The 57227-nt window shown below is 50.9% G+C and carries 59 protein-coding genes and 7 tRNA genes (1 of these 66 running past the window's edge); 21 read left to right on the plus strand and 45 right to left on the minus strand.

Annotated elements, in window-relative coordinates:
- Both VLE72_01650 and radA read right to left on the minus strand, forming a co-directional pair.
- On the minus strand, window positions 1-488 hold a 488-nt coding region (locus VLE72_01650; protein HSX14598.1), incomplete at its 3' end, for a hypothetical protein.
- Between the two features lie 14 nt (window positions 489-502).
- On the minus strand, window positions 503-1837 hold the full coding sequence (gene radA / locus VLE72_01655) for a DNA repair protein RadA (protein HSX14599.1): 1335 nt from the start codon (window positions 1835-1837) through the stop codon (window positions 503-505).
- 134 nt (window positions 1838-1971) lie between these two features.
- Here radA and VLE72_01660 point away from each other — a divergent pair, with 134 nt between their 5' ends.
- Together VLE72_01660 and VLE72_01665 are read left to right on the plus strand one after the other, a co-directional pair.
- Window positions 1972-2379 carry a hypothetical protein gene (locus VLE72_01660; protein ID HSX14600.1) on the plus strand — a complete coding sequence of 136 codons (408 nt, stop codon included), beginning with the start codon at window positions 1972-1974 and terminating at the stop codon, window positions 2377-2379.
- Window positions 2380-2511: 132 nt separating this feature from the next.
- On the plus strand, window positions 2512-2832 hold the full coding sequence (locus VLE72_01665) for a hypothetical protein (protein ID HSX14601.1): 321 nt from the start codon (window positions 2512-2514) through the stop codon (window positions 2830-2832).
- A gap of 145 nt (window positions 2833-2977) precedes the next feature.
- Here the strand turns inward: VLE72_01665 and VLE72_01670 are convergent, their stop codons facing one another.
- The 3 genes from VLE72_01670 to VLE72_01680 form a co-directional block, all read right to left on the minus strand.
- On the minus strand, window positions 2978-5431 hold the full coding sequence (locus VLE72_01670) for an ATP-dependent Clp protease ATP-binding subunit (GenBank protein HSX14602.1): 2454 nt from the start codon (window positions 5429-5431) through the stop codon (window positions 2978-2980).
- A 74-nt stretch (window positions 5432-5505) separates the two neighbouring features.
- Window positions 5506-6729, minus strand: a complete 1224-nt coding sequence (gene nusA / locus VLE72_01675; protein ID HSX14603.1) for a transcription termination factor NusA — start codon at window positions 6727-6729, stop codon at window positions 5506-5508.
- A 132-nt stretch (window positions 6730-6861) separates the two neighbouring features.
- Complete coding sequence (locus VLE72_01680; GenBank protein ID HSX14604.1) at window positions 6862-7389, minus strand: hypothetical protein; 528 nt, start codon at window positions 7387-7389, stop codon at window positions 6862-6864.
- Window positions 7390-7521: 132 nt separating this feature from the next.
- Between VLE72_01680 and VLE72_01685 the strand changes: the two genes are divergently transcribed.
- Window positions 7522-9453 (plus strand): M13 family metallopeptidase, encoded by a 1932-nt coding sequence (locus tag VLE72_01685; GenBank protein ID HSX14605.1) that lies wholly within the window; start codon window positions 7522-7524, stop codon window positions 9451-9453.
- A gap of 2 nt (window positions 9454-9455) precedes the next feature.
- Here VLE72_01685 and VLE72_01690 read toward each other — a convergent pair whose 3' ends face one another.
- Genes VLE72_01690 through rplS form a run of 3 tightly spaced genes read right to left on the minus strand, consistent with a single transcriptional unit; the run spans window position 9456 to window position 11025 of the window.
- Window positions 9456-9803, minus strand: coding sequence for a YraN family protein (locus VLE72_01690; protein HSX14606.1), 348 nt, complete (start codon window positions 9801-9803; stop codon window positions 9456-9458).
- The gene (locus VLE72_01695) at window positions 9793-10419 is read right to left on the minus strand and encodes a ribonuclease HII (protein HSX14607.1); all 627 of its coding nucleotides are present in this window, start codon (window positions 10417-10419) and stop codon (window positions 9793-9795) included. Before VLE72_01695 ends, VLE72_01690 begins: the two co-directional genes overlap by 11 nt.
- A 21-nt stretch (window positions 10420-10440) precedes the next feature.
- Window positions 10441-11025 (minus strand): 50S ribosomal protein L19, encoded by a 585-nt coding sequence (gene rplS / locus VLE72_01700; protein HSX14608.1) that lies wholly within the window; start codon window positions 11023-11025, stop codon window positions 10441-10443.
- A 133-nt stretch (window positions 11026-11158) separates the two neighbouring features.
- Here rplS and VLE72_01705 point away from each other — a divergent pair, with 133 nt between their 5' ends.
- Window positions 11159-11551, plus strand: coding sequence for a hypothetical protein (locus tag VLE72_01705; protein HSX14609.1), 393 nt, complete (start codon window positions 11159-11161; stop codon window positions 11549-11551).
- Window positions 11552-11979: 428 nt separating this feature from the next.
- On the opposite strand, the gene dnaE is transcribed toward VLE72_01705, so the two are convergent.
- From dnaE to VLE72_01770, 13 genes are all read right to left on the minus strand, one after another.
- Entirely contained in the window at window positions 11980-15597 is a 3618-nt protein-coding gene (gene dnaE / locus VLE72_01710) for a DNA polymerase III subunit alpha (protein ID HSX14610.1), read from the minus strand.
- A gap of 57 nt (window positions 15598-15654) precedes the next feature.
- Entirely contained in the window at window positions 15655-16170 is a 516-nt protein-coding gene (locus VLE72_01715; GenBank protein ID HSX14611.1) for a YtxH domain-containing protein, read from the minus strand.
- Window positions 16163-16429: a hypothetical protein gene (locus VLE72_01720; GenBank protein HSX14612.1), complete on the minus strand. Its 267-nt coding sequence runs from the start codon at window positions 16427-16429 to the stop codon at window positions 16163-16165. The genes VLE72_01715 and VLE72_01720 overlap by 8 nt, the downstream gene beginning before the upstream one ends.
- 65 nt (window positions 16430-16494) lie before the next feature.
- A complete protein-coding gene (gene gatB / locus VLE72_01725; protein HSX14613.1) occupies window positions 16495-17913 on the minus strand; it encodes an Asp-tRNA(Asn)/Glu-tRNA(Gln) amidotransferase subunit GatB in 1419 nt (472 codons plus the stop codon).
- Complete coding sequence (locus VLE72_01730) at window positions 17910-18338, minus strand: hypothetical protein (protein ID HSX14614.1); 429 nt, start codon at window positions 18336-18338, stop codon at window positions 17910-17912. The genes gatB and VLE72_01730 overlap by 4 nt, the downstream gene beginning before the upstream one ends.
- The gene (gene gatA / locus VLE72_01735; protein ID HSX14615.1) at window positions 18335-19777 is read right to left on the minus strand and encodes an Asp-tRNA(Asn)/Glu-tRNA(Gln) amidotransferase subunit GatA; all 1443 of its coding nucleotides are present in this window, start codon (window positions 19775-19777) and stop codon (window positions 18335-18337) included. The genes VLE72_01730 and gatA overlap by 4 nt, the downstream gene beginning before the upstream one ends.
- Window positions 19774-20064, minus strand: a complete 291-nt coding sequence (gatC, locus tag VLE72_01740) for an Asp-tRNA(Asn)/Glu-tRNA(Gln) amidotransferase subunit GatC (protein HSX14616.1) — start codon at window positions 20062-20064, stop codon at window positions 19774-19776. Before gatC ends, gatA begins: the two co-directional genes overlap by 4 nt.
- Before the next feature lie 29 nt (window positions 20065-20093).
- Window positions 20094-20861, minus strand: coding sequence for a hypothetical protein (locus tag VLE72_01745; GenBank protein ID HSX14617.1), 768 nt, complete (start codon window positions 20859-20861; stop codon window positions 20094-20096).
- Complete coding sequence (gene ligA, locus VLE72_01750; protein HSX14618.1) at window positions 20858-22864, minus strand: NAD-dependent DNA ligase LigA; 2007 nt, start codon at window positions 22862-22864, stop codon at window positions 20858-20860. Before ligA ends, VLE72_01745 begins: the two co-directional genes overlap by 4 nt.
- Window positions 22861-23604, minus strand: coding sequence for a hypothetical protein (locus tag VLE72_01755; GenBank protein ID HSX14619.1), 744 nt, complete (start codon window positions 23602-23604; stop codon window positions 22861-22863). Before VLE72_01755 ends, ligA begins: the two co-directional genes overlap by 4 nt.
- Window positions 23601-24491, minus strand: coding sequence for a M48 family metallopeptidase (locus VLE72_01760; protein HSX14620.1), 891 nt, complete (start codon window positions 24489-24491; stop codon window positions 23601-23603). Before VLE72_01760 ends, VLE72_01755 begins: the two co-directional genes overlap by 4 nt.
- A 29-nt stretch (window positions 24492-24520) precedes the next feature.
- Window positions 24521-25081, minus strand: coding sequence for a LemA family protein (locus tag VLE72_01765; protein HSX14621.1), 561 nt, complete (start codon window positions 25079-25081; stop codon window positions 24521-24523).
- A gap of 46 nt (window positions 25082-25127) precedes the next feature.
- Window positions 25128-25421: a hypothetical protein gene (locus VLE72_01770; GenBank protein HSX14622.1), complete on the minus strand. Its 294-nt coding sequence runs from the start codon at window positions 25419-25421 to the stop codon at window positions 25128-25130.
- A gap of 149 nt (window positions 25422-25570) precedes the next feature.
- Here VLE72_01770 and VLE72_01775 point away from each other — a divergent pair, with 149 nt between their 5' ends.
- From VLE72_01775 to VLE72_01820, 10 genes are all read left to right on the plus strand, one after another.
- Window positions 25571-25849 carry a DUF2103 domain-containing protein gene (locus VLE72_01775; GenBank protein HSX14623.1) on the plus strand — a complete coding sequence of 93 codons (279 nt, stop codon included), beginning with the start codon at window positions 25571-25573 and terminating at the stop codon, window positions 25847-25849.
- Between the two features lie 18 nt (window positions 25850-25867).
- Window positions 25868-26389, plus strand: coding sequence for an NYN domain-containing protein (locus VLE72_01780; protein ID HSX14624.1), 522 nt, complete (start codon window positions 25868-25870; stop codon window positions 26387-26389).
- A gap of 151 nt (window positions 26390-26540) precedes the next feature.
- Window positions 26541-27287, plus strand: a complete 747-nt coding sequence (locus tag VLE72_01785; protein ID HSX14625.1) for a hypothetical protein — start codon at window positions 26541-26543, stop codon at window positions 27285-27287.
- Between the two features lie 1144 nt (window positions 27288-28431).
- Complete coding sequence (locus VLE72_01790) at window positions 28432-30255, plus strand: helicase C-terminal domain-containing protein (GenBank protein HSX14626.1); 1824 nt, start codon at window positions 28432-28434, stop codon at window positions 30253-30255.
- 1176 nt (window positions 30256-31431) lie between these two features.
- Window positions 31432-31505 (plus strand) — tRNA-Cys (locus VLE72_01795).
- Between the two features lie 170 nt (window positions 31506-31675).
- Window positions 31676-31762, plus strand: a tRNA-Leu gene (locus VLE72_01800).
- 48 nt (window positions 31763-31810) lie between these two features.
- Window positions 31811-31886 (plus strand) — tRNA-Phe (locus VLE72_01805).
- Between the two features lie 135 nt (window positions 31887-32021).
- A tRNA-Gly gene (locus VLE72_01810) sits at window positions 32022-32097 on the plus strand.
- Window positions 32098-32324: 227 nt separating this feature from the next.
- Complete coding sequence (locus VLE72_01815; protein HSX14627.1) at window positions 32325-32930, plus strand: dihydrofolate reductase family protein; 606 nt, start codon at window positions 32325-32327, stop codon at window positions 32928-32930.
- A gap of 11 nt (window positions 32931-32941) precedes the next feature.
- Window positions 32942-33286, plus strand: coding sequence for a hypothetical protein (locus VLE72_01820; protein ID HSX14628.1), 345 nt, complete (start codon window positions 32942-32944; stop codon window positions 33284-33286).
- Here the strand turns inward: VLE72_01820 and mscL are convergent, their stop codons facing one another.
- From mscL to VLE72_01865, 9 genes are all read right to left on the minus strand, one after another.
- Window positions 33287-33676: a large conductance mechanosensitive channel protein MscL gene (gene mscL, locus VLE72_01825; protein ID HSX14629.1), complete on the minus strand. Its 390-nt coding sequence runs from the start codon at window positions 33674-33676 to the stop codon at window positions 33287-33289.
- A gap of 41 nt (window positions 33677-33717) precedes the next feature.
- A tRNA-Val gene (locus VLE72_01830) sits at window positions 33718-33794 on the minus strand.
- Between the two features lie 494 nt (window positions 33795-34288).
- Window positions 34289-35029: an ABC transporter ATP-binding protein gene (locus VLE72_01835; protein HSX14630.1), complete on the minus strand. Its 741-nt coding sequence runs from the start codon at window positions 35027-35029 to the stop codon at window positions 34289-34291.
- Window positions 35029-35787, minus strand: coding sequence for an ABC transporter permease subunit (locus VLE72_01840; protein ID HSX14631.1), 759 nt, complete (start codon window positions 35785-35787; stop codon window positions 35029-35031). The genes VLE72_01835 and VLE72_01840 overlap by 1 nt, the downstream gene beginning before the upstream one ends.
- A gap of 138 nt (window positions 35788-35925) precedes the next feature.
- Window positions 35926-36014, minus strand: a tRNA-Leu gene (locus tag VLE72_01845).
- Window positions 36015-36178: 164 nt separating this feature from the next.
- Window positions 36179-36505 carry a hypothetical protein gene (locus VLE72_01850; protein HSX14632.1) on the minus strand — a complete coding sequence of 109 codons (327 nt, stop codon included), beginning with the start codon at window positions 36503-36505 and terminating at the stop codon, window positions 36179-36181.
- A 35-nt stretch (window positions 36506-36540) separates the two neighbouring features.
- The gene (gene purD / locus VLE72_01855; GenBank protein HSX14633.1) at window positions 36541-37797 is read right to left on the minus strand and encodes a phosphoribosylamine--glycine ligase; all 1257 of its coding nucleotides are present in this window, start codon (window positions 37795-37797) and stop codon (window positions 36541-36543) included.
- A gap of 77 nt (window positions 37798-37874) precedes the next feature.
- Entirely contained in the window at window positions 37875-38327 is a 453-nt protein-coding gene (locus VLE72_01860; GenBank protein ID HSX14634.1) for a hypothetical protein, read from the minus strand.
- A gap of 25 nt (window positions 38328-38352) precedes the next feature.
- On the minus strand, window positions 38353-38769 hold the full coding sequence (locus tag VLE72_01865) for a hypothetical protein (GenBank protein ID HSX14635.1): 417 nt from the start codon (window positions 38767-38769) through the stop codon (window positions 38353-38355).
- 228 nt (window positions 38770-38997) lie between these two features.
- Between VLE72_01865 and VLE72_01870 the strand changes: the two genes are divergently transcribed.
- Window positions 38998-39354 carry a hypothetical protein gene (locus tag VLE72_01870; protein ID HSX14636.1) on the plus strand — a complete coding sequence of 119 codons (357 nt, stop codon included), beginning with the start codon at window positions 38998-39000 and terminating at the stop codon, window positions 39352-39354.
- Between the two features lie 178 nt (window positions 39355-39532).
- On the opposite strand, the gene VLE72_01875 is transcribed toward VLE72_01870, so the two are convergent.
- From VLE72_01875 to VLE72_01890, 4 genes are all read right to left on the minus strand, one after another.
- Window positions 39533-39618, minus strand: a tRNA-Leu gene (locus VLE72_01875).
- A gap of 162 nt (window positions 39619-39780) precedes the next feature.
- A complete protein-coding gene (locus VLE72_01880; GenBank protein HSX14637.1) occupies window positions 39781-41532 on the minus strand; it encodes an ABC transporter substrate-binding protein in 1752 nt (583 codons plus the stop codon).
- Window positions 41532-41753, minus strand: coding sequence for a preprotein translocase subunit SecG (gene secG, locus VLE72_01885; GenBank protein ID HSX14638.1), 222 nt, complete (start codon window positions 41751-41753; stop codon window positions 41532-41534). The genes VLE72_01880 and secG overlap by 1 nt, the downstream gene beginning before the upstream one ends.
- Entirely contained in the window at window positions 41737-42111 is a 375-nt protein-coding gene (locus VLE72_01890; protein HSX14639.1) for a phage holin family protein, read from the minus strand. The genes secG and VLE72_01890 overlap by 17 nt, the downstream gene beginning before the upstream one ends.
- A gap of 116 nt (window positions 42112-42227) precedes the next feature.
- On the opposite strand from VLE72_01890, the gene VLE72_01895 reads away from it, so the two are divergent.
- Window positions 42228-42737: a hypothetical protein gene (locus tag VLE72_01895; GenBank protein HSX14640.1), complete on the plus strand. Its 510-nt coding sequence runs from the start codon at window positions 42228-42230 to the stop codon at window positions 42735-42737.
- A gap of 15 nt (window positions 42738-42752) precedes the next feature.
- Here VLE72_01895 and VLE72_01900 read toward each other — a convergent pair whose 3' ends face one another.
- Together VLE72_01900 and VLE72_01905 are read right to left on the minus strand one after the other, a co-directional pair.
- Window positions 42753-43103, minus strand: a complete 351-nt coding sequence (locus VLE72_01900; protein HSX14641.1) for a VOC family protein — start codon at window positions 43101-43103, stop codon at window positions 42753-42755.
- 118 nt (window positions 43104-43221) lie between these two features.
- Window positions 43222-44781, minus strand: coding sequence for an excinuclease ABC subunit UvrC (locus tag VLE72_01905; protein ID HSX14642.1), 1560 nt, complete (start codon window positions 44779-44781; stop codon window positions 43222-43224).
- A 77-nt stretch (window positions 44782-44858) separates the two neighbouring features.
- On the opposite strand from VLE72_01905, the gene VLE72_01910 reads away from it, so the two are divergent.
- The 4 genes from VLE72_01910 to VLE72_01925 all read left to right on the plus strand — a co-directional run bounded on the left by VLE72_01910 (window position 44859) and on the right by VLE72_01925 (window position 47354).
- Window positions 44859-45077, plus strand: a complete 219-nt coding sequence (locus VLE72_01910) for a hypothetical protein (protein HSX14643.1) — start codon at window positions 44859-44861, stop codon at window positions 45075-45077.
- The gene (locus VLE72_01915) at window positions 45070-45363 is read left to right on the plus strand and encodes a hypothetical protein (GenBank protein ID HSX14644.1); all 294 of its coding nucleotides are present in this window, start codon (window positions 45070-45072) and stop codon (window positions 45361-45363) included. The genes VLE72_01910 and VLE72_01915 overlap by 8 nt, the downstream gene beginning before the upstream one ends.
- Window positions 45360-45584 carry a hypothetical protein gene (locus VLE72_01920; GenBank protein HSX14645.1) on the plus strand — a complete coding sequence of 75 codons (225 nt, stop codon included), beginning with the start codon at window positions 45360-45362 and terminating at the stop codon, window positions 45582-45584. Before VLE72_01915 ends, VLE72_01920 begins: the two co-directional genes overlap by 4 nt.
- 462 nt (window positions 45585-46046) lie before the next feature.
- Window positions 46047-47354, plus strand: a complete 1308-nt coding sequence (locus tag VLE72_01925; GenBank protein HSX14646.1) for a hypothetical protein — start codon at window positions 46047-46049, stop codon at window positions 47352-47354.
- Here the strand turns inward: VLE72_01925 and uvrA are convergent, their stop codons facing one another.
- Window positions 47355-50225, minus strand: a complete 2871-nt coding sequence (gene uvrA / locus VLE72_01930; protein ID HSX14647.1) for an excinuclease ABC subunit UvrA — start codon at window positions 50223-50225, stop codon at window positions 47355-47357. It abuts the gene before it with no gap.
- 151 nt (window positions 50226-50376) lie between these two features.
- Complete coding sequence (locus VLE72_01935; protein HSX14648.1) at window positions 50377-50544, minus strand: hypothetical protein; 168 nt, start codon at window positions 50542-50544, stop codon at window positions 50377-50379.
- Window positions 50545-50570: 26 nt separating this feature from the next.
- Between VLE72_01935 and VLE72_01940 the strand changes: the two genes are divergently transcribed.
- A complete protein-coding gene (locus tag VLE72_01940; protein HSX14649.1) occupies window positions 50571-50924 on the plus strand; it encodes a hypothetical protein in 354 nt (117 codons plus the stop codon).
- On the opposite strand, the gene uvrB is transcribed toward VLE72_01940, so the two are convergent.
- The 7 genes from uvrB to VLE72_01975 form a co-directional block, all read right to left on the minus strand.
- Window positions 50908-52887, minus strand: coding sequence for an excinuclease ABC subunit UvrB (gene uvrB / locus VLE72_01945; protein HSX14650.1), 1980 nt, complete (start codon window positions 52885-52887; stop codon window positions 50908-50910). The genes VLE72_01940 and uvrB overlap by 17 nt on opposite strands.
- A gap of 22 nt (window positions 52888-52909) precedes the next feature.
- Window positions 52910-53140, minus strand: a complete 231-nt coding sequence (locus VLE72_01950) for a hypothetical protein (GenBank protein ID HSX14651.1) — start codon at window positions 53138-53140, stop codon at window positions 52910-52912.
- 17 nt (window positions 53141-53157) lie between these two features.
- On the minus strand, window positions 53158-53829 hold the full coding sequence (locus VLE72_01955) for a hypothetical protein (protein HSX14652.1): 672 nt from the start codon (window positions 53827-53829) through the stop codon (window positions 53158-53160).
- A 63-nt stretch (window positions 53830-53892) separates the two neighbouring features.
- On the minus strand, window positions 53893-54453 hold the full coding sequence (locus tag VLE72_01960) for a hypothetical protein (GenBank protein ID HSX14653.1): 561 nt from the start codon (window positions 54451-54453) through the stop codon (window positions 53893-53895).
- A complete protein-coding gene (locus VLE72_01965) occupies window positions 54450-55679 on the minus strand; it encodes a hypothetical protein (protein HSX14654.1) in 1230 nt (409 codons plus the stop codon). The genes VLE72_01960 and VLE72_01965 overlap by 4 nt, the downstream gene beginning before the upstream one ends.
- Entirely contained in the window at window positions 55676-56647 is a 972-nt protein-coding gene (locus tag VLE72_01970; protein HSX14655.1) for a carbohydrate kinase family protein, read from the minus strand. Before VLE72_01970 ends, VLE72_01965 begins: the two co-directional genes overlap by 4 nt.
- A 57-nt stretch (window positions 56648-56704) precedes the next feature.
- Window positions 56705-57227, minus strand: the 3' portion of a protein-coding gene (locus VLE72_01975; protein ID HSX14656.1) for a class II fructose-bisphosphate aldolase. Its footprint extends 365 nt past the window's final position; 523 of the gene's 888 nt are visible here — the last part of the coding sequence; the start codon falls outside the window, past its right edge; its stop codon occupies window positions 56705-56707.

Here is a 57227-nt window from a genome sequence, read left to right on the forward strand (position 1 = left end):
CTGCGGCGCATAGCGTCTTCGCTATCAGCAATGTTTTGGAGTTCGGCTAGGACGAAGCGGGGCACAACCAGCTGAGCTTGGATGAAGCCGGCAGCCGCAATATCGGCAATGCGACCATCAATAATAACGGAGGTATCGACTAGAGCTTTGGGGCCTGTTTGAACTGAGGGTTTAGATGCGGGTTTGGCTGGAGGCTCCGCTAACTTTTGCAGCAGCGGAATGTGTTCGGCAATGTAGTCGCCCTGCCTCAGCAGCGCCATTATTACCCCAACCGTGAGCACTAGCGAAATTACTGCAGGCATAATGTTGCCAAAAGGCGAAGGCAAATTAGCCACCGGGATGCTAATTAAGGCACCTAGCAGCAAGCCGACGATGGCACCAATGCCGACCAGCACCAAGCGATAAATTGGCAGCCGCACCAGGCGCATAATGACGACTATTATGACGCCAATGGTAATTAAAATTGCAAAGATAATTGCGGGATTCATTCCACCACCTAGGTTTACTTGGTGGGCTTAAAAGCCAGGCGCAGGGCTTCGGCAATGTCCGAAGCAGCTAGATCAATTGTGGTTTTCGGGTGGGCAGCTGGTCCGAGCGCGCGTTTGAAACCAATCGATTTGGCTTCTTGCAAACGCCGATCAACGCTACCTACACTTCTCACCTCACCGCTCAAACCAACCTCACCAAAAACCACGACGTCGTCGGGTAGGGCTTGGTTTTTATACGCGGATGCGATCGATAGAATAATTGCAAGGTCTGCAGCCGGTTCAGAGGCTTTAAGTCCACCTACCACGTTAACATAGACGTCCTGGCTGTTCAAATTGAGCCCAGCTCGTTTGTTCATAACGGCTAGTAATAAATTAAGGCGGTTCAAATCAAAGCCAACGGCCGTGCGTTTGGGGTAACCAAAGACGGTTGGTGCCACCAAGGCCTGGACTTCAACCAGCAATGGCCGGCTGCCTTCCATCGTCGGTAGCACCACCGAGCCGGGTCCCATTCGCCGCTCAGCCAGCAACGCCTGGGAGGGATTTTTAACAGCAATCAAACCCTTGGGCTGCATTTCGAAAATACCGACCTCGTTGGTCGAACCAAAACGATTTTTGACTCCCCGCAGGGCCTTGAAGATGCCGTAGCGCTCCCCTTCCAAATACAGCACCACATCAACTAGGTGCTCCAAAATCTTGGGCCCGGCGATGTTTCCCTCTTTGGTCACGTGCCCGATAATGACGACAGCGGTGTGGCTGGATTTAGCGGCATTACCAATGATCTGGGAACTGGCTGTGATCTGCCCAACCGTACCAGGGCTGCCGGTTAATTCACCGGTCGACATGGTCTGAATTGAATCAATAATAGCTAACTTATAACCGCCCTCGCGAATGGTGGCCGCCACACTATCGGCATCGGTTTGGCTGGCCGCTACAATGTTTGCTTGACTTATACCCAAACGATCAGCCCGTAGTTTAAGCTGCTGGACTGATTCCTCGCCGCTAACGTATAGCACTGAACCCTGAGCGCCAATATGGCTGGCTAGTTGCAAAACCAGCGTCGATTTGCCTACCCCAGGATCGCCCGAGAGCAACATAATGGCACCCGGCACTACCCCGCCGCCCAGGACTTGATCAAGCTCGGCAATACCACTGCTAAAGCGTTTGACGTGATCAGATGACACCGATGATAATTGTTCGGCCTCAATCGGCCGGGTCGATTTAGAGCGCGAACTAGTAGCCGCTACTTCCACTAAACTATTCCAGGATCCACAGGCGGTACAGCGGCCGGCCCACTTCATACTGGCCGCCCCACAGCTTTGGCAAACAAACTGAGTCAGAGTTTTTGGCATAACTTAATATTATCATAAACCGAACATAAACCAAACACTTTTTCATATCTTACATTGACTTATATCAAAAATTATTGTAATATCGAGCGGTTCGCAAGTCCAATTCTACTTTGATATCCCCAAGAGGAGAGATTGTGGACTACCGCACCTTCTACACCCCCGACATCGACGGGCGCCTCTACGGCGAACCCGACAAGTACTTCGGTCGCCGCTTCTTGGCTACATCCGAAGGAGGTGGGCCGCTCTTCTTTGTCCGCCATCACGGCAAGGGCCCCAATGCAATGACCCTCAGGAAGGGCGAGATATTGCTCGTCGAGCTGGAAGCGCATCCCGAGATTCCTTGGCTGGCACAGGCCGTCCTTCACGAGGGAGGCCCCACACTCAAGCTCATCCCGCTGCGCCCTCTCGAGAGCTTGGATGGGGAGGCGATTCCCGAAATCGCACCGGTGTCTGACAACAGCAACACCCACCCAGACAAGGTCCCGGATGATCAGAGCCACAGTTTCGCCGATGGAACGATTGCTGTCGATCACGGCGAGTAACACCAGTAGCAATGGCGAACGCCCCGGTCTTCGGACCGGGGCCGACCCCAGAGTTTACTACGACAATTCTGTCGAAGCCGACTGTGGGGTCGCAAAGACCCAGTTCGTATATTCACAACAAGGGAGCTAAAAATGCCCGAGTCGACAACGATTCCTGGCGTTAGACTGATCCGCCACAACGCCAGTCAGATCGATGAGCCGGACGATCCTGACTACCCCTTCAAGCTAACTGCCAGCTTCACCCCGCCTGAATTCATGCAATTCACGTTCGTGTTGCTGTACGGGGGCAGCGAAGAGGTGGCGGTTATTGCCAAGTCGCGCGAAGCTATGGACGCTTTCATCGAAGAAAGTGACTTTGGTAACCACCCACGTCTCCGCGAGCTCACCATTACCGGCCCTGATGGGACCGATACCGTGAAGGTGGGGCGTTACTTCGGCCATGTCAGGGGCTGAGCCCAAGGCCCGCGACTAGAGGTTCACGACCCTGGTCGTGGGCCTCTTTTCATTCTTACTTACTTTGTCATCCCGACCGGCGTGGAGGGATCTATTTGTGAATTCTTAAATAGATTTCTCGACAGGCTCGAAATCACAGAACAGCTTATTTCTTCAGGGTTGGTTGGCCGAGGGTCAGGCCATCGCCGCGGCGCAGCACGGTCACGGTATCGCCGGGTTTGAATTGGCCTGCCAGGATGCCATTCGCCAGCGGGTCTTCGATGTAGTCTTGGATAGCTCGTCGCATCGGCCGAGCACCCTGATCAACGTCGTAGCCCTTTTCGATTAAGTAATCTTTGGCTTGGGGCGTAACTTTGAGGCTAATGCCCTGTTCGCTAACACGTTCGTATAAATCGGCTAATTGGACCGCTAGGATTTTGCGCACATCCGGCCGGCTCAGGCTCTTGAAAACGATGACTTTATCCAGCCGATTTAAGAATTCTGGCCGGAAAGTCTTTTTGAGATCGCCCATGACCTTTTCGGTCACTTGGTTGTGAGCTTCCTCCAGCTCTTTTTGCTCACCAACGGTTTGGGCCTTAAAGCCCAGCACCGCCTCGCGGTAGAGGCTCTCGGCGCCGACGTTACTGGTCATAATAATAATGGTGTTGCGGAAGTCCACCCGCCGGCCTTTGGCGTCGGTTAATTGACCGTCTTCAAGAACCTGCAACAGCATATTGAAGACATCGGGGTGGGCCTTTTCGATTTCATCGAGCAGCACCAGACTGTAGGGCTTCCGGCGAACGGTTTCGGTAAGCTGGCCACCTTCGTCGTAGCCAACATAACCAGCCGGAGCTCCGACCAAGCGGGAGGTGTTGTGGCGTTCCATGAATTCGCTCATGTCGATTTTGACGATGGCATCGTCGCTTTGGAACATTTCGCTTGCTAGCACCCGCGCCAGTTCGGTTTTACCCACGCCAGTGGGCCCAAGGAACATAAATGAGCCGATCGGGCGTTTAGCATCACTTATACCGGTACGGCTGCGGCGGATTGATTTGGCCACTTCTTTTACGGCTTCGTCTTGACCAATGACGCGCTTGCGTAGGGTATCTTCGAGTTTAACTAAGTTTTCGGTATCAGTTTTAACTAGACGAGTCACGGGTACGCCGGTGATCAGGCTAATAACTTGAGCGATGTCCTCGGCGGTAATCTGAATGGTGTCTTCGTTTTTTTGGCTGGAGAGCTTTTGCTCGATGATGCTGACCTTGGTTTTGAGCCGAGCGGCCAGTTCAAAATCTTGGCCGTCAACCGCTTCATCCATATCGGCCTTGGCTTCGACCAATTGCTTTTGTAAACCCCGGGTGTTTTTATTGGTACTGCCGCGCTTAATGCGAGCCAGACTTGCAGCCTCATCGACCAGATCAATGGCCTTATCCGGCAAGAAGCGATCAGCCACATAGCGCTTGGCTAATTTAGCGGCTTGCTCAATGGCCTCATCGGTGATCTCAACTCGGTGATGCTCTTCGTAACGCTGGCGCAAGCCGTGCAAGACGGCAATGGTTTCTTCAACTGTCGTTTCGGGCACAATGACGGGTTGGAAGCGCCGCTCCAAAGCCGCGTCTTTTTCAATGTGTTTGCGATATTCATCCAGAGTGGTGGCACCGATGGTTTGGATTTCGCCGCGAGATAATGAGGGCTTTAAGATGTTGGCGGCGTCAATAGCACCTTCAGCGGCGCCGGCGCCGACCACGGTGTGGAGCTCATCGATGAACAATATCACTTCAGGTGTGGCCTTGGCCTCGTCTAAAATCTTCTTCAATCGCTCTTCGAACTCGCCGCGGTATTTGGTACCGGCAATGACGCTGGCTAGATCGAGCATGACGATGCGTTTGTTTAGCAGCATCTCGGGCACTTCGTCGGAAATAATGCGCTGAGCCAAACCCTCGACAATGGCGGTTTTGCCAACGCCTGGTTCGCCAATTAAAACCGGGTTATTTTTGGTCCGGCGGTTCAAGATTGAGACCACTCGGCCAATTTCATTACTGCGACCAACTACGGGATCAAGCTTGCCCTCACTAGCCTTAGCCGTTAGATCAATCCCAAAATGATCCAGGGCCGGAGTCTTCGACTTAGTGCGCTTAGGGCTGGTCGTTTTGGCCGATTCATCGGAGTAATAGTACTGCTGATTGCTTAAATAATTTTCTAGTTCGGCCCGAACAGTGGCCGGATCAACTTGGATTTCTTTTAATAAGGAATTAGCTCGAGCACTCTTTTGGCTCAGGATGGCGTAAAGAATATGCTCGGTGCCAGAATAGGGTTGGCCAAATTCTTGGGCAATTCGCAGCGAAATGGTCAGCGTATCGCGGGCCGTCTCACTGAGTCCCTTGCGATTGGCCCGGGCCAGAGCAGCACTAGAACTACCAGACAACCATAATTCAGCCTTTTCCCAGGTCACACCAGCTTCAATCAGAATCTTAGCCCCGATCGAGCCCTCTTGGCGCAACACGCCCAGCAGGATATGTTCGGTGCCAATGTAGCCCGAACCCATGGTTCTAGCGATCGAATCGGCATTCTCCAGGCTTTTTTTGGCGTTCTCGGTTAATCTTTCAAATGCATCGTGCATTGTCAGCCTCCAAATTGGTTACCCAATCCATGTCTGCCTACTTTTATTGTACCATTCCCGCGCAAGCACAAGTACTAGTCCGTAGCTGATTCCGGGGTCGGTTCGTCAGTTTCGGTCTCGGGTTCTGCCGCGGCTTCGACTGGAGCCTCGTCAGCTGGCTCGGGCTCACCCGTTTGGTTAACGGCTTCAATCAGGGCGCCTTCGAGATCCTTAGGGCTGGCTTTGGTGGCATCGGCAGCCGCAGCATCGGCCGTGGCTTCAATTCGGCTCTCATCGGCACTGACAATATCGATGTTCCAGCCGCTTAGTTTAGCCGCCAAGCGAACATTTTGGCCTTGCTTACCAATGGCCAGCGATAGCTGATCTTCCGGTACCCGGACAATAGCCTTCTTTTCGGCCTCGTCCAAGTCGACACTAATGACTTTGGTTGGCGAAAGCGCACTAGCAATGAAAGTTGCCGGGTCTTCGCTATAGGGGATGATGTCAATCTTTTCCTCGCCTAATTCACCCATGACAGTCTGCACCCTCGAACCGCGACCACCGACGAAGGTCCCGACTGGATCTACGCCTTCGGCATTGGAGATAACGGCCACTTTGGTCCGGACGCCGGCTTCTCTAGCCAGGGCTTTGATTTCGACGGCACCGGTTTCAATTTCGGGCACTTCTAGCTCAAAGAGTAGTTTCACCATATTAGCGTGGGCTCTGGAGAGTACAATTTGCGGTCCGCGATTGGTTTGCTCCACCCGCACCACGTAAACTTTGATGCGATGGCCAGGATAATAGCGCTCACCGGGAATTTGCTCGGACGGGAACAGTACCCCGGTGGCCTTACCCAAATCCACGAAAGTGGTGTTGCCTTCGATGCGTTGGACGGTGCCGTTCAAAATCGTGTCTTCTTTATCTTTATATTCGGCAAAGACGATTTCGCGTTCGGCCTCGCGCAAGCGCTGAATAATAACTTGCTTAGCAGTTTGAGCCGCGACCCGACCAAAGTCCTCCGGGTGATCTTCGTATTCAACCATATCGCCAACTTTGGCCTTGGGCTTGATCTTTTTGGCATCTTCCAGGGTCATTTGTAAAAAGTCGTTTTCGGGGGTTTTGGCGACTTCTTTGGTTACAAAAACGTGGGTGGCACCAGATTTTTCATCCAGCGCTACGCGAACTTCTTGGTCTTTATCGCCATAGTCCTTTTTATAAGCAGCCGCCAGCGCCGCCTCGACCGTTTCCAAAACGATCTCGTGCGGCAAGTTCTTCTCCTCAGCGATGATGTTGATAGCTTGAATGAAATTTGGTTGCATACTGTTCGAAAAATATCCCTAATTAGTCAAAAAAGCCGGCGAACCGACTTGCTGTATGGGCTAATCCTAGCACACTTTGGCCAAAATGTAAATGAGCACCCTGGGGTGCTCATTGTTGGGCTGGGACCAAGCCTATCCCTTCGGTTCGATCATCCAGCGCTGGAAAACCTGTCCCATGAATTCGAAACGAGGCTTAGCCGAGCAGACTTCGGAGTGAGTTGGGTAATCAACCCTTTTGCATTCACACTTCGAACCGTCCTCGTGAACCCGATCGATCAAGAACTCCCGGAATTCGCGGGTGGCATGCCGAGGCCCCTCGTGGCTGGGATCAATCTCCAGCGCCACATAATAGATCTCAACCCGCCCCCCACTCGAAGCGTTGTGGGTCAAGTGGGTGGCTTCGTAGAGGCGCCCCTTGTAGTGGCGGTAGATGCCGGGGCGGAATTTAGCCAACTCTTCCCCCTCTACGGCTGGCTGGATCTGTTGCCGGGAGTAGCTCAGCTCGGCTACGATCCCCGCCAAGTCGGTGCAGAAGTCATCCACCAACCTTCCTGAGTCCCGGTAAAGCGCCACAATCAAGTTAGCTCGACCAGGACCACAATTCCAGAGCGATTCGACCACTCTTCTCAGTTCTCTCTCGTCTGGAGTTACAAAGTCCATAGCAATCCCTTCGGAAGCCTACCGCCCGATTCTGCGCTAAAATTAGGCTAAATTCAACTCGAGTGCGGTTATGCTCGCGCTGATCTGCCGAAACTGCTATGGTTTTAAAGTTTGATACCAAAAGGAGCCACCGTGTCGCTAAAAAGTGAGATTAGTCCCAAGATAAGACCCGGGGATGATTTTTATAACTACGTTAACAAACGCTGGATCGATGCTCATCCGATGCCGGCTGATAAAGCCAGCTTCGGTGCCTTACGAATTTTGACCGATGAAAATTTGGCTAAGTTACAAAAATTACTGACTCAAAAGATTCGCCCAAGCGATTCGATTTCCATCAAAGTGGTTAAACAGTACTACCAAAGCGCTATGGACGAGACTGGAATTGCCAAAGCTACTCCGAAATTTGTTCAAAACATCCTAGACCAAATCGCAGCAATTAATGATACTGGTGACGTCAAAACCTACATCGCTCAGTCACATGCCCAGAACATGGAAATGATTTGGGGGGTCATAATTGAACCGGATGATAAAAACAGCCGCCGCTACTTAACTCGGTTCTGGCAGGGCGGTTTGGGTTTACCGGATCGGACTTATTATCTGGAAAAATCTAAAGACTTCGAAACTATTCGTCAGCAATACATGGATTATTTGGCTAAGTTTTTTGAGTTAGTTGGTTTAGACCAAGCGAGTAAACGGGCCGAACATATCTACAAAATCGAAAAAGCACTTGCAGCTGCCTCGCTTAGTCGGGCTGACTGCCGAAATCCCAAATTAGTCTACCATCCACACACCATCAAACAGCTGACCAGCCGCTATCCCAATCTAGACTGGCACGAATACCTGCCCGCTGTGGGCCTAAAATCGGTCCAGGTGCTCAACGTTAGTCAGCCCAAGTTCCTAACCGAGGTCAACCGCTTACTCAAACAGACCCCGATCGATCACTGGCGAGATTATTTCATCATCCACACCATCGAAGCGTTCGCTACCAAACTATCCAAACCCTACGAGGATTTGGTTTTTAATTTCCATGACAAAATCTTAACTGGGCAACAAAAAATTGAGCCGCGAGCGGTCCGCATGACCAGACACACCATGAATGTTTTGCCAGAACCGATCGGCCGGCTCTTTGTGGAACATTACTTTAATAAAGCCGCCAAGCAGGCGGTTGGCGATTTGGTTGACCATTTGTTAAAGGCCTTTGCCGCCAGAATCGATCGCCTGGAATGGATGAGCCCGGCTACCAAACGCCAGGCTCACAAAAAGCTATCAACTTTTCTGCCTCTACTCGGATATCCTGACAAATGGCGATCATATAGCGGGTTGAAACTGGGCTCAGATTTTGCGGCCAATTTTTTGGCCATCGCCCAGTTTGACTGGCAGTTTCAGGTTAGTCGCATAAATAAACCGGTTGATCGCAAAGAGTGGCATATGTCGCCGGCCTTAGTTAATGCTTACTACTGGGCTAACACCAATGGCATAACCTTCCCAGCTGGCATCTTGCAGCCACCATTCTTTTATGCCAGCGGCGATTTTGCAGCCAATTATGGTGGTATTGGTGCGGTCATCGGCCATGAAATAACCCATGGCTTTGATGACCAAGGCAGCCAATTTGATGCCCATGGCAATATGAAAGGCTGGTGGCAGACTAGTGATCAAGCTAATTTTGAAAAACGAGCTAAATCTTTGGTCAAGAGCTACAGCGCTTATAAAATTAACGGCCGAGCCGTAGACGGCCAATTAACTCTAGGTGAAAATATTGCTGATTTGGGCGGGCTAATAATTGCCTTTGAAGCCATGCAGGCCAAACTAACCGAACTGGGTAACAGTAATAGAGTTGATGGCTTCACTCCTGAACAACGCTTCTTTATCAGTTTTGCTTGTACCTGGCGCTATAATTACCGACCCGAACTGATGCTAAAACGTTTAGTCTCAGACCCTCACTCGCCGGAAGTTTATCGAGTCAACGGGACACTAGTTAATGTTGATGCTTTTTATGAAGCTTTTGACGTTGGGTCTAAGGATAAACTTTACCTCGACCCCGCCAAGAGAGTTCGGATTTGGTGAAACTAGAGAGTCAGGTTTTCTAGCCAATCAATCTTTGGTTGCTCAATCGAACCTGTAACGGCTATGGCGTCTATTTGAATCGGACCGTCATTGGTATTTTCCGATTGGTAGAACCGGCTGGCTTTAACCATTTGTTCGAGTTTTGATCGAGTAATATATTCAAGCCCACTGCCATGGCTCAAATTAGCTCGATACTTGACTTCAATTATATGGGTTACACCGCCCTTTTCGGCAATCAAATCGATTTCGCACCAACGCGTCCGCCAATTCTGGGCGATTATACGCAAACCCTGATTTCTTAAAAAATTAGCCGCTAAATCTTCGGCCACTCGTCCGGTTTTAGTAGCCATAACTCTCGGCCAATCGGACTGGTTTGTAACTGCGGCGATGAATCGGGGTTAAGCCACTGACTAGAGCTGCTGTGTGCTGGGCTGTCCCATAACCAACATTAGTCATAAAGCCGTAATCTGGGTAGAGCTCGTGCATCCGAGCCATGTAGTTATCGCGGGCGACTTTGGCAATAATCGAAGCCGCCGCCACATTCAAACAAGCTTGATCGCCCTTGATGACAGTTAAGGTTGGTAGCCCGACCTCCAAATAATCGTCACGGCCATCCAAGATTATGGCATCAAAATGTAGCCTGGCTAGAGCCCGCAGTCCGCACAGCCGTAAGGCCATGTTTAAACCTTTAGAATCAATTTCGGCTGGTGAGGCCCAACCGACGCCAATGGCCACGGCTCTAGATTTGATTAGACGAGCGGCTTGATGGCGCTGCCTAGGGCTCAGCAGCTTTGAATCCCGAACGCCAGCGAGATCAAGATTCCTGGGTAATATCACCGCCGCCGCCGTGACTGGTCCGGCCCAAGAGCCGCGCCCAACCTCATCAACTCCAGCCACTAAACTGGCCCCTTGGCCCCAAAGCTCAGCCTCATGATTGCGGCTGGGTTTAATTATTAGTTTGACCATATTTAACCTCGCAGGTTAACGTTAGGCCGAATCGCCAGCTCGATCAACGCCGGCTTCGGTTTCCTCGGCTGCTAAATTAGCTTCATTGTCTTTTGAATCGGCGTCATGCTCAGGATCGGCCTCGGCCGCTTCATGGCGCTCAGCTTTAGCTAACTCTTCGGTCGATTCTTCGACTTGAGTTTCAGCGTCTCCAACCTGATCAACGTCTAACTCAGTCTTGTCACTGCCGTTATCGGCTACGGCGTTGACGGCCAGCTTATCAAAGCCCTGCTCGACTAACCTGGCCGACTTACCTCGACGTTCTCGCAGGTAGCTTAGGTAATTTCGGCGAACTTTGGCCCTTCTAGTAATATCGATTTTGCTGATGTTGGGTGAATGCAACAGAAAAGACTTTTCGACCCCCACGCCGCTGGCAATCCGACGCACGGTCACTGAAGCCATGACTTCGCCCAAGCGGTCGGTGCGAATCACGACGCCTTCAAAAACCTGGACGCGCTGCTTGCTGCCTTCGCGAATCAGTTGATGTACGCGCACGGTATCACCACTGCGCACTGGAGCGATAGCCTTCTTTTTTGATTGTTGATTGATGGTTTCAACTGCGTTCATAACCTGAACACTCTAGCATAATCCCTCCGACTAGGCAAGAAGTTACATGGCATATGATTGACAATCACTATAACTTCTGTTTAAATCTGAGCCATTCAACAAGATGTACCTGTAAAAGCAGATTGGATGAATTTTGACTGATTCGCTCGTTCTCACCAACAAAGGCAATTTGTGGATCGTGGACTCCACAAAAGAGCTATTTGATCCCAGTCGCCTGCCGAAAACACGCATCAGCGGCGAAGACGATCTAAGAGTTTTGGTTCGATCAGAGGCTCTTTCCTCGGAAGGCGACAAACTCGTTTTCGGTGCCGAGATGGGACTTTGGGAGCAGGTCACCATCTGCTTCGATGTCGACAAACCGTCCCGGTTGGCTTTCGAGGTCGACGACGCAATAGATTCTGAGGTTGTTCGTTCGGCCTATAGGCAAGCATTGATGAATATATCGTTGAGCCTCGCGTTCAACTCCGATGAACCCTGGCAGGTAGAATTTCGCGACACGCCTGCAGCGGCTGAACTGCCGGCATAAACAAGGTTTCTGCTACTGAAGGGATATCGAGATGATCGCTATGGGTGGACAAGACATGGCAAAGGGATTCGATATCAGATTTCGTCCTCACTACGTGTCCGATCGCATGTATACCTCAAGCGGCCGAAGAGTGAGACACGGTAGCGTCGCAGGCTGGATTACCCAAGACACTTTTTGGCTCTTTCGTCCTCAAACGTATACCAAAACCCGAAAGCCATATGTAGCCAAAATCGTTGTGCGTAACCACGAGCCCGTAGAGGTCTTTCGGCTAGAACTGGTAGGTGAAGTCACGGAGCTAGTACCTCGGATTCTTCTCTACTTGGAGGCTCCTCGCGTTTTGCAAAACGTAGTTGGGGGTTACCTCAAACGCATGGCCGCTGCGTGACATGCAGGCGTTCTCGCTCATGCGAGAACGCCTGTTTTACTTTTTAAGCTACGGCTATGGCGTCTTGGCCCAGGAGGGCTTTGAGTTTATCAAGCAGCTGATCGCTTATAGTAACGCGAAAGGGCAGGCGGATTTTTTTGGCAGTGTCGCCCGCCACCATAATATAAGCTTGGCAATCGCCGGCGTTGGCGCTCAAAGTTTCTTTAATCTGGTTGAGGAGCGCTGGATCGGTTAGAGAACTAAGGTTGATGGTGAGCTGGTTGGCGACCTCGGCGGCAGCCGGTTGCGATTGCGGCATCGGCGCCTCATCAGTTGTTGGGTCAACCGGCGGTTTTGTGGCGGCGTCCTTGTCATTTAAAGCGCGAGCTTTATCAACCATGACTTTGATTTCGCTAGTGGCCTGGCCAGCGCGATCTTTGGTACTGATTTTACCAGCGACTTTAACTAATTGATCGGTTTGCCAAAGGACGGCATTTGCTTCATAGGCCTTCGGGAATACGATCAGTTCGCTATCGCCAGATTTATCTGCCAGACCAACAAAAGCCATAGTATCGCCGTTTTTGGTGGTAATTTTGCGAACTGTCGTGATAATACCGCCAACGGTCACGCTCTGACCTTCCATGTCCGGCTTGAGATCGGCAATGGCGGTAGTTTGGCCAGCCAAGAAGCCTTCGTATCCATCCAGTGGATGGCGGGACAAGTAAAGTCCCAATAATTCGCGCTCCCAGCCCAATTGTTCGCTCAAATTGATGGCTTCTTCGGGTTCAAGCATGTGAATGCCGGGCATGGCCTCATCGGCGCCCATGGAGCCAAAGATATCGATTTGGCCACTCAAAGCATTCTTTTGAGCCTTAGTGGCATAGCTAGTGATGGCATCGAGGTTGTGGAGCAGATTGGTGCGTTCGCCAAAGCCGTCCATGGCGCCGCTTTTAATCAAGCTCTCCCAGACTTTACGGTTAACTTCGCTGGCACTAACTCGCTGGGCAAAATCTTCAATGCCGCTAAAGGGGCCCTGTTCGCGGGCAGCTAGGATGGCTTCGATAGCCCCCATGCCGACATTTTTAACGGCACTCAGGCCAAAGCGGATCTGATTCGAATTGGGGGTAATCCCAAATTCCAAGAAACTCTCATTAATATCGGGCGCTAGAACGTTCAGACCCATGCGTTTACATTCATTAACTTCGATGGCAATGCGATCGATGTTGCCGTAATCGCTGGTCATCAGAGCCGCCATAAAGGCCTCTGGGTAATGGGCTTTCAAATAGGCGGTTTGATAGGAGATCAGGGCATAACAAGCCGAGTGCGATTTGTTAAAGCAGTAATCAGCAAAGCCCTCAAGCTTCTTCCAAAAGGCCTGGGCAAAGTCTTTAGTCACTCCTGAGGTTTTAACGGCACCGGAGACGAAGTCATGCTCCATCTTGGCCATGGTATCGCGCTGCTTTTTGCCGATGGCCTTTCTAAGGGTGTCGGCCTGCCCACCACTAAAACCGCAGAAGTCCTGGGCAATCTGCATGACTTGTTCTTGGTAAACTAAGACGCCATAAGTGCCCTTGAGGGCCCGCTCCATCGAGGGGTGATCATAGCTGACTTGGCTGCGGCCGTTTTTGCGAGCGACGTAATCGTCGGTTAGCCCAGCGCTGAGTGGCCCAGGTCGGTATAGGGCGCCCATGGCAATGATATCGTCAAAGCCATTGGGTTTAAGATCCCGCAAATAGCGCTTCATGCCGGCTGACTCCAACTGAAAGACACCCGTCGTATCACCACGACTGAGCAGAGCATAGGTTGGTTTGTCGTCGAGCGGGATTTCGGCCGTGGAGATTGATTTGCCGTAAACTTTGCGGACGATTCTAAGGGTGTTATTGATAATAGTTAGGTTAGATAGGCCCAAGAAATCCATTTTAAGTAGGCCCAAATCTTCGATTGTATGCATTTCGTACTGGGTCACAATGCCGCCCTTTTGGGCCCGCTGCAGCGGTACGAATTTAACGATTTCATCGGGAGCAATAACGACACCAGCGGCATGAACCCCATTAGAGCGAATGGTGCCTTCCAGCTTGATGGCTGCATCAATCAGGCGCTTAGTCGATTGGTTACTTTTATATTCTTTTCTCAGATCTGGATCAGCCTTGAGGTCGCCCTTGGCTGGAGTTAGTCCAACTGAAACCGCCAACGGAATATGGCGCCCTTGGACTGGTTGGGGGATTAATTTAGCCACGATATCAACTTCGCCATAGGGCATGCCAAGAGCTCGACCAGTATCACGAACGGCGTTGCGGGCGGCCATGGTCCCAAAGGTCACAATTTGAGCCACCCGATCTTCACCGTATTTTTCGACCACATAGTCGATGACTTCCTGGCGTCTGGTGTCTTGCATGTCGACATCAATATCCGGCATGCTGATGCGTTCAGGGTTTAAGAATCTTTCAAACAGTAAATCGTAACGCATCGGATCAATATCGGTGATATTTAGGGCGTAAGAGACTATCGAGCCAGCGGCGGAACCGCGTCCGGGGCCAAAAATTATACCTTGGTTTTTACCCCAGTTAATAAAATCGGCCACGATCAGGAAGTAACCGTCATAGTTCATCTTGGCAATCACGCCCAACTCAAAGTCCAGCCGATCCGCCATTGCCTTGGGTACTACATCCAAGGTTTTAGCCTTGGTATAGCGCCCAATGTCCTCTTTGGGAATGCCGCCGTAGCGCCAGGCTAGCCCTTGGTAGCTGAGTTGATGGAGGTACTCGCGCTCGGTTTGCTCGGTTGGTACTGGGAATTTCGGAATGTGGATGCCGCCCAAATTGATTTCTACTTGGCAGCGCTCAGCAATTCGACCGGTATTTAGAATAGCCTCTGGATCCCCAGCAAACCGTTTGGTGATGTCCTTAGGGTCGGTTAAATAAAGTTGCATGGCCATTGTCATGCGATCGGCATCATCGACGGTTTTACCGGTTTGGACGCATAACAATATTTCGTGCGCCTCTCGATCCTCTGGTTTGCAGTAATGACTATCAGCCGTTACCACCATCGGGATGCTGGTTTCGGCCGCTAGTTTTCTCAGGCCCTGGTTAATGCGCTTTTGGAGGGGCCATTGATGCTCATGATCTTGGAGTTCGAGGAAATAATTGTCCGCACCAAAAGTATCCCGATACCATTCGGCAGTAGTTCTAGCGGCCGCCATATCACCATCAGTAATATGCTGAGCCACTTCTCCGCTGGCGCAACCCGATAGAGCGATTAGGCCGCTACTATACTTACTAATTAGGGCCCGATCCAACCTCGGTTTGTAATAAAAACCCTCCAGGTGAGCCATTGAAGACAGGCGCATTAAGTTCAAATAGCCCTCAGTGCTGGTGGCTAGCAATATCAGGTGGTAGGGGTTGGCATCAAGTTTACCCGATCGACTTTCCAACCCTCTCGGGGCAACGTAGGCTTCCATGCCAATAATCGGTTTGAGACCGCGCTCGTGGGCGCCATTGTAAAATTCAATGGCCCCAGACAGTGTGCCATGATCGGTCAGAGCCACAGCGGACATGCCTAGAACTTTAACTTGATCGAGCATTTCCGGAATTTTTTGCAAACCATCGAGTAAAGAGTAGTGGCTATGGTTATGCAAGTGCACAAAGTGGCTGGCCAGTTGGCCGCCAGCCGGTGGCTCAGACATGTTGGTCCCCTTTCGCTACTAATAATAGCATAAGCGAATTGTTAGAAGAGTTGGTTTTTAGTCTTCGCTGGAACCGTTTTTCTCGAGTTCTTCTAATCGTTGAATGGCTTCTCCAGCGGGCTCGGGATTGCGACGCAACTTGGATTTAGCCGCCCGCATCAGCTCCTTAGTCACCTGCTCAAGTTCATTCATCAGAGCTGCGCCTTCGTCCATCATTAGTCTAATGCTTGCAAGGGTGGTGTCTTTGGTTTGCTTGCCAGATTGGGCTAGAGTCTTAGTGGAAGCTCGCAAATCCTGTTTCATAACCTCAGCGCGGGCGATCAACCCCTGACTTTGTTGGCGCGCCTCAACCCCCAAATCTTTAGCTACCTCACGTAGGACCTCAACCTTATCGCCAATTTGATGCTGCATTTTACTGGCGTTTTTGGCCACATCCCCGGTAAAGTCTTGGGTTTTACGCCTAATGTCGTCCCGGGTTTCTTTGCCGCTCTTGGGTGCTAGCAGGATGCCAGCGATTAAACCAATTAGGAAACCAAAAATCGAACCCCTAACTAAATGATCGCGCTCACTCATTTGACCCTCCCTTTTTAGTCTTATTGCGACTTTGTTTAACAAAAACGGCTACAACCGAAGAAATTATAGCTGGAATGAGTCGCTTACTCATAGTTTTGGCGGTTTCACTAATATTGTTTGTGGTTTCTTCTATTTTATTACTAACGCGCGAAAGGCTTTGCAAAAGCTTAATTAGCAAGCTTACCATTACAATCGAGCAAACTAACAAAACAAACAGCGTGACGCTCAAAATTATAACCAAAATCTCGTAGGCGTTCATATATCTACCCTATACCTTTAGAGCTCGAGGCTGCAAGCGTAAGTTGGATATGATTGCAAACCGATTTAGGCTTTGAGCTTTGTTGCTAAGATCTCGTTAACCATGGTCGGGTTGGCTTGCCCGGCACTGGCCTTCATAACTTGCCCGACTAGAAATTTGTGAGCCCGCTCTTGGCCCGCATGATAATCAGCTACCGCCTGGGGATTCGCCTTAATAACTTGATCCGCGATGACTTCGAGCTGAGTTTGGTCTGAGACTTGAGGTTTGAGGTACAGACCGACATCTTCGCCGCCCAAGACGACTGGATTAATGGCTTGTTTAAACATGGTCGCAGAAATGGTTTTCTTGGAAACGGCCTCGGCCAGCTTTGCCAGATGCTGTTTTTGGTTATGATTTAGAGAACCATAAGCTTCCCGCAACTTTTGATCTTGCTCCAGTGTTAGTGCGACCAGGGCTTGGTCCTCTGTGCTCTTGAAAAGCTGATTACTTACATCATTTAAATAGCCGAGAACTGCCTCTGGGCTATTGACGAGTACCTCGCGGCGGGTATCAGCCAGACCCAGTTTAGATAGCTCCTGGCGAGCATTATTTGGTGTCATTAAGTCTTGTTTAGCTTCAGCTAGCATCTCTTTGGTCACTACAATCGGCGGCAGATCTGGTTCTGGAAAATAACGATAGTCATGAGCTTCTTCTTTGCTCCGTTGAGATATGGTTTGGCCTTTGGCCTCGTCCCAACCTCTGGTTTCTTGGATGATTTTTTGGCCTTTTTCAAGCAGTTCGGTTTGACGCTTAATTTCATAAGCCACTGCACGCTCGACCGCCCGAAAACTATTTAAGTTCTTAGTTTCCGTCCGAGTCCCAAGTTGCTGGCTACCCTCCGCTGCCAAACTGACGTTAACATCAAAACGCATATTACCGTGATAGAGATCAGCATCTGAAACTTTGGCGTATCGGACAATGTTGTAAATTTCTTGAGCATAGGCCTTGGCTTCGGCGGCTGAATGCAGGTCTGGCTCGGACACGATCTCCATCAATGGCGTACCGGCACGGTTGAGATCAACCAATGAATAATCGGCCCCCTCTGGGTGGGTCAATTTGCCGGCGTCCTCCTCTAGATGGGCTCTGGTGATACCGACCTTAACTCTTTGGCCTGCCAGTTCAAATTCAACTGAGCCTTGGCCAACAATCGGCTGATCAAATTGAGAGATTTGATAACCCTTGGGCAAATCGGGGTAAAAGTAATTTTTGCGGTCAAACTTGGTGGTAGCCGCAATCTGGCCATTCAGCGCCATCCCGACCCTTAGGGCCAATTGAATCGCTTGGTGATTCAAGACCGGTAAGGTGCCGGGCAGTCCCATGCAAACCGGACAGACCAAGGTATTGGGCTTGGCCTCCCGAGCGTTATTATCACAGGGGCAAAACAGCTTTGATTTAGTGGCCAGTTGGACGTGAGTTTCAATACCAATGCTGGGCTGATAATTCATCTCAGTGCCCCCAGATCCCGAAGAGCCTGGCCGAAGGCCGCCAATGCCCCTTTGGCATGCGATGCAACTAGGTCAAAGCTAACCTCGTGAGCCAGATGGTTGCGCAGCTTGTGAGCCTGCCAGACGTCTTCTTTATGACTCAAGCGACCCTCGACTCGTTTGAGTCGCTCGGCCATAGTCTCGCCTGGTGTGCCCAGCTGCTTTAGAGCGTAATCAAGCAATTTATCAGCTTCTGAGACGGCATTGCGCAAACCCGAACCACTCTCAGTTGCCATCTGTTCGATCGTCTGCCAACGGGCCCGAACTAAATCATAATCAATAGTGCCTCGACTGACCCCGCCAGACCGCGGCTTGGATCGACCCCTAGTTACTACTGCCAGTAGGGCAAATCCAGCCAGCAAAACTAATAACAATCCCCAGATCATACTCGAACCCCAGGTTTAGCCTTGAAATCAATCAGTCCCTCAACCTCCATAGCTAAATCCAGAAGTTGTCGCTCACCTTTTTGGGGACCAATTAGTTGCAAGCCAATCGGCAGATTCTGATCTAAACCGGCCGGCAAGCTAATGGCCGGTAGTCCCGCCAAACTAGCCGGCACCGTCATCGCATCCTCGAGGTACATCGCTAACGGGTTTTTGTGGCTACCCAGCGCAAAGGCAGCCGATGGGGCGGTTAATCCGATCAGAGCGTCAAATTTCTGAAACAACTGATCAAATTCTTGAATAATTAAAGTCCGGACCTTTTGAGCCTGGCGATAATAAGCTTCATAGTAACCGCTGGAGAGAACGTAAGTGCCAATTAAGATTCGCCGCTTGGCTTCGGCCCCAAAGCCTTGGTCGCGGCTCAGGCGATAGGTCTCGTCCAAAGTCTTGGCACTAGCATCACTAAAGCCAAATTTAACTCCATCGTAGCGCTCCAGATTCGAGCTGATTTCGGCGGGCACCAAGATGTAATAGCAAGCCAGGGCTAGATCAACCGATGGCAGACTAACTTCATCAACGCTATATCCACTGGATTTGAGTTTGGTGATAGTTTCGGTAATTACAGCTTGAATATCCGGATCAGCTTGATCGTAGAGTTCCTTGACTAGGGCTAGTTTGCCTTTGCCTGGCGACTGGGTATCAGTATAGCCAGCCGAGTCTTTTTCAATCGTTGTAGAGTCCTGGGGATCTAGGCCGGAAATCACATCTAGAACAAAGGCGGCATCGCCGACATTTCGGGTAATCGGACCAATGCAATCGAAGGAACTGCCCATAGCAATGACGCCATTCCTGGAAACCAGCCCGTAGGTCGGTTTCAAACCGACCACACCACAGAAGCTGGCTGGCTGGCGGATCGACCCACCAGTATCGGTGCCAAGAGTAAAGCTGGCCAACCCCAGTGCTATGGCGGCCGCTGAACCACCGGATGAGCCGCCTGGTGCGAGGTGCTCATCCCAAGGGTTTTTGGTTGGACCAAAGTCGCTGTTTTCGGTTGAAGCTCCATGACCAAAGGCGTCCAGATTGGATTTAGCCACCAGAATCGCACCTTCGGCCTCAAGTTTATTAATAACAGTCGCTTGATATGGCGCCTCAAAATTTTTCAGGATGTTACTAGCGGCCGTGGTGTGGATACCAAGCGTCAGGAAATTATCTTTGGCAATATAAGGGATGCCGGCCAAACGCCCTACCGGTTTGCCCAATTTGATGGCCGCATCAATCGCCTGAGCCCGCTCAAGAGCTTGCGAGTTAAGAGCCAAAACCGCATGGTAATTATCAGCCGACTTAATCGCGGCCAGTGATTCTTGGGTCAAACTGACGGCGCTGATTTGGCCACTTTTGACTGCGGCTGCCAGTTCCTCGATTGGACGGTCTAAATTGGTCACAGCACCCGCCGGACTTTAATGTAGCCATCCTGAGTCGCTGGAGCGTTTTTTAACAGTTCAGCTTGAGTCAGCTGACTCGGTACTACTTTATCGGGTCGCCAAACGTCTCTTAATCCTGTGACTTGGCTAGTCTCGATTACCCCAGTGGTATCAACTGATTGTAATTTATCGACCATGCCAACTATGGCATCCAAGTCGTGGGTTAAGTTTTTAACCTCCTCGGGAGACAGGCCAATTTTAGCCAGCTCAGCCAGTCGCCTAACTTCATTTTCGTCAATCTTAGACATTGGTGTAATTGTACAATCCTATCCTGTTTTTATGAAGGAAACATTTCTTTCAAATACTGTTCGATTGTGTAGTAATGCGATGCACCCATTACTACGAAAATCCTATCGTAATCCTTTTTGGCCTCGGCTAATTTTCTTAGTACCCCTTGATCTCGAATGTAATTAACATAACGAGAAATTTCATTAAAGATTGTCCCCTCTTGGGCTGGGTCGACCGCGGCTCTGAATTTGCGCATTATGCTCTCATCGTCCGGCTCAAACGGAATACCCAGTTCTCGTCGGCTTATTTGATCAATTTCTGACCAGTTGAAATTATTTGCGCCAAGGTTTTTGAAACGCGCTTCAAATACCTGCTTATACTCTTTGGCAAACGTATCTGCTTTACTTTGCTGGCGATGATATTGCCAAACTTGCCTAAAAACATACAGTGCTAGTACTAGCGGTTCACCATAACGTTCAACGTAAGCCTGGTGGTCCTCCTTCATCCCTGATTCAGCCGATCGGTACGGTATGTCGGCATCATGAGCCAGCCTCGAAACATATGCCAACTCACCGTAGCCCTGGATTAGTAGCTTAATATCTCCATCAACTGGCCAATTGTAGCTTTCATGCAGAACCAAGTCTGGCTTAAACTGCTCAAACTCGTTTTTGATTAGTGAAAACATTGGGTCATCCGGATCATTTTTATGCCAAGATGCAACGAAGACTAGCTGTTTGGGTGCTTGGCCCAGGTGAAACACCTTAGGAGCTTGGCCGTTGATGACCCGAAATTGCTCGAAAGACGTAAAACTTTTCACTTTAGCAGCTTTAACAATTCAGCTTCATCAATAACCTTCGTACCCAGCTTTTTGGCTTTGGTCGATTTGGCCTCACCGGCATCGGCGCCCAGCACTAAATAATCAGTCTCTTTGGTCACGCTGGTTTGGAAGGTTCCTCCTAGAGCTTCGATCTTGGCGGCGGCTTCATCGCGGCTAAAAGCCTCCAAAGTGCCGGTAATAACGAAGTTTTGGCCACTTAATTTGCCCCGAACCTTATGAAAGGCTGTAGGTTTAACGCCTTCGCGGAGCAACTTTTCTAGCACCAGATGTTGATGTTGGTCGGCTAGCCAGTCAGCAATGCTTCTGGCCACCACTTGGCCAATACCGGGCACTTGCTGCATCTCCTCAGGTTTGGCGGCCCGAAAACCAGCCAAATTACCAAAATGCTCGGCCACATCGCGGGCTGTTTGTGCACCGACATGGCGAATGCCCAGTGCGTAAATGAAGCGATCGAGCGTCGGGTGCTTGCGCGATTGAATGGCCTCGACCAGATTTGAAGCCGATTTAGCCGCAAACCGCGGCATGCCCGCGACGTCGTCGACACTTAGGTGATACAGGTCAGCAGCGTCAGAGATTAACTTGGTATCAAGCAAGGCATCAACCGTTTGCTCGCCCAGACCCTCAATATCGATGGCATCTTTGCTGGCAAAATGGATAATTCGGCCGCGTTCCAGGGCGTAGCAGTTAAAGTTGGGGCAACGCCAAACGGCTTCCTTATCACCCTTTTCCAGCTTAGTCCCACAGATTGGACAGCGGGTCGGCATATGAAAAACTTTTTCGCGACCAGTTCGCAGTTTGGGCAGTGACTCAACAACTTCAGGTATAACATCGCCGGCCTTTTGGATGATGACGGTATCGCCAATGCGAATATCTTTACGGTGGACCTCGCTTTCGTTGTGCAAGGTTGCCATCTGGATGGTGCTGCCGGCCACCAAGACGGGTTCGAGGACGGCAAAAGGTGTAGCCGCACCAGTCCGACCAATGCTGACTTGGATGTCACGAACTTTGGTCGTGGCTTGTTCGGCCGCGAATTTATAAGCCACCGATCCTCGGGGGGCCTTTCCCACTACACCCAAGCGATTAAATATAGCGCGGTCATTAACGGTTATGACCAAGCCATCGGTGCCATAGGGCAAACTTTTTCGTTTATTTTCCCATTCAGCGGCAAAGGCCATGACTTCATCAACACTTGCAAGCAAGCGACTGTGTGGTTCGACCTTAAAGCCGAGCTGATGGGCTAATTCATGTTCAGCCTTATGCGTAGTGATCCCATCAACCACGGTGGCCACGCCGTAAACGTGGAAACTCAGGCGGCGTTCGGCAGTTAGTTTGGAATCAAGTTGGCGGATGCTACCAGCCGCCGTATTGCGGGGGTTGGCAAACAATGGCAGCCCGGCCTGCTCGCGCGCTTGATTGAGAGCCTCAAAATCTTTTTTGTATAACAACACTTCACCGCGAACCTCAAAGCGACCGCGATAAACTGATGCCGGCCCACCTGGACGCAACACCAGCGGCACCATTTTGATAGTGCGTATACCGGCCGTAACGTTTTCGCCGATGGTGCCATCGCCACGGGTTACGCCCTGAGCTAGTTTGCCATCTTGGTAAACGATCGAAGCCGCTAGGCCATCCATTTTGATTTCGCCGTAGTAGTCGATTTTGGTTTGGCCGGCCGCGTCACTGACGCGCTTGACCCAAGCCGCCACTTCATCTCGACTAAAGACATCGCGCAAACTCAACATTGGAGTGTCATGTGCAATGGTTTCGAATTTGGCGAGCGGTTTGGCCCCCACTCGAGTAGTCGGCGAATCGGGCGAAGTTAGAGTCGGAAATTTCTGCTCAAGATCTTCGAGCTCTTGGTTTAGAGAGTCATAGGCCGAATCGCTGATGGTGGGTTCGTCCAAGACATAATATTTATAACGATGGTCCTCGATCTCGGCCATTAGTTTAGCAATTCTTTTGGTAGCTTCGGTCTCGGTCATGACGCTAGAGCCCGATAGAGTTTATTGATATAGATGACGGCAAAGGGCAGCACCAGGAGACTAATTAGAACTTGGAGCAAAGCTAGGACGGCGTGGTTGGTGGTTTGGGCATAGATTAAAACTAATGGGGCAGCCGGGATCAAGGCGAGGATTAGGGTTGCAATGACCAGGCCAAGTAGGCGGGATAGTACCGCCCAGCTATGGCCTCTGACCCGCTGACTGGCGGTTCGAAGGGCTTGAATTGGCCGGGTTGAACCGGAGGTAACTTCGTAGAGGGCAAACAGGCCACGGTTAAGCCAAAAAATGCTTGGAATGGCTAAGGTAATGGCTAAGGCCGAAATAATGATGCGCTCGGCCAGGCTGGTGCCTGGGCTGGCACCGATCACGCCAACACTATAGAGCACCAAAGCTAGCGCCAAAGGCAGTAACTCAAGTATTAGAGCTACCGACACCAATAAAAATTTAACTAAATTGGCAGTGCCGCCATAATAGGCCTGACGCAGGGTAACTTGGCGACCGGCTTCAAGCTGAATGACAGTCCAAATCAAAGCAATGTTCATTAGGAGTGAAGCTAGCGAAAGATAGGTCGAAATGCTGGCATCGCTAGTGCCGGCCGCTAAGTTGATCAAATTGGTCGGGACGGCCACCAGAGCAGTAATGCCCAGGAATATTTTGAGATGGGAGCGCTCCAGCGATAAACTCTGCTTGGTCAGTTGCCAAACTGACGGCAGCCGGCTCATACAGCCTGCTCCATTTTGTGCAGGCGGGCTACTCGCTCATCGATCGGTGGGTGGGTGCTAAAGAGCGAGGCGATGGCACCGCCAATGCCCCGATTCCCCAGCGGGCTAGATATAAAGAGGTGGGCGGTGGCGGTGGAGGCATGTTCCATCGGTTTGGTATAAGTTGCGATCTTTTCCAGAGCACTGGCTAAGCCCTCTGGGTATCTGGTTAGGAGTGCCCCGGTGGCATCGGCCAGAAACTCTCGCTTTCTCGAAACAGCTAATTGCAACATCATGGCCACCAGGGGCGCTACAACGGCGGCAATCAAACCGACAATCATCAAGGCGCCGTTATTATCGCCGCCACTATCACTATCGCCAAAAAAACTCATCCGCAAAAACCAATGACTAATCAGACTAACAACCGTCACTAGAGCCAACACCACCGCCATCAGCCGAATGTCGTAATTTCCAACATGACTCATTTCGTGAGCAATCACACCCTCGAGTTCAGTTTCGTTCATCATGGCGAGCAGCCCCCTGGTGACCGCCACATGGGCATGGTTGGGATCCCGCCCAGTTGCAAAAGCGTTTGGCGCCGGATCGTCGATGATGTAGATATCCGGGGTTGGCAGCCCGGCGGTGATGCTCAAATTTTCAACTACTCGATAGAGCTCCGGGGCATCAGCCTTGACGATCGGTTGAGCCCCTGAGAGAGCCAAGGCCATGCGAGCTCCAGAATAGTAACTAAAGATGGCATAAACAATTGCAAAAACACTTAGGAACACCAACAGCCCGGGACGGTTGAAGGCTAGCGACAAGATCCAGCCAAAGGCCACAATGAAGACCACAAAGCCAATCATTAAAACAACGGTTTTGACTTTATTCTGGGTGATAGCGGTGTACAAGGTCGGCTCCTAAAATTAGATTTATAGAGCTAAAACTTGACTGCAACCGGTTCGGCAATGGCAGCTTCGTTGTCGACCTCAAAGAATGTTTTGGCTGAGAAACCGAGGGCCTTCGCAAACAGATTAGTTGGGAAGACTTGCTGCTCGGTGTTGAAATCTCGAACGTTGGCGTTGTAAAAGCGCCTCGAAGCTTGGATTTTATCTTCGGTATCAACCAACTCTTGCTGTAACTGCAAGAAGTTTTGGTTGGCCTTAAGGTCGGGGTAGTTTTCGGCCACCGCAAACAAAGATTTAAGCGTGGCACTCAGTTGATTATCAGCTTTAGCCAGACCGTTTAGATCATTTTGGCTGACCCCCATGGCGGCAGTGCGCGCTTTGGTGACGTCCTCTAGCACCGTCTTTTCGTGGGCAGCGTAGCCTTTAACGGCCTCAACAATGTTGGGGATCAGATCGAAGCGGCGCTTCATCTGGACGTTAATATCGCTCAGGGCCTCATCGGTCCGGTTGCGAGATTTGATGAGCCCGTTGTAGGCCATCCACAGCCACCCCAGGACCAAGATAACAATAATTACAACAATCCATAAAAGCATAATATTATCCTTTGCTTATGGGTATATTATAGCGCTGCCGGGCTAACTATGCTACGAAATGAAGGCCGAATTGCCAGATGTAATAACTGGCTAGCATGATGCCTAAGGTAAAGGCTGTTAGCAACCGCAGGCGCCGATCCCACCAATAACTCAGCGCTACGGCGGCTAGCGCCGGTAGGCCAGCGTAACTATTGGGCGATCCGGTGCCACCTAGGGCGATTTTGGTCGAGACGTTATCGGTCACCGACACCATGAAGACGATAGCTAAAATTAATCCGACCAAGGCAGCCAAGCGGCTGCGGTCGAGTTTAATAAGGGTTGGGTTTTTACTTTTGGCCATTTTGAATCCTATTTTTATACTATTATTATAGCATAAGCGGAATACTTAAACCGATTTTTTTAGCTATTCCTAATAACTGATTCCTTGACTTAACAGAGCTATTATGGTAGTCTTGGGCGGTTCAGGACCTCGCCTATTTAAGGAGAGACGTGAAGCACCGAAAAGGATCATCAAAAATCAAGTACGATCACCATATGATCTCGGGCCTTCGCGACTTTCTCGAAAGCATCGAAGACTGGCCGGAGATCAAATCGATCATCCCTGGTCGCATCAAACGCACCGGCATACATACAGCCCTGAAGCTCAAGGTCCAATACCCCACCGACACCGGTTTGAAGTGCCAGGCTCAGTCTGGGGGAGCAATCCAGGAGGTCTTCGTTGTCACATCCGTACCAGACGTGCTTGCTCGTAAGCTCAACAACCTATAGGGGTGAAGCAACGTGGAGATGCCGAAGTTCGCATTAGTTGCCATCGATGGCGATAACATCGACCGCACGCTCTTTGGGGAGCTCAAGAGTCAACTTGCCCCAGGGGTCTTGGTGGAAGTGATAGCCGAACTGCTCCCCAATCACACCACCTGGAGCCTGGGCTGCTACACGGTTCCGCAAACCGACCGAGCTATGTCTCTCCAGCAGCATTATCTGCGCGAGTTGGTGGCAGCCGGTATCGCTATTCGGCGATGGCGGCGGGGAGCCATTCGCGGCCGTACCGTCGGCTACCCCGACAGCTGGCTGGTGGAGCAGGTGGTGACCATTTGGGATCGATTCGACACGCTGGTATTAGTGACGGCCGACCGGGACTACGTCCCCTTGTTATCTAATGCCCAAGCCATGGGCAAAGACACCGTCGTGCTTTCACCTCAACCGGTGGCTTGGCCCAGCTTCGTGCGAGTACATGAACTCGACTGGCTCGACACTCAACACCCAGGTCTTCTACGCTCACTTATTGCCGCCCCGGCCTGGATATAAGCCCCCTAGAGTCTATTTGGATTCTAGGGGGTTAACATTTTGATAAAAGCATTGACGTAGTTCAAAAAAAATACTAGAATAACCTATCTTGCTCAAATTTGGGTAAGAGCTCTTTGATTAGAGCGCTCTACATCCCGAGGAGGGATCTGGTATGGCAGGTACAGCAAACTCCACCGACCAACCGACGTGGGTAACCATCGACATCGTATGTGTCGGTGACGAGCCCATGCTCTGTAACCCGATGAGTCGCGACCAGCTCGTGGCCATCGCCGAGAAGCGTCCAGTTGCCTGGCCCGCTGACCGTCCTGTGATCGAGCAGGCCGACGTTAAGGCCGAGCTGATGAGGGACACCGACGGCCACTACGGCTTCCCGCGGCAGTGGCTGCAGGGGGCCTTGAGGGAAGCTGGTCGCTCAGTACCCACCGGTAAGGCTGCTCGGCAGATGATCAGCACCGCTACCAGCACGCGCTTGCGCACCCTGGTGCGGATCGATCCAGTCTGCCTGAGCTTCAACGCCGACGGTGAGCGGTTCATCCGCTTCAGCAGTCACTCCGAGTACGAACGCGATGTCCGCAAGGGCGTCGGGGGTAACGCTGCCAAGCCGGTGGCGGTAGCGATCGTGCGGCCGCTCTTCCGTAACTGGGCCTTCCGCGTCCGCATCCAGGCATCCACCAGCATCGACACCTCGCGCATTCGTGAGCTATTCGAGATCGCTGGTGCCAGCCAGGGTTTGGGCGACTTCCGCCCCGGCAAGGGTGGCGAGTTCGGCTGCTTCCAAGTGGCCTCGTTGGTCAAATACGACGATCCAGCCGAGGTACCGGAGTTCGTACTGGCCACCAACGCCATGACGGCGGCGGACAACGGCCAGGGCAAGGTTCACGAACTCGCCAGCACTTAGCCGGCCAACCGACTTGTGGGCCGAGGCTTCGTGCCTCGGCCCACTTTCTTTTGCCCTCATACATGTGGCAAAAGACAAATTTTGGTCTGCTGAGCCATCTCGTTGTGCATCTTAAGTTCCATTAATTCTGGAGGGAGAACTCAAGTTCTCGCAAATAGTCTGGTCGAGTACAGTGGGGTCGTGTAGGTAAAGGCTTGCAGAACTACGGTACCGGGTAGGGACTGATGTTCCTACCATACCTAATGTTGGGCTAGGCTTGGTTCCGCTGGGTTGGTCAGCGTTTAGTGTGGTTATCTACCGGGCAGCAGCCGTCATGCTACTGCCAAACCTGCCCTACGGTGTGGTCCGGCCTGCTTCGTTGTGATGCCACCCAGTTAGGCATGGGGTAGCGGTCGCCAGACCGCTACTATAACTCCGGTAGGGTCCGCCATTGCAGTGTCGCCCACGCAGTTGTATGGCCCGCATGACTAGGGTTTGGTGGACTTTGGGGCGGCAGCCGACAGGTTGCCGCCATTACCTTATGTAAGGTTTACTGGGTTAGGGTTCGGCTCCATAGGCCTAGCTATTCTGCTGCTCGGGGCGGGAGAACCAAGATTCTCCCGCCAACCCTATTGTTTGGTACTGCCAGCTCACGTAAAGCATAGCTGCGTAGTCTAAGGCAAGGGGCAGCAGCTCCGGCTGCTGCCATCAGTCACGGTGACGTTCCGTGGATTAGGCTTTTGCCAGCCATGGCGTTGTCATGCTTGGTACGGGGTGGGAACCACAAAGCTCCCACCATGGTTAGTCCACTGTGTGGTTGAGCCTGGTTTGTCGTCGTCGAGCTTGGCACACTTAGGGGCGAGACCGCTTGAACGGTCTCGCTGACACTTGTGGTAAGGTTGAGATCCCTACAGTAGAGTGCTATCGGCTTAGCTACGGGGTAGTGGCTCCGGCCGCTGCCGACATTGTGGTCGACTAGCGTAGAGTTGATTACTCTGTTGTGTGTCTCGTTTGAGTTTCCTAAGGGGTGGGGAGGGACTAAAATCCTTCCCCACCAACAACTTTCATCGTTCTTATGGTGCTATCGTTTCACATACGATGCCACCTCGGCCTGATGACAGTCCGGACACCTTGACACTCGAATAGATAGAAAGGAGGGAACCGCATGAGCGATTACAGTGACGCCTTGTCGCAAGAGAACCTCATGACCTGCTTCCCCCGTCAGTACCGTCGCCCCAACAACTCTCAACTGTCTGCCTTTGCCGCCATCGCCGAACACGGTAGTGAAACACTCGAGGCACCGACTGGCACCGGCAAGACCGCCGTTGGCTGGTCCTACCTCGAGGCCTTGGAACGAGCTGGCGCTACCTCACTAGTGGCTATTGCTCCCAACAAGACTCACGTAAACCAGTGGAAAGAGCTCCACCCCGATATGACGGTCGCCTATGGCCGCAGTGAGTACGACTGCCTTTACTACGACGAGGAGGACGAACCCTTTAAGGCCGACGAGATTCCTTGTTTGACCTTAACCAATTGTCCCCACCGCGTTGACGTAGAGACTGGCCAGACCGTGGAAGAGGGCGCTATGCCATGCCCCTACTACCAGGCCAAGTTCGAGGCCAGACGCTCGCGCAAACTGGTTTGCACCATGAGCTTCTACCTCTTCAATAACGTCTTTCGTGGGGACTTTGAGCCCCCCGATGGGCTGGTGATTGACGAGGCCGACCAGATTGCCAAAGTCGTTCGCGGCGCGCTCAGCTACGAAATCACCGACTTCCAACTGCGGCGCAGTGTGATGTTGCTGGAGAGCATCGGGGCCGACGACGAGGCCAAATCGGTCAAGCAATTCCTGCGCAATATGGTCGCTATCCTGAAGCGCAAGCCCCAGGGGCAGCCAACCTTGCTAACGGACGGCGAGATTGTTCGCCTGCTGGATGCGATTGGTCAAATTGACGCCGAGGCTGTTCGGAAGCGTATTGCACGTGCCATCAAGACTGGCGAAATCGATCCTTACGAGGACCGAGAGGTGCTAACCAGGCTAGAGCGGCTGACCCAAAACCTGGGGCGCTATTTGCGCTCTCTGGGGTATGCTCTGCCGACCGGTGAATACCACGCCCTCAACTTGGTGACCTACGCCTACAGCGACAACGAGGTAACCGACGAGAACCGGGTCAACTATAAGCTCATCATCAAGAGCTACCACGTAGCCGGTCTAGTGCGCAAGCTGCTCAGCCCAAACACCCTGGCCATGTCGGCGACCATTGGCGACAACACCGTCTTTGGCTACGAAACCGGCATTCAACTGCCATTCGTGAGCCTGCCGGGTACGTTCCCAGCAGAAAACGCCCTGGTACTGCTGCCTACAGATACGCCCAACTTGGCTCAGAAGGAGCGCAGCCGTAACCAACCCACCAGAGTGCTACGCCACATTGCCAGAGCCTGTGGCGACTTTGCCAAAAAGGATATCCGCAGCCTAGTGATTGTGGTTAGTAACCGCGAACGCGACAAGTTCCTTTGGCTCTGCCAAGAAGCTGAGGAAGATGTCGACGTAGTCAGCTACGGCGATGGCCTGACCCCCCGTCAGGCTCTGGCGGCCTTCAGGGAAGGTCAAGGGACGGTGCTCTTGGGCACGGTGGCCAACTACGGCTCGGGCGTTGACTTGCCAGAGGAGATTGCTCCAGTCACGTTTGTGCTACGACCGGGCTACCCCAACCCCAACGACCCGTTCGCTCAGTTCGAGCGGCGACGCTTTGGCAACGGCTCTTACTGGAAGGTCTGGAACTGGCGAGTGATGATTGAAGCTCTGCAGGTGCGCGGGCGCAATATCCGCAGTGCCAGTGATCGTGGTGCCACCATCTTCATCTCGCAACAGTTCCGGCGTTTCCTGTTTGCATCACTGCCGGAATGGCTCAAGGACAGTTACGACGGCAGCCTGACATTCGAGGAGGCCTGCGGGCGCGTTCTCGAGCTGATGGAAGCTCAGTCGTAAGGAACACATTTACGGTAGAGCCAGGCTAGATACGTTAGTGCAGCGCGAAGCAGGCTAAGTTGTCGGTGGAGAGGCCGAGCTATGGGCCTCTCCACAAACTATCTGGTTCGGTAACGCGGGCTCAACTTTTGTGCCGTCATCTACTGATTGGTGCGGGGCAGCGACTTTGGTCGCTGCCAATCATTAGCTTCGGCTAGGTCAGGCTTTGCGCGCTGCTATAGGGCGGAGTTTGGTCCTGGTGGGGAGGCGAAACAGTTGGCCTCTCCACAAAACTTTCGTTAAGGTGTGGTATGGTTTGCCAGTTTTCGGTCTGCCACATCTTGGGTGGAGAAGCCAAACAGCTTCTCCATGAAAATCAGTGGTAGGGTAGCACGAGCCGTTGGACTCAGCCTTATTCTTGGGTATCGGGTGGAGTACCCAACTCCACCAAAAATTTGCTTAGCTATGCTAAGGTTATCCCCGGTGGCCTACGGTCTGGGACGGAGGCATTAGTGTCTTCGTCAAACCTTAGGTATGGTGACCCCCTCTCCGTTGACGTATGCCAAGGCCACGTAGCTTGCGTTTCTGTTGAGCAGCGAATTGGGCGGAAGCAGAAATGCTTCCGCCACTATTTCCGTCAGCTCGGGTTGGCTATGATGTCGTTGCGTTGATCTGGGAACGGTCTACTAGACTACGGGGCGGGGTTGTGTAACCCCGTTAAAAATTACGGTCTGTTCAGGCTAGGCGAGCCATGCTGACTTTAGACACGGCCGGCTTCGGGGTGGGAGTGACGATGCTTCCACCAGAAATATCGTCAAGTCGAGAGATGCACAGTGCTGTTGTTTTGCGTGAAGTACGGCTCGATAGGGTAAAGGGTGGCCGAGCAATCGGCCACTATGACTTGGGTTCGCTACTCTGTAGTAATGTCGCTTTCAGCATCGCATAGTATTGGGTGGCTGGCTTGCTAGCCACCAGCCCTACGCTAGGATTCAGTCCGGCTTTGTGGGCCTCGGTAGCTCACGGCATTCCACAGCCCGCTCGAGTCCGTTGCATTGTTCAATGGTTCAGTTGGGTAAGCGGCGGGGAGGCAGTTAAACTGCTTCCCCGCCTTTTCAATTAATAAGCCAATTTCGTTATTGGTCTGGGACTTTTCGATAACTTTAAGTTAAGATATAATTTAAGCCGTTTTGCAAGCAAGGCACCATGGCGGAGTGGTTACGCAGAGGTCTGCAAAACCTTTTACACCGGTTCGATTCCGGTTGGTGCCTCCAGGAATTTGGTACAGACATTTGTCTGTGCTGGATTCCTACGAAGCCGGAAGCGAAAGCGTAGGTTCGGTGGACGTAGGCGCGCAGGCAAGGGACAATAAATTGGTTCTTGCCGAGCACCGAGGGAGGTGGCTGCCAAGCCACATTCCGGTTGGTGCCTCCAAGTAAAACCAGGGCGAGTGGCGGAATTGGTATACGCGGCGGACTTAAAATCCGCTGCCAGCAATGGCTTGAGAGTTCGAGTCTCTCCTCGCCCACCAAAGATAGTCGGGCATTCGAATTTTTGCTAGAATGTGCCGATACAACGTGGCGCCTTAGCTCAGTTGGTAGAGCAGTGGCCTGAAGAGCCTCGTGTCGTTGGTTCGAATCCAACAGGCGCCACCAGATTTTAAGAAAATCTGATTTTATTAGGCGAAATCAAACCAAGCCAAGCTGTTTGATGAGCCAAAGGAGAAACCGAATTGTAAGCCGAAAGTAAATTGGTGCCAATTTACGGAGGCTGGAGGTCGGTTTTGACGCGCGGGTGTAGCTCAGCTGATAGAGCGCTTCCTTGCCAAGGAAGAGGCCCCGGGTTTGAGTCCCGGTACCCGCACCAACGAAAAAGGCTCACGAGGTAGCCTGTTTCGTTGCCGGTTTCAGAGCGAAAACCCGGGATAGGGTTTGATAACTAGGAGCACGCGCAGAAGTTTACTTCGAGCATGCGACAAAGTTATACAGAGTAGTCCCGGTACCCGCACCAGTATTATTGTTAGATCTACTGCTGACATTATTTTATGCTCGGGATAAGATGGTTGTAGAGTAAAACTTTTGGGGCCAATATATATGCGCAAAATAATCGTCTTATCATTTATTACACTAGATGGAGTCATGCAAGCACCTGGTGGGCCGGACGAAGATACATCGGGCGGTTTTAAATATGGTGGTTGGGTGGCACCGTATTTTGACGAAGAATCTGGTAAGGTCATGGCAAAACAGATGAAACCGGCCGACCTTTTGTTGGGTCGAAAAACCTTTGAGATTTTTGCATCTTACTGGCCTGAACACACTGACGATTGGCCGGGTATCAATGATGTTACAAAATACGTTATGAGCAGAACCGTCAAAAAGTCGAATTGGCAAAACTCGGTTTTTCTAGAAAGCTTGGCAGATATCAAGAAACTCAAAAATTCAAAAGGTCCCGACCTTCAAGTCCACGGCAGTGGTCAACTCATTCAGCTCCTGCTTAAGAATGATTTAGTGGACGAACTCTGGCTCAAATTTTTCCCATTGACGCTTGGTGAAGGCAAAAAGTTGTTTGCGGGTGGTGCGATTCCGGCAGCATTTACCTTAACTGAGAGTTCAGTTACATCAAGTGGAGTAATTTTTGCTAATTACAAGCGAGCTGGTAAAGTCAACACCGGTACTGTTGGAGATTTAGAAAGTAAATAAGGAGATACGATATGCCAAAATTTATGGTGCTTTATAACTCATCAGCCAAAGCCAACGAGCTAATGGCCAACGCCAGCCCAGAAGAAATGAAGGCCTCTATGAACGAGTGGATACAGTGGCGTGACGATTTACCCGAGGATGTTAAGTTCGATTTTGGACTGCCATTGCAAGCCGTCAGTCGAGTTACTACGTCTGGTTTAACCACTAGCGATAGTCCGGTCAACGGCTACGCCACAATTGAGGGCGAATCGAAAGAAGCAGTACTGGATTTGCTCAAAAACCACCCGCATTTGAAAAGGCCCGATGCCACCATTGATGTGCTCGAAATGCTATCGATGCCTGGGCTTGAAGCTTAGCTAGTCAAACTTAGTAGTACAAAAGGCGCAGCGGGTGGCCATAGCTGGGATTTCGCTCAAGCATTCTGGGCACTTTTTGGCCACTTCCCCACCTTTGGAAAATTTTTGAGTCAAATGGTTAACGGGTTTGACCACGAAAAAGAAGACTACGCTGGCAACAATTAGGAAGCTAATTAGAGAATTTAAGAAAATACCATAGTGGATGCTGCTCTTGTGGATGGTCAGCGCTAGGTTTTGAAAGTTTGGCCCTGATCCAATGGCACCGATTAGGGGCGTTAGAACTTCGCTCACGAATGAGCTGACGAGTACCCCAAAGGCGGCACCAACCACCACACCAACGGCTAGATCAACAACGTTACCTCTGAGTAAAAATTGGCGAAATTCTTTCATTACAAGCCTCTTTTACAAGCGTATCTTAGCATAAATATGGCTGGTGGGCGGTGAGGGGCTCGAACCCCCGACCTCCTCGGTGTAAACGAGGCGCTCTAGCCAACTGAGCTAACCGCCCGAACCGTGTAATTTTAATAACTTTTTGAAATTTTGGCAAGTATATAGCTAGTCTTTTTGTGTTTGACAAATAAACTAAAGTATGATAATATTTAAACGTTCTCTCGAAGTAACTTCTTACCCTCGATTCGAATGGAGTAAACCATGGCCGCAGACTGTTGCGGTGGCGAATACGACCTATTCCTGGGATTCACACACAAGCCCGGCTGCCCCTCCAGGCAAGTCGGTGCCGCCCGCCAGGCAGCCGAACGAGACATGGAAGCCGGTCGCCGGAGCTCTCAAGGCGTCCACGGCGGTTCCTCCACCAGCCCCAGCTACCAGCTCGGGCGAAAGAAGGAGCAGGATCGCCAAGTCAAGCACATCGTCGACGAAGTCTTCGGCTTCCCCATCGGCGGGCGCAGACGACGCGGACCACTGCTCTGACCAAGTGCGAATCTTCGTACAACACCTCCGAGATACTCGCATTCGTGCGGGTCCCTCCGGGGGTGTTTTCAATTATTCTTGGTGAAACTTTTTGACCAGAGCTTCAATTTTATCAACATATTTAAAGAATTTGTCGCTGCGCATTGGTCTGGGCCGGGGCAAGTCAATTGCAATAGTATCGACGATTTGGCCGGGTCGGGCACCCAGCACAATTACGCGATCGGCTAGTTGGACGGCCTCGTCAACCAAGTGCGTTACCATCACTACGGTGATGTTTTCTGATTCCCAGAGTTTCAAAGTTTCCTCACGCAAGGTTTGAGCGGTAAAGGCATCGAGAGCCGAAAATGGTTCGTCCATTAGCAAGATTTGCGGTTCCATGGCTAGGGCTCTAGCGATTCCGACTCGCTGCTTCATGCCACCGCTCAATTCCTTGGGGTGTTTATCCTCCCAGCCCCTCAGCCCCACCGCATCAATCAAGTGGTTAGTGGTTGATTCAATGTGATGTTGCGGTGCTCCGGCCATGCGCAAGCCAAAGCTAATGTTATCTTGAGCCGATAGCCACGGAAAGAGGGCAAAGTTTTGGAAGATCATCGTCATGCGGGCGCTTTCCTGGGGCTCGACCTTACCTTTATTAGCGCTGATTAAATCCAAGATAATTCGAAGTAATGTCGATTTGCCGCTGCCCGAAGGGCCAATAATGCAAACGAACTCGCCACTTTCAACGCTAAAGTTAATTTTACGCAAAACATCGATGCGATTGCGGCCACGACCGTACCATTTCCAGATATCTTCGACTTTGAGGACTTCGGCCATTATGATTCCGCCTGATATTTGGTGGCATTATGGAGCAGTGGCAGCCAAACGATTTTGTTAATGATGAAGAGCAAGAACATCAAAGCAATTATGCCGGTGGCTAGCAGTGCATTCTGGTGAGCATTGCCAAGCTGACCTAAATAGTGACCGACGCCTTGATGAACACTGACCAGAAGTTCGGCGCCAATAATAAATTCCCAACCTTCGCCCCAACCAACAATTGAACCGGTGATGATGGCCGGCTTAAGCTCTGGTAGAGTGAAATGTCGCAGACGCTTCCAACCCAGCGCGCCAAAGATGGTGGCGGCTTCTTCCAAATCCTCGCGCCGGTTTTTGAGGCTGCCGACGATGGCAAATAGAATCGGCCAGATCATTTCTACCGCCAAAACCGATATGATGACGACTTCCGGATAGTGCGCTAAGGCCCCAACCAGCACCGGGAACAGGGCAAAGCTCGGGAAACTCTGCATCACATCCAGAATTGGTAGGAGGAAGTTTTCCACCCAAGTGTTGACGGTGGTGAGTAGTGCCAGGCTGAGTGCTAGAGTTAAAGCGATAATATAGGCGATCGTTGTACGGGCAAGGCTATAGCCGAAACCGACCAAAAAATCATGAAAGCTCAGGCGGGAACCTTGGGCGATCCAAAAAATTAAACCACCAACCACGGCAAAGGCCACAACCGCTATCAACCCACTCTTAAAGTGCGATTGCAAAATGTTTTGGCGTTTACTGGTGCGCAAGTGCGCTGCATACCGCATACGCTTAGTATAACAAGTTTTATAAAAACGGCTTCACCAAGAACAACCGTTGGTGGGCGAGATGAACTTCGCATTAAGCTACGCTCATCTTTCGCTTCCAATTGGCCATAGCTCAACTTATGGTTGAGCGACGGCCAATGGTGGGCGAGAGAGGACTTGAACCTCCACGACCCTTACGGGCCACCAGCCCCTCAAGCTGACGCGTCTACCAATTCCGCCACTCGCCCTCGTCCAAACTGTACTCCAGCTTACACAAGTTATCCAACTTGCTTCAGCTTACGAACAGTTTCTCCTCTCGAAGCTCTAAACATCCGCCAAATGGCGGATTGGTTTTTCGCTTCGTCAATCAATTGGACTAACAGATTTTAGTTTAATTTCGTACCAAACTCAATTACTGGAGGTGCAGGCCGGTGTAAATGGCCCAAATACCGAGGATGAAAACGCCTGGCCAGAGCACGTAAATGTTCAAATAATTATAGATGTCGCGCGGTTTGTTTAAGGTGTTGAACCATTTACGGCGGCTGGGCTGGTAATTGCGTTTGTACTGCCGCCAAATCCGGCCGCTATTGTATTCGATAACTAAGGCTAGGCTGACAGCGAAAATCCCCAACAAAATCAGACCCAGTTGGGTGTTGGAATTAATTAGCAAAATACATCCGCCTAGGATGGCAATGATGGTCAATTGAAAAATGGGTGAACGGCGACGTTTTACAACCATGGTTAAATTAGCATAACAATTTTAGTGGCTGATCGCTAGAGGCCGGCGCCAATGTCTGAGCGGAATTGCTTGCCACTGAAATCAATCTTTTCAACCGCCTGATAAGCCGTGGTCCGAGCCTGCTCAAGCGTCACGCCAACTGCGGTGACGTTTAAGACCCGCCCGCCATTGGTTAGGAGTTTGCCATCGGATACCTTGGTGCCAGCGTGGAAAACCACCACATCCGGATCAGCTTCGGCCGCCTCGATCCCGCTGATTTCCAAGCCTTTTTTATACGAACCTGGGTATCCAGCCGAAGCCAGTACGACCGAAATGGCAAAACCCGGCCGCCAGCTTAAACTAGTTTTGGTTAAGTGGCCTTTAGCACATTCGAGAAGCAGTTCCAGTAAATCGTCTTCCAGCAAACGCATGTAAACTTCGGTTTCGGGGTCACCAAAGCGGGCATTGTACTCCAACACCCGATAATCAGAACCACTACCTTTGAGGCCCGGGTAGAGACAGCCGCTAAAGGGTTGATGATCTTTTTTGAGAGCTGAAATGATCGGTTGAACAAACTGATCATGGGCATCTTGCTCCGAAATCATAGCCGGTACCGGAGCAATCACACCCATGCCGCCGGTGTTGGGACCCTTGTTGCCATCAAAGATCGGTTTGTGGTCGCGGGCAAAAGGAAACATTAAAGCCCTAGTGCCATCGGTGATAGCATGCACCGAGATTTCTTGGCCATCCAAATAATCCTCGATCACGATTTGATCGCCGGCTTCGCCAAACAGTTTAGCGACCATCATGTCGTCGATGGCTTGTTTGGCTTCAGCCAGGTTCTGGCAAATGTAGACACCTTTACCCAAAGCCAGGCCACTGGCTTTAACCACGATCGGAAATTTGGCTTGCTCAATATAATTTAAGGCTTTGGTACGATCATCAAAGACTTGAAATTCGGCCGTCGGCACTCTGGCTTGGCGCATTAGGCCTTTGGCAAAGGCTTTGGAAGCTTCAATTTGAGCCGCGGCTTTGGTTGGGCCAAAGACTGCTAGTTTTCGCTTTTGAAAATAATCAACAATGCCAGCCGCCAGCGGATCATCCGGGCCCACGATTGTCAGATCAATTGTGTTGGCTTGGGCAAACTTGGCTAGAGCGGCAAAGTCTTGAACCCCGATATCAACATTTTGGCCAAGAGCCTGAGTGCCGCCATTGCCGGGAGCAAAATAAAGTTTGTCTAATTTAGGTGATTGAGCGATTTTCCAGCCCAAAGCGTGCTCCCGCCCACCACCGCCAATTATCAGTACATTCATAAGCCCCACTATAACATCCGTCTGAGCGATTGTGGGTAAAGTTAAACCCCACCCGAAGGTGGGGCAGTGCCGAGAAGTTAGAACCCGAAGTGCGGTTCGGCCGGAAAATGCCGCATCATAGCTAGGAGCAGATCTAGTATGACCATTCGTTCCGTCGGTTCAATCTTGCCAGTCCGACGCAGCCGCACCAAAGTGTTGGCGATCGCTCCTAGGCGCTTCGGCAAGTCAGCAACGTCGAGACCCTCTGTCTCGCTGAAGTAGCTGATGACATCGTCAGTGAAACGAATCCTCGGATCGGACATCCAGATGTGGATGTGACGAAGATCCGTCGAATCGGATCGAATCTGTTTGATGGTTGCAAACAGCAGGTCGATGAAGCGGCTAATGCCATCGGCCTTGGCCAGACCGGGATGGGTTTCCTGGCGTACCAACGGGAAATAGGCATCTTCGAGCAGCCAATCGATACCGAAGCCCATGGGTCCACTTCGTCGGTCGCGCGGAAAACCGCCAATTGCCATCATCATTGCCATGGGAGCTCCTTGGTCACTTGCACGACTACTCGCGCCAACCGTCTTGCTCGAAGAAGTTACCCATCTGGTTGAGCTGAGCCTTGAGAGTCTTGGCCGCATCGGCTTCGATTTGGCCGGTTCGAGCTAACCCCAGCAAGCCATTGGCAATCTTGCCTAGGTAGGCTGGGATTTCAGTCTGGTCAGAAACCTCTGCCATAGCAAACCTGGCGAAGGCACTGGACTTTTCCTGAACTCGACGCCGATCTGAGTGGTCATCAAGTTGCTTGTACCACCTGATGGCCTTGAGCAGTCGATTGGCGAGTCCCGCGAGGTTGGCTCTGTCGTAGTCATCGATCTCGCCGGATTTTGCGATGGCCGCAGAGGCTCTAGCGATCTCCATTGAAAGTTTTTTGGTCCAGGCGAAGCGCCGAATTCTGTGAGGTGCAACTCGGGTGGCTGTCATGGTTTCTCCAAACCTCGACGTCAGCATCATAATAGCATAAAGGTAATGTAAACTCTGATAACTTTAGCGGGGGGAACGGGACGTTACTCGAATAACATACTCGTGTGGCCCTAACTCATTATGCCCGCCAATTAACTTACGCTTGTGTATTTTCATTCCGAATCGCAAAATTACTTAGTCACCTTGCCCGGGATAAGTTGTGTACCATATCCAAAAGGATGGTATCAAATGCCTAAGATTAAGGATTTCGATGGCTGGATTGCTCGATTGTCGCTCAAACCGCCTCGTGAAGTCACCGTTCGACCATCGTCGAAGTACCACCAAGTCGGCGACTTAGGCGATTTGGATTGGCACGAGTACTACTTACGCTATCAGATCAAGTACCGATTCTGGAGCTGGACCTTTATAGAAAGGCTACCAAATTGCCAGACGGCTCCAGCTTGCTTGTTCACGGCTCGGGACAGAGCCGAGCAGCTTGAGGCGGCCTTGCCAAGCGTCAATGTCTGTTTCCGAGCCGTCGGCATGTCAAACGACGAGGCCTTAAGAAGATCACAGAACGATCTAACTCAACCCATGACTGCTTGATCTTTAAGGTCTGAGATCAATGAACGGTTGGGTAATCCGCCTACGCGTAAGGACGCGCTCACAATAGAGCCGCCCTCTTCGCGGGGCGGTTTCATTTATTTTAAGGAATTAGTTCCCAACATACTTAACCGTTACCAATAAAAAAGAGACACAAGGAAGTGTCTTAAAGTTCATATTTTGGTGGGCGAGAGAGGACTTGAACCTCCACGGGGTTGCCCCCACTAGCTCCTGAAGCTAGCGTGTCTACCATTTCACCACTCGCCCTCGTCCAAACTGTACTCCAGCTTACGCAAGTAATCCAACTTGCTTCAGCTTACAAACAGTTTCTCCTCTCGAAGCTCTAAACATCCGCCAAATGGCGGATTGGTTTTTCGCTTCGTATTATTAAAACCACAATTTTACGCTAAAACAAGGCTCGTTACTAGTTTAGCGCACTGGCGCTTCGGCGATGGTCCAGTTCTGAATATTGTAAAAGCGATCGGTCGGGTCCATTAATTTAGTCCCGCTGATCCCAACCACTCTACTGGAAGCGGCATATATGTAGTCGGTGCTATAGAGCGGCACGCTCGGCACATCGGCCAACCACTGCTGCTGAAAAGTTAAATATTTGCCTTTGCGGACTTGGGGGTTGGGGTTGATGCGACCAGCTTCCAAGGCCTTATCGGCGATTGGCGCATTATAGACAGCTAAGTTCAATCCGGGATCGCTGCCCTGCGATGATTCCCAAAAAGCGTAAACGTCTGGGTCGGGGCCGATTTGATAGCCAAATAGTAACAGGTCGTAATTACGTGGCCGGATGTAGGTTTGTTCCAACGTCTCTAAATCGGCTGTGCGCACCTTAATGGCTATGCCAGCTCGAGCCAGTTGGGTCTTAATATCACCGGCCACCTGTGGCCAAACCCCGCCGTCACGAGTGACTAAAGTTAGCTCTAAAACTTGACCGTCTTTGGCCCTAAAGCCATCGTTGCCTTTAACCCAGCCAGCTTGGTCCAACAACTTCTGGGCGGCCTCTAAATTGGTTTTGGGCAATTGCAACTTGCCAGCAAAGCCCACCTGGCCGGGCAGTAGCGGCCCAGCGCTTATATCGGCCTGCCCAACCAAAGCATCATTAATAATTTGATTGCGGTCGGTTGCCAGATTGATAGCCGCTCGGACGTTTTTATCTCTAAGGATGGTTTGTGAGTTGCGCATGATCAAAATTGACTGATTAGGTTGAGAGTAAGTATGTAACTTGAGGTTGGGCAAACCCGCGATTTGGCTGATTTGGCTGGGTTCCACGTCTCCAAAGGCCAGAATTTGGCGCTTGGCATAGGCCTCATGCAGCTTCGATGTTGAATCGTACCAGCGATATTCAAATTGATGAATTTTGGGCCGACCGCCGTAATAATCGTTGTTGGCCGTAAGCATTACACGATGGCCGGCCGATTCGAAACTAGAGATTTTGTAAGGACCGGTCCCAACCGGCTTTTGGTTAAAGTCATTAGCTCTCAGCGCTGAGGGTTCAATCGATTCCAGCAAATGTCGCGGGATGATGCCCTGAGTGCAAGCCGCTAGGAAGGGCGGGTAGGCGTTGGGTAAATGATAGACTAGCGTCAACTCATCGATTGGATCGGCCGTAATGCCCTGCCAGCTGGGCGCCACCGGCGATCTAGAATCGGGATTTTGGATGGCGGCCAAGGTGAAAGCCACATCCTCCGAGGTAAATGGCACGCCGTCATGCCATTTGACGCCCCGGCGCAAATGGAAGGTGTAGGTTTTGCCATCGGCGCTAATATCCCAACTGGTGGCCAAATCCGGCTCCAGGGCACCCTTGGTGTTATAACGTACTAGACCGTTAAAAATCAGTCGGCTGACATCGGCCGAAGCCTGAGTGTCTGGCAGGACCGGATTAATGACTTTGATCTGACCAACTGAACCCTCGGCCATGACGGCACCTTTGGCTTGGCTAATGTGGTGGTAGGGCTTACTGAGTTGGCCACTCTGCCAGAGTAAGGCCAGCACCAGTGCAATGGCTAACCCCCACCAAACCACTACCAAGCGGCGAATGATGCCCAGTTGACGCCATTTACCCCAGATGTGACGATTGATGTAATTTCGACTCCAACTGGCCAGCACCCGGAATTCTCGGCGCAGGCGCCGCCGCTGACGTTGGAAACGAAACCGAAAATAAGCAAACATTAACTTTTAGACAACAAGCTCAACAGTAGCGATAATACAAAAATGACCGCCAGAATGATGGTGGCATTATAGAGCAACTTTTCGGCTCCGCGTTTACTGCGGTAGGCATTACTTTCACCACCAAAGGCTGTGCCCAGGCTTGAACCCTGAGATTGCATAAGGATGGCACCGATCATGAGGACGGCCGAGAGAGCGGCCACGATATTAAACAGGCTTTTCATGCTTTTCCAAATTAGGTTGACGTAAGTCGTTTAAGAGATAGTTAACTAGCCAGATAACGATGACGGCCAGAAGCCCTGCCCAAAACGAATTGACGTGGAATGGGTGGTAGAAGACAGTCACCAGGTAGAGCATTAGAGTATTAACAACTAGGGTAAAGAGCCCCAACGTTAGAACAATGGCTGGCAGGGCCAGAATGATCACCAGCGGCCGAATCAAAGCGTTGACGATCGAAAAAATCAAGGCTGCAAAAACAAGATAGCGAACTTTGTCGCCATACGTGATTCCTGTGACTAAATTGGCGGCTATCCACAAACCCAGGAAGTTGACCAACCACCGCAGTAAAAACTGTTTCAGCATTGCGCCAACCATTGTAGCATGAGGGCTCACACGTTGCGAGACTCACTGCTTCAGTTGTGTTTTTGCGATCCCGTTGATACGATAACATAACCCGATCTTGACAGTGAGGTGCTGTTATGCCGGAACTGCTTCTGAAACGCTTTGATGTCGAAGTTCAACCGTTGGCAGATGCTGATCGCATCAACGAACTGACTACGCTAGTCGCAGAACTAGCCCTGGAAGGCCATATCACCTTTGTCCAACGAGAACTCAACTACAAAGATTTTGTAGAGATCGAAGATCTGATCAACTTCCTAAACGACAGTGAGCCGGAGCGTAGTGATCTCGCCAAAGTAAAATCAGCACGAGCGGTTTTTGAGAACTTGGTTCAAAAACTGAGGAGACGCCTGGTATTGATCTGCCGCGAATGCCTTCTCCCCCACGGTAAGTGTCGTTGCGGTCACTACGGTAGGGTGTATGGCGGTGAATGGCTTCATTACTCCCAAAGAGTCGACCACTGGCTAATCGCAAAACCAAGGCTGATGGATTTGAGCGAAGACGACCTCAAGCGTCTGCACCCATCTACCCGGGCCCGACTGCAGCGATACATCCAATTTCTGCAAAGTTCCAATGAGCTCCGTTGTTAGACGGAGCTCGACTTTTTATTCTGGTAAGACGCAAAACTCGTTTTCGAAAGGGTCGCTCAAAACGGCAAATTGGAAACCGGCTTTTGGTAGCGGTCGAATGACTTTGGCGCCTAGCTTAACCAAGCGTTCCACCTCCTCCGTCGGATTGGTTGCCACCAAATCAAGGTGCATGCGGGTTTTGGCCGTCTTGGGTTCAGGCACCAATTGCAAAAATATACCCACCGAGCTGTCGGGTACAACCAATCGCTGGAAGGTGTCGGACTGGCCTTCGGGTGTTGCACCTAACGCCTGGCTCCAGAACTTGACTGCCGTCGGCATGTCGTTGACGTCAATCGTAATGTATCTGAGTCGACTTTGGCGAGCCATCACTTGACCTTCCTGGCCAACGCAAAGACGCTTTTGCCACTGACTTTCATGCGAGTTTGGCGTTTTTTATCCCGAGTGTTCGCCCGACGCAGGGCTTTTTCGAGTTGTTTGCGACTCATTATCCCACCCTCTCTTTGATTAATTTGGCCTTGGAACTGCCAACGGTGGCCGCTAGCTCATCGACGCTAGCCAGTTTAACCCCGCGCAGGCTACCAAATTGTTTGATTAGCCGTTTGCGGGTGGCGGGTCCTACGCCGGGAATATCATCAAGCTGCGATTTGGTTTGACGCTGACCGCGCAGCAGGGCATGGTAAGTGACGGCGAACCGATGGGCCTCATCGCGGACCCGCTGCAGTAATTGTAAAACATGCGAGTCTTTGGGTAGCAAAATGGTTTCGAATTTTCCCGTATTGTCATTCTCAATAGAAAGGCTTCGATTCACCGAAGACGCTTCTGATTGAGAATCTCTGAGATTAAGAGATCCCCGATCCGGAGCGCCCACATCATGCGGCTTTCCGGTCGAGGATGACATCTTAGAAGCCCCGCCAACGTAGCGAATGATTTCTTCCTCGCGTTTGGCTAAACCGATCGCTGGTATCGAAATCCCCAACTCCCCCATCACCGCTAGAGCACTGGATAGCTGGCCCTTGCCACCATCAATCAAAATTAAATCTGGCTTGGCCCAATCGACTAGTGGCTTGCCACTAAAACGCCGCTGAATAACTTCACGCATGTGAGCAAAATCATCATTTCCAACCAAACGCATTTTGAAGCGCCGATATTCGTCCTGGTTGGGCACACCGTCGGTAAATACGATCATGCTAGCCACATTGTCGCTACCCTGCATGTGACTGATGTCGTAGGCCTCGATCCGGCGGGGTGCGCTGGGCAAACCCAAGCGCTCGGCCAAGCCAACCAGAGCCTGATCGCGGCTCAAATCAAAGGCTTCATTGTCGCCAAAGATCATTTGCTTGGCCAAGGCCCGCAGGTCACGTAACTGATCGCGAGCTCGGCCAGCGGCTTCAAAATCGCGTTTTTTGGCCGCCCGCTGCATGTCTTTTTCTAACTGCTGCATCAATTTATCTTGCTGGCCACTCAAATACAGCACCAGGTTGCGGATGTTACGACGTTTGTAAGTAGCTGAATCAATGGCGCCTTCTTCCGGATTCGGGCAAAGACCCAAATGGGCTTGCAGGCAAGCCCTGGGCGGCAAGGTTTCGTGGGTAACATATGGGAAGATTTTGCGCAGCATCTTCATAGCCCGCCGCACTGCATCGCTTGAAGTAAACGGCCCAAAATAGGCACTTTTATCGTCCATCGGCCGGCGAACGTAGCTAACAACTGGAAACTTAGCTTGGCTAGTGATTTTCAAATAAATCCAGTGTTTGTCGTCTTTGAGGTCGATGTTATATTTCGGTCGGTAGCGTTTGATGAATTCGGATTCCAAGAATAAGGCTTCAACTTCGGATTCGACCGTAATCCAATCTAGATCGTGAATATCAGCCACCAGCAAAGTCGTTTTGGGGTCTTTGGCGGTTTTTTGGAAATACGAACCAACTCGGTTCTTGAGCACCGCGGCTTTGCCGATGTAAATAATTTTACCGTCGCTATCTTTAAAAAAGTAAACGCCCGGTTGAGTCGGCAAGTTCTTCAGTTTTGTTTCCAGTTTGATGGCCATGGGACTATTATAACGAAATATTTGACTTTAAACCCTAAAAGTTATACTTTTAGCCCAGTTCGTTTGAGGGGAGAACGATGGACCCTGACAAAGTTTCAAAATCCGAGAAGATTCGAATGGCGATTGCCGTAACTATTGCCCTTGGAGCCGCCATCTGCGCTGTGATCATTGCCAATCGCCCGCTCGGCGAGACTCTAACCGCAATTGGGACTGGTGTCGCATTGGTAGCGCTCGGGACTGGGCTCTACCTTTGGTCGTATCGGCGGGCCGAACGTGAGGAGATCGAAAATGGGTGAGATGATCAGTGACACCTCGACGGAAGAATCCGAATTCACCCCCAGTGATGCGTGGAAAACTGTTCTGTTTACGGCTCTCGTTCTTGGTTTCGCCGGACTGGTATCACTAGCCCTCTCGCACCTGTCCTACATCCAAGACCACCTACTGGGGACAGTGGCACTGTCTTGCGCGTTGCTGCTCATTGTCGGAACCTTCATCTGTGGCATGAGTCCGGATCCACATCGGCCCAGGGCTGCAGACGAAACGGTAATCGACCTCGATCATGAGGCTGAGGAACCAGGATGAACCACCGAGGCAAAGTGGTGCGAAATTTACTGTTGCTAACAGCCACTGGACTGTTCTTGCTGTTCATCTTCGTTGCGATAGCGCTACTCGACTGGTGGGTGGTGGGGTTCTACAACGGGCCAACCACCAATAGCCAGTGGATCCTGGTGATCCTGGTGGTGATTAACTCCGTGGTCGTTGGCGGCGTAGCTGCATTGGTAGCCGATCGGAAGCAGACTTGATCGCGTCCGTAAATGGCGGTACTGAACATTCGTTCGGTACCGCTTTTTCATTCTTCTCCCACCCGCTGGCAGGCATTCTAATCTCTCTCCCCACCAATTTTTTGTGTAAGCTCTCATCTCTTACCCCTGTAATACTTTCTATTGCTGTCGATACAAAAAAATTGGTGGGGTAGCTTTCTTTTCTAGATCATCTAGAGCAGATTGCTCAGTCTATATCTCCCCTTACTTAGTCCTTCGCAATCTGCTGCATGGAAAAAGATAATGGTCGTTCGAGCCGAAAGACTGTTCGTCCGCTAAACGAGCGACGATAACTCGCGAGTCAGTCTTAAGGCCGAACGACAAAGACGCAGAGCAGAGAGTCTGGGAGGAAGATGGGGTTGGAGCGGATGATTGGGGATGGGATATTTGCTCGGAGTGACAAAATCATCTCAAATCTGTTATGCTTCTAATATGACCTGTCCAGTGTGTGAGCATCAGCTGGTTAAGTCCAAAGCTGGTTATTTGTGTTTAAATTGCGGCTACGCTGGCCCGGGCAAGCGTAGTGCTAAATCGCCGACGGTTGCCAGAGTAGCTTCACCACCAGAACAAACCAAGACGGCCAGCCCGGCGCCACAGCTCTCTAGTCAACCGGTTGCCGAGACACCTCCTAGCCCACCGGCTCCACCAAAAAATCCGCGGCCAGTCAAAACTATCACCGTTGTTGCCGTGATTGTTTTAGTGCTGGGTATTCTGCTGGCGGCCTACATTTTGCCGGCTCGGGCGGCTGGCCGCAACTTCCAAACTAAGGTAGCGGCGGCTAATTCGTTTAACCTGGCTGGCAACCTCAGCTTGCACGGTTCGGCTTTTTTGGAAGTCGTAAATAGTAATCTGGACTTTAATGGTGTTTATGCCAAAAAAGGCACTAGCGACCAGCTCAATTTTGATGGCCAGTTCGGTAACCGCAACTACCAAGGAACCATGGTGGCCAAGGGTGGTAACCTTTATACCAAACTAAGTGGTAACGACTTACCCTTTATCCGCTATAACCAGGGCGCCTATACTTACCGATTACAGTCCAACCAGTACTACCAAACCAAACTCGATACCAGTCTGTACAAGTACTATTGCGAAACTCGACCAGACTCAAAATATCCGTCTGCCCTAGTTTGGTACCAGGCCATCCGCCAAATCCAACTGCATTATTCGCCGTTGATACTTTATGGCCAAAAAGCCGATGGTCATACTACAACTCATCTGCGCGGCAGCGTCGATAGCCATAGTTTAGCGGCCGCTTGGGAAAACATTAATAGTTCCCTGCCGCAGGGCTGCGATATAGATTTGTTAGTCAGTAATTTGAATCAGCTAAATGTAACCTATGATCTCTGGACCAGCACCAGTTACGATAAATTGATACTCCACCTAAATAGCAAGGATCTGGGTTTAAGCGGCACTCTGACTCTAAAATTTGATCAATATAATGCGGCCACTGAGCCCTCACTGCCGACAGGTGCGAGCAATTTAGGTGATATTTTTGCTGCTAGAGCCGGCATTCAGACCCGAGATTACCAGCGCCGCAGTGACGTTGATGCCATTAGTGCCGCGCTCAAGAAGTACTTCTTGGCCAACAAAACTCTACCCAGTAGTCTGGCCAAGTTAGCGCCCAAGTATTTGACTAGCGTGCCCAAAGATCCGAATGGTAGTGATTATCACTACACGGTTGTTCGTAAAACCTACACTGTTTCGACCACGCTGGAAGATACGGGTGCCACCTATGCTGCCAGCGGCCCCTAGTTATTTTAAACTGACTTCGGCCTTAGGTTTGGCTTGAGTCTTTGGAACAGCTTTCTTAGCCAAGACCCGCTTTAAATAGCGCCCGGTGTGAGACTTTTCGACACCGGCGATTTTCTCAGGTGTACCAGTGGCCACGACCAACCCACCAGCGGTTCCGCCTTCGGGACCTAGATCGATCACCCAATCGGAGCTTTTAATTACATCTAGGTTATGCTCGATCACCAAAACCGAATTACCCATTTCGACTAGAGCCTCGAGCACCCCTAATAAACGTTTGACGTCATCAAAGTGCAGGCCGGTGGTTGGCTCATCCAAAATATAGAGTGTCCGGCCGGTGCTGCGGCGAGCCAGCTCGGTGGCTAGTTTGATGCGCTGAGCCTCTCCACCGCTAAAAGTGGTAGCAGCTTGACCCAAGTGAATATAGCCCAAACCAACATTATTAAGGGTTTCGAATTTGCGCCGTACCGAGGGAATGTTTTCAAAAAACTCCACGGCTTCTTCGACCGTCATATCCAAGACCTCGGAAATGTTTTTGCCCTTGTAGTGAATCTCCAAGGCCTCGCGGTTGTAACGCTTGCCCTTACATTCTTCGCAAGTCACGTAGACATCGGGCAAAAAGTGCATTTCAATTTTCAAAATGCCATCACCCCGGCAAACTTCGCAGCGGCCACCCTTAACATTAAAGCTGAAGCGTCCAGCCTTGTAACCGCGGATTTTGGCTTCTGGTGTGGCTGCAAAAAGATCCCGAATGTCAGTAAACACACCAGTATAGGTGGCTGGGTTGCTGCGGGGCGTGCGGCCAATTGGTGATTGATCAACACTAATAACTTTATCCAGAGCACTCAGCCCCACAATGTCATCATGCTGACCGGGGACATCGCCAGCTCGATGGAAAACTTGAGACAATTTCTTGGCTAAGATGTCATTTATCAGGCTGGACTTACCCGAACCCGATACACCAGTAACAGTCACGAATCGACCTAGCGGAATTTCCACATCAATGTTCTGTAAGTTGTGTTCGCGAGCGTTTTTGATAACTAGACTTTTGCCATTACCACTGCGCCGCTTCAAAGGCACCGGCAGACTAAGCTCACCAGTTAGATATTTGGCCGTCAAACTCTCTTTGTGTCTATGTAGTTTGTCGGGAGTATCCGCGGCCACCACTCGCCCACCATGCTCACCTGCTAGCGGACCAATATCAATTACGTAATCGCTAGCCCGGATGGTGTCCTCATCATGTTCAACGACGATAACGGTATTACCTAAATCGCGCAAGCGGGTCAGGGTCGAAATTAGTCGATCATTATCACGTTGATGCAAGCCAATCGAAGGTTCATCCAAAATATAGAGCACGCCCATCAAACTAGAGCCGATTTGGGTGGCTAGGCGGATGCGTTGAGCCTCACCACCAGCCAAAGTGTTGGCACTACGATCAAGCGTTAGGTAAGACAGCCCAACATCTTGGAGAAATTGCAGCCGCTCTCGAACTTCCTTTAAAATCTGGCGGGCAATTTCGGCTTCGCGAGGCGCTAACTTTAGAGCCGCGAAGAAGTCGGCGGCTTCATCAATTGATAAAGTTGTTATATCGACGATCGATTTATCCATAACGGTAACGGCTAACATTTCCGGCTTCAAGCGGCGGCCAAGGCAGACCGGACATTCGCGCTCAGCCATATACTTTTCAATTTCGCGCTTCACAAAGTCTGAATCAGTTTCGTGATAGCGGCGCTCTAAGTTCGGTATCACCCCCTCGTAAGTGGTGTGGTAGGTGCGACCACCGGGGCCACGGACGCTAATGGGTTGATCGCTGGCGCCGTAGAGTATCAGTTTGAGGTCGGCCGGCTTCATGTCGCTAATCGGCACATCGATCGAAAAACGGTTGGCTTTGGCAACTGATTCCAATAATTTCGAATACCAACTCAGGCGAGCAGTGGTTCTGGCCCAGGGCCGGATCGAACCCTCGGCAATCGACAGCCGCCGGTTGGGAATAATTAGTTCCGGATCTACCTCCAAGCGATGGCCTAGTCCAGTACAATGCGGGCAGGCGCCATGGGGTGAATTGAAAGAAAAGTTACGCGGAGCGATTTCCGGCAGGCTAACTTCGGGGTGGAGTTCGCAGGCGTAATGCTCACTAAAGGTGTGCTCGGAGCCGCTATCTACTTCCAGCACCTTGGCCACGCCTTCACCCAGCGCTAAAGCCTGTTCGACTGATTCGGTTAGGCGTTGCCGGATCTCAACATCCACACTCAAACGATCGACCACCGCTTCAACTGTGTGTTTGCGTTGCTTATCTAGATCCGGAAATTCATTAACGTCATAAATGGTGCCGTCAACCCGCACCCTCGAATAACCGGCTTTACGCAGATTAATGGCGACATGGCGATGTTCGCCTTTTTTATCATCGATAATGGGAGCCAAAATCATAATCCGGCTATCGGCTGGCAGCGCTAAAACTTGATCAACAATCTGGCCGGAGGTTTGGCGCGTAACTTCGCGACCGCAGATCGGACAATGAGGTGTGCCGATGCGAGCAAACAGCAGTCGCAAATAGTCGTAAATTTCAGTCACGGTGCCAACGGTTGAGCGTGGATTTCGGGAGCTTGATTTTTGATCGATTGAAATGGCCGGGCTCAAACCCTCGATTTGATCAACATCGGGTTTTTCCATCAGACCAAGAAACTGGCGGGCGTAGGCGCTCAGTGATTCAACGTAACGGCGTTGGCCCTCGGCATAAATAGTATCGAAAGCTAGCGATGATTTACCAGAACCAGACAGCCCAGTGATTACAACTAATTTATCGCGTGGGATTTCGACATTAATGTTCTTGAGATTGTGTTCCCTGGCCCCACGCACGATGATGCGGTCTTGCATATAATGACCCCACTAAAAGTACAGAGGTAGAGTATACGCCCACTGGCGACAATTATCAAGAAGCTAAGGGATGATTAGTGTCGTGGTGTTAAAACGATCAGGACCTTGGCAGTATTGCTACCGCCGAGGTCCAATGGGTTGCATGTTCGCTTCACTTGCCGACTCTGGTGTTACGGCGCTGGCGTTTGAATTGGCGGCGGAAGTACCACCGGCGAAAGGCTGGTCGGTCGCTCAGGTACATTACAAGGCCGAACAGGACGACCAACAAGATCATCACAAGACCCAGCCAGCTTTCTAGCTGGCGCCAGAATTCACTCATGAATCATCCTTTGCTCTTGTGACGTCTTGTACCAGCTGGTCGCCGTTACGCCAAGCCTTGGACAAGCCTCGCCCGATCGCTCGAAGCAGTCGGTGGCGGCGTTTGGGTTGGTCCACGAATGGCCCAATGTAGTGGCCCTCGTCTTGGAAAAAATAGGGAAGTTTCGGGTCGCCGGCGTGCATTATTTGACCCCCACACTGGCAGCCTGGGAGGCCTTGAGCTCGGCAAAAAGCCCAGCCATTATCACACACCCAGCCAAAATGGCAGAGGCAACTTTACTGACCAACTGCACAATTGAACCTCCGATAGAGAATCGAACCAAACTATTCTACGATATCCGAGAACTTTTGTCCATAAAAGAAGTTACCGTTTTGGTTTGAGACTTTCGTTGATCTCGGCGATTTGATCCCGCAAGCTAGCGGCTTTTTCGAACTGGAGGTTTTGAGACGCTAGTTCCATTTGGTCGGTCAATTGTTTGACTAAAAACTTACGCTCATCCCGCGGGATGGCCTTGAAATCAATCCGGCGAACTTCTTCTTCACTTTTTTCTTCGGTCTTGTTCATCCGATCCCGCAGGGCTTTAGTGATACCCTCGGGTGTAATATTATGTTCACGATTATAATCCGTTTGAATCTGGCGTCGGCGATCAGTCACCTCAATGGCCCGCCGCATCGAATCGGTGGTGGTATCGGCATACATAATCACGCGGCCATCAATGTGGCGGGCGGCCCGGCCGATGGTTTGGATGAGAGCCCGCTCGTTACGCAAAAAACCTTCTTTATCGGCATCCAAAATGGCGACTAGACTGACTTCCGGCAAATCCAAGCCCTCGCGGAGCAGATTGATCCCCACTACCACATCGTAAACCCCCAGCCGCAGATCGTGCAGAATGTCCGTACGTTCAAGGGTGTGGACTTCGGAATGCAAATATTGGACTTTGATGCCAAGTTCTTTTAAATAATCAGTTAAATCCTCGGCCATGCGTTTGGTCAGAGTAGTCACAAGCACTCGCTGGCTTTTAGCGGTAGTGGCTCGAATTTCGGCGATCAAATCATCAATTTGGCCGGCAATCGGTCGGACCTCAATCGGTGGGTCCAGGAGTCCGGTTGGCCGAATAACTTGTTCCACGACTTGTTTTGACCTGCTTATTTCGTGATCCGCTGGTGTGGCCGAAACGTAGATAATTTGATTAATGTGCTGATCAAATTCGGCAAACTGGAGGGGGCGATTATCGAGGGCACTGGGCAAGCGAAAGCCGTATTCGACTAAAGTTTCTTTACGAGCCCGATCGCCGTTATACATGCCACGAACTTGAGGTATGGTCATATGGCTCTCATCCACAAACAGCAGGAAGTCGTCGGGAAAGTAATCAAGCAGTGTGGCTGGCTGTTCGCCGGGCTCGCGGTTACTCAGATAACGCGAGTAATTCTCAATGCCAGAAACAAAGCCAGTCTGCTCCAGCATTTCCATGTCATAATTGGTCCTCTGCTCCAGCCGCTGGGCCTCCAATAGTTTGCCAGCCGCCCGCAACTGCTTCAATCTTTCGGCCAGCTCGGCTTTGATTCTAACCACGGCCGATTTTAACTTTTCGGCTGGAGTAACATAATGGCTCCCTGGGAAAATCTTTAGGCTATCGGGTTGGGCTAAAACCTCACCAGTCAGAGGATCAACCTGTTTAATGTGCTCGAGCTCATCGCCAAAGAACTCCAGGCGGTAGGCCGTTTCTTCGCCAATTGGATAGACCTCGATAGTATCGCCCCTTACTCGAAAACGTCCGCGAGTGAAGTCGAGATCGTTGCGATCATATTGAATGTCGGTTAAGCGGCGCAGTAATTTATCACGCAACTGCCGCTGGCCGGTTTTTAATTCCAAGGTCATGGCGGTGTAATCTTCAACGTCACCTAGTCCATAGATACAGCTCACACTCGCCACAATCAGCACATCGCGGCGCGTTAAGAGCGACATAGTGGCGGCATGCCGCAGGCGTTCGATTTCTTCGTTGATCGAGGAATCTTTTTCGATGTAGGTGTCGCTGCGAGGAATATAGGCCTCGGGCTGATAATAATCATAGTAGCTGACAAAGTACTGCACAGCGTTCTCGGGGAAATACTCTTTGAACTCACCATACAGTTGGGCAGCCAAGGTTTTGTTATGGGAGAGCACTAAGGTCGGTTTTTGGACGTTTGCCACAATGTTAGCCATAGTGAAAGTCTTGCCGCTACCGGTTACGCCAAGCAAAGTCTGCTCGCGCAGCTTATCGCCAAGCCCTTGCGTCAGTTTGGCAATCGCTTGTGGCTGATCACCAGTTGGCTTATATTCGCTTTTTAGCTTGAAGTCAGCCATCCCCTAAGTATAGCAAGCGAGCTTAGTACTGCGTAGTTGGGTTTTGGTAGGAGTTTTGTAGGGTTTTGGCTTTATCGATGGCCTTACTGCCTTGTTCCACAGTATTGACCGGCACAACCTGCTCAGTTGTTTCAGGGTGTTTATTGATGTACCTTGACACTATCCAAGCCCCAACCGTAATTAAAACTAAGATGACAATAATAATCCCGACGAATCCGGATTCGGTTTTGGGAGGCTTCGCAATAACGCGCATTTAGTCAGATTATTTTTTTACTGATAGCTAAAGCTCTTAAGGATCAACTTAGCGGTTTCAAAATCTTTGGTTTGAGCTGCCGGTAAGGTCTTTGGCGTCCCTGATGGCAATAGGGCACTAGTGGTAAAAGCAATGTGGTGATCGCCGTCTTTACCTGGCATCAGCGGTGCGTAGATACAGCTGCCGGTATCCCCAACTGCTGGAGCTTTGCCGGTTAGTACGGCCGAGTCCAAGGCAACTTGATCGCCGCTTTCTATCAAATAAATATCCGATTTGCTTTTGGGAATGGTGACCTTGGTAGCGGCTGTTAACTTAACGTTAGGCTGATCAATACAACTTCCGCCTAGCCCCCCAATTGAATCAAAGTAATTCAGCACAAAGCCACTAGTGCCGGTTAGAATGACTCGTTTGTCATTACCATCAAGACCCATTTGATTAGCCTCTTCGACCATCTTCCAGGTCGGCGGGAATTTAAAAGTGACCTTTTCGCTAACCGATGTGTAGGTTTTCCAACCGGCATAGGGGTCGACGTGCCGCGCCACGATAACACCACCGGAGGCCGCATCGGTAGCCTTTTTGTTTTGTTGTTGCCGATAATAAACGTAGCCGCCCAGGCCAGCCGCTAAAACAAAGACGACAATAATCAAAACAATATCGATCATGCCGCGCTGATTAAATAGTCTTTTCATGAGTGCTCACCATTTTGTTTTAATGCTAATGCTTACTTTAGCGAAATCAATTGACTTTTGCAACTAGTTCTTGCGCAGCTTTGCGTATTTCTTATCAACCACTTTGATGACGTCAGCCACCAACTTGACTGGATCATCACCAAAAATGATGTTGCTGCGGATACGTTTGGCGGCTTTTAGAACATGCTGGACCTCGGCCGTCTCCCCACCCGAGCCGACCAGAACACCAATCGGTTTATGTTCTTCAATGGCGATCGTCAGCTCGTTTAATGTGCCGATGCGGCCGCCGACCATGATCATGGCATCACCTGAGCGCACTAGCAGGAGGTCGCGGCCGGTATAGCCAAAGCCGGTATAGAGGATGGTATCAAAGCCGTTGAGTGGTAAATGATAGGTCCGGATGTGAGCCACGCGGTTGGCAGCCGGCGAAAAACCGATTGATGGACCGCCGGCCAGCTGGGCGGCCAGAGCCGCGATGTGAGGTAGTCCGGTGCTGGCCCCGGTTAGAACAATGTGGCCACGCCGTATCACCTCTTTGGCCACATCTTTAACGAAACCTGAGGCGACCTCGACGCTATCGCCAGCCGCGGCCCCCGAAATGCAAATTTGATAAGTATGCTTCATACCAATTCCTCCGGGGCAATGACATCATTATCAAGCCGTTCCAGGACTTGAGCTTCCAAAGTTTTCTCGCCTAAATATCGGGCAAATAATTCATTCCACAAGGCTTCGCGAAAGTGGTAAAGATATCGATCAGCGTAAGCAATTTGATTGGAGTAGCTCAAACTAATATCCATTAGGTTGAAAGTCACCGTGCCGCTAGGGCGAATCACGGCTACATAATCAAGATCGCGCCAGAATTCGAGTTCAGGATCAGTCTGATAAAGCACTTCTTCGGCCTTGCGCCAATGCAAGTCCTCCGGCTGAACATGTGGTTCGAATTGTTCAGGATGGTGCTCTTTTGGCAATTTACCATAGTAACGCTGAATGATGCGCCAATGGACTCTCTTGTGGCCCAAAATCCTGACCCTAGGTGGGTCAGCAATTAAAGTCGTGGCCACAATTTCACCAAAATTACGTTTGGTCTTCATCAATTTAAAAAACGCGCTATACAAATGGACTTCGTTATAATAGTGGACCAATAGGGGCAGAACCTTTAGGGTGATTCCGCGCATGTGCAAAGCCGTCATCGGCATCACCCCAATTGCACCCATTTCTTTTGAATGAGTGATATTGTGGCGCTTTTTTTGAATAAAGTGCTCGGCTATATCACCCCATTTAGTGGGGTCGAAGACAACTAAATTAAGGTCGCGGGTTTCAAAATCGGTTGCCTGTAAGGATTTGTAACTATCGTCGAATTGGTTCAACCAATCAGCTTCCTCGCCAAAGCGCAATGACAAATAAACTTCGTAGAGATTCTCGCGTTCGAGTAGTTGGTTGATGTCGCTATAACCAAGTCGTTGCATGACATTCGTTGGCGGGTGAGCCACCAGCATCTCGCGTGCCACTGATTCTTTCAGGAAGAAACCCCTTTTTGGCAAATCCAAGGCCTGGACCTTGGCCACAATCAAAGGGATCATTTCTGGGATACTGGTTGGGTCTTGGCCACCGAGGGTTTTGGCCAAATGCTCGTCGTGGCGGGCCACTATTCTAAGCAGCGATTCGTAGATTTCTGGACCAGAGGAGTCGGGCTTTAAATTTAGTCGAAGCAAACGTTCGGCCGACTTTTCGGCAATTTCAGCCGTTAGTTTGGCATCAATACCCTGATTTTGAGTAATGTCTTCCAGCTGCTCGATGGCATAATCTAGCAATGGTTCTTTGGCCAGCAGCAATTCGGCAATAACGCTCATAGTTCGCTCACCTCTATGTCCATTTTTTTTAGCCTAGCACCGGCTTGCAAAATTCCATCTTTAGCGCCGACTTTGCGCACCACGGCCGTGGCATTAGCACTAGCCAAGGTCAAAGCTTGTTCGATCGAATCACCCCTAGCTAGAGCCGCCACAAAACCCGAACCAAAAGCATCACCTGAACCGGTCCGATCAACGACTTTGACTTTTTGGTATTGGCCGCATTGGTATAGGCTGGCTCCATCGGTGGCCAGGCAGCCTTTGCCACCATCGGTCATAATGGCGTATTGAACTTGGTCAGCGGCGGCCCGCAATAGTTGGTTCGGCTCACCATTACCAAAAAGCATGGCAAATTCCTCGCGGTTGGCTTTGAGTACCCTAACTAGTGGCAATAGACGTTTGAGATCTTTGGCTTTTTCCAGTTCGGCGTTGCCAGGGTCAAGCGCTACTTCGATGCCGTGGGCGTTAGCGTATTTTAATAATCTTTCCAATAGGTCTAAGTTGCCGGCCAGTGATGAGATGTAGAACCAGTCCGCCTCCAGGTTCCGCAAGGGGAAATCTTGAACTTGCAGATTGTGCGAGGCTCCTCTGTAAACCAAGACGGTTCGCTCACCTTTCGGAGCCGTCAGGATTACAGAATACCCGGTCTTGAGTTTGGCGTCGAAGGCCAAGTGGTTAGTTACAGCCCCCTCGCGGCGCAGAACTCGAATGACTTCAGCCCCGGCCGAATCGTGACCAACTTTTGCCAGCGTACTAACGTTGAAACCTTGGCGGGCAAAGGTCACAGCTGAATTGGTGCCGCCGCCTCCAGTATCAAAGTGTACATCTTCGACCGGCAGTTTAGCGCCGAGCGGAAACTGCTCAACGTTATCTTGAGTGCGAACGTCACGCTTAGCCGCAAAGGTCTTACCGGTCAGGAAAACGTCTTGAGTTGCCGCCCCGATTGTGACGACGCTCAGCTTGCGATTCATATCAACATGATAGCAGTTATGCTTGGGGTTGTAATGTGGCTCGCGTCACGGATTTTTTTAACTATGGGCCTTGCCACTGGATCCAAAAATGTCCATTTTGGCTTCGACAATCTTTTGTAGAGCCTCAACGACTGGTGGCATCAGTTTAACAATGGCATATTCATCAGGGTTGGATTTGAGCTGTTCCTCCAAGGTTTCACGAAAGGTCTTACGGAGTTCCGAATTGATGTTGACCTTGCTCACGCCGATCTCAGCCGCCTGCTTAAACTGTTCCGGCGGTGTGCCACTTCCGCCGTGCAAGCTGATGTAGCAATCAATACTACTGCGAATTTGTCGCAGTAAGTTCAAATCTAGTTGTTTTGGCACTGGATAGAGGCCATGCAGGTTTCCGACCGCTGCTGCAAAGGTATCAATGCCAGTCGCGGTTACAAACTCCTTTGATCCAGCCGGTGTCGAAAAGGTCTTTTTGATTTCCTCGTAGTCGATTGGCTCATTATGGACATTGGAGCTGCCGGCAAAATAATGGGGTTCGCTTTCAACTAGGGCACCAGTTTTTTTGGCATATTCTACTATTTCCTTG

The sequence above is a fragment of the Candidatus Saccharimonadales bacterium genome (genome assembly GCA_035480635.1).
In the GTDB taxonomy this organism is placed as follows: domain Bacteria; phylum Patescibacteriota; class Saccharimonadia; order UBA4664; family DATIHN01; genus DATIHN01.

Bases quoted from the DNA above. Each gene is read 5' to 3' on its own strand.
- radA (HSX14599.1), bottom strand. From the start codon at position 1,837: ATGCCAAAAACTCTGACTCAGTTTGTTTGCCAAAGCTGTGGGGCGGCC.
- VLE72_01665 (HSX14601.1), top strand. From the start codon at position 2,512: ATGCCCGAGTCGACAACGATTCCTGGCGTTAGACTGATCCGCCACAAC.
- VLE72_01670 (HSX14602.1), bottom strand. From the start codon at position 5,431: ATGCACGATGCATTTGAAAGATTAACCGAGAACGCCAAAAAAAGCCTG.
- nusA (HSX14603.1), bottom strand. From the start codon at position 6,729: ATGCAACCAAATTTCATTCAAGCTATCAACATCATCGCTGAGGAGAAG.
- VLE72_01680 (HSX14604.1), bottom strand. From the start codon at position 7,389: ATGGACTTTGTAACTCCAGACGAGAGAGAACTGAGAAGAGTGGTCGAA.
- VLE72_01690 (HSX14606.1), bottom strand. From the start codon at position 9,803: ATGGCTACTAAAACCGGACGAGTGGCCGAAGATTTAGCGGCTAATTTT.
- VLE72_01695 (HSX14607.1), bottom strand. From the start codon at position 10,419: ATGGTCAAACTAATAATTAAACCCAGCCGCAATCATGAGGCTGAGCTT.
- rplS (HSX14608.1), bottom strand. From the start codon at position 11,025: ATGAACGCAGTTGAAACCATCAATCAACAATCAAAAAAGAAGGCTATC.
- dnaE (HSX14610.1), bottom strand. From the start codon at position 15,597: ATGTCTGAGCCACCGGCTGGCGGCCAACTGGCCAGCCACTTTGTGCAC.
- VLE72_01715 (HSX14611.1), bottom strand. From the start codon at position 16,170: ATGAGTGAGCGCGATCATTTAGTTAGGGGTTCGATTTTTGGTTTCCTA.
- VLE72_01720 (HSX14612.1), bottom strand. From the start codon at position 16,429: ATGAACGCCTACGAGATTTTGGTTATAATTTTGAGCGTCACGCTGTTT.
- gatB (HSX14613.1), bottom strand. From the start codon at position 17,913: ATGAATTATCAGCCCAGCATTGGTATTGAAACTCACGTCCAACTGGCC.
- VLE72_01730 (HSX14614.1), bottom strand. From the start codon at position 18,338: ATGATCTGGGGATTGTTATTAGTTTTGCTGGCTGGATTTGCCCTACTG.
- gatC (HSX14616.1), bottom strand. From the start codon at position 20,064: ATGTCTAAGATTGACGAAAATGAAGTTAGGCGACTGGCTGAGCTGGCT.
- ligA (HSX14618.1), bottom strand. From the start codon at position 22,864: ATGACCGAGACCGAAGCTACCAAAAGAATTGCTAAACTAATGGCCGAG.
- VLE72_01755 (HSX14619.1), bottom strand. From the start codon at position 23,604: ATGAGCCGGCTGCCGTCAGTTTGGCAACTGACCAAGCAGAGTTTATCG.
- VLE72_01765 (HSX14621.1), bottom strand. From the start codon at position 25,081: ATGCTTTTATGGATTGTTGTAATTATTGTTATCTTGGTCCTGGGGTGG.
- VLE72_01770 (HSX14622.1), bottom strand. From the start codon at position 25,421: ATGGCCAAAAGTAAAAACCCAACCCTTATTAAACTCGACCGCAGCCGC.
- VLE72_01780 (HSX14624.1), top strand. From the start codon at position 25,868: ATGCCGAAGTTCGCATTAGTTGCCATCGATGGCGATAACATCGACCGC.
- VLE72_01785 (HSX14625.1), top strand. From the start codon at position 26,541: ATGGCAGGTACAGCAAACTCCACCGACCAACCGACGTGGGTAACCATC.
- VLE72_01790 (HSX14626.1), top strand. From the start codon at position 28,432: ATGAGCGATTACAGTGACGCCTTGTCGCAAGAGAACCTCATGACCTGC.
- VLE72_01815 (HSX14627.1), top strand. From the start codon at position 32,325: ATGCGCAAAATAATCGTCTTATCATTTATTACACTAGATGGAGTCATG.
- VLE72_01820 (HSX14628.1), top strand. From the start codon at position 32,942: ATGCCAAAATTTATGGTGCTTTATAACTCATCAGCCAAAGCCAACGAG.
- mscL (HSX14629.1), bottom strand. From the start codon at position 33,676: ATGAAAGAATTTCGCCAATTTTTACTCAGAGGTAACGTTGTTGATCTA.
- VLE72_01835 (HSX14630.1), bottom strand. From the start codon at position 35,029: ATGGCCGAAGTCCTCAAAGTCGAAGATATCTGGAAATGGTACGGTCGT.
- VLE72_01840 (HSX14631.1), bottom strand. From the start codon at position 35,787: ATGCGGTATGCAGCGCACTTGCGCACCAGTAAACGCCAAAACATTTTG.
- VLE72_01850 (HSX14632.1), bottom strand. From the start codon at position 36,505: ATGGTTGTAAAACGTCGCCGTTCACCCATTTTTCAATTGACCATCATT.
- purD (HSX14633.1), bottom strand. From the start codon at position 37,797: ATGAATGTACTGATAATTGGCGGTGGTGGGCGGGAGCACGCTTTGGGC.
- VLE72_01860 (HSX14634.1), bottom strand. From the start codon at position 38,327: ATGGCAATGATGATGGCAATTGGCGGTTTTCCGCGCGACCGACGAAGT.
- VLE72_01865 (HSX14635.1), bottom strand. From the start codon at position 38,769: ATGACAGCCACCCGAGTTGCACCTCACAGAATTCGGCGCTTCGCCTGG.
- VLE72_01870 (HSX14636.1), top strand. From the start codon at position 38,998: ATGCCTAAGATTAAGGATTTCGATGGCTGGATTGCTCGATTGTCGCTC.
- VLE72_01880 (HSX14637.1), bottom strand. From the start codon at position 41,532: ATGTTTGCTTATTTTCGGTTTCGTTTCCAACGTCAGCGGCGGCGCCTG.
- secG (HSX14638.1), bottom strand. From the start codon at position 41,753: ATGAAAAGCCTGTTTAATATCGTGGCCGCTCTCTCGGCCGTCCTCATG.
- VLE72_01890 (HSX14639.1), bottom strand. From the start codon at position 42,111: ATGCTGAAACAGTTTTTACTGCGGTGGTTGGTCAACTTCCTGGGTTTG.
- VLE72_01895 (HSX14640.1), top strand. From the start codon at position 42,228: ATGCCGGAACTGCTTCTGAAACGCTTTGATGTCGAAGTTCAACCGTTG.
- VLE72_01900 (HSX14641.1), bottom strand. From the start codon at position 43,103: ATGGCTCGCCAAAGTCGACTCAGATACATTACGATTGACGTCAACGAC.
- VLE72_01905 (HSX14642.1), bottom strand. From the start codon at position 44,781: ATGGCCATCAAACTGGAAACAAAACTGAAGAACTTGCCGACTCAACCG.
- VLE72_01910 (HSX14643.1), top strand. From the start codon at position 44,859: ATGGACCCTGACAAAGTTTCAAAATCCGAGAAGATTCGAATGGCGATT.
- VLE72_01915 (HSX14644.1), top strand. From the start codon at position 45,070: ATGGGTGAGATGATCAGTGACACCTCGACGGAAGAATCCGAATTCACC.
- VLE72_01920 (HSX14645.1), top strand. From the start codon at position 45,360: ATGAACCACCGAGGCAAAGTGGTGCGAAATTTACTGTTGCTAACAGCC.
- uvrA (HSX14647.1), bottom strand. From the start codon at position 50,225: ATGCAAGACCGCATCATCGTGCGTGGGGCCAGGGAACACAATCTCAAG.
- VLE72_01935 (HSX14648.1), bottom strand. From the start codon at position 50,544: ATGAGTGAATTCTGGCGCCAGCTAGAAAGCTGGCTGGGTCTTGTGATG.
- uvrB (HSX14650.1), bottom strand. From the start codon at position 52,887: ATGGCTGACTTCAAGCTAAAAAGCGAATATAAGCCAACTGGTGATCAG.
- VLE72_01950 (HSX14651.1), bottom strand. From the start codon at position 53,140: ATGCGCGTTATTGCGAAGCCTCCCAAAACCGAATCCGGATTCGTCGGG.
- VLE72_01955 (HSX14652.1), bottom strand. From the start codon at position 53,829: ATGAAAAGACTATTTAATCAGCGCGGCATGATCGATATTGTTTTGATT.
- VLE72_01960 (HSX14653.1), bottom strand. From the start codon at position 54,453: ATGAAGCATACTTATCAAATTTGCATTTCGGGGGCCGCGGCTGGCGAT.
- VLE72_01965 (HSX14654.1), bottom strand. From the start codon at position 55,679: ATGAGCGTTATTGCCGAATTGCTGCTGGCCAAAGAACCATTGCTAGAT.
- VLE72_01970 (HSX14655.1), bottom strand. From the start codon at position 56,647: ATGAATCGCAAGCTGAGCGTCGTCACAATCGGGGCGGCAACTCAAGAC.